At 60.0% G+C, this 56,954-nt stretch carries 50 protein-coding genes and 2 pseudogenes (2 of these 52 cut by a window edge); 33 read left to right on the forward strand and 19 right to left on the reverse strand.

All coding sequences use genetic code 11. The annotated features are described in order from the left end of the window. From ACFY9W_RS08530 to ACFY9W_RS08545, 4 genes are all read left to right on the forward strand, one after another. Positions 1-766: the 3' end of an anti-phage dCTP deaminase gene (locus ACFY9W_RS08530; protein ID WP_391128379.1), read on the forward strand. It extends 899 nt beyond the left edge of the window; only the last 766 of its 1,665 coding nucleotides appear in the window; the start codon falls outside the window, past its left edge; it ends in the stop codon at positions 764-766. Between the two features lie 739 nt (positions 767-1,505). Next, the gene (locus ACFY9W_RS08535) at positions 1,506-1,814 is read left to right on the forward strand and encodes a hypothetical protein (RefSeq protein ID WP_120715286.1); all 309 of its coding nucleotides are present in this window, start codon (positions 1,506-1,508) and stop codon (positions 1,812-1,814) included. A 332-nt stretch (positions 1,815-2,146) separates the two neighbouring features. After that, complete coding sequence (locus ACFY9W_RS08540; protein WP_391128383.1) at positions 2,147-3,514, forward strand: hypothetical protein; 1,368 nt, start codon at positions 2,147-2,149, stop codon at positions 3,512-3,514. 823 nt (positions 3,515-4,337) lie between these two features. After that, a complete protein-coding gene (locus ACFY9W_RS08545) occupies positions 4,338-4,661 on the forward strand; it encodes an XRE family transcriptional regulator (protein ID WP_391128386.1) in 324 nt (107 codons plus the stop codon). Here ACFY9W_RS08545 and ACFY9W_RS08550 read toward each other — a convergent pair. Next, the gene (locus tag ACFY9W_RS08550; RefSeq protein WP_391128389.1) at positions 4,658-4,861 is read right to left on the reverse strand and encodes a type II toxin-antitoxin system RelE/ParE family toxin; all 204 of its coding nucleotides are present in this window, start codon (positions 4,859-4,861) and stop codon (positions 4,658-4,660) included. The two genes, ACFY9W_RS08545 and ACFY9W_RS08550, sit on opposite strands and share 4 nt — an antisense overlap. A gap of 145 nt (positions 4,862-5,006) precedes the next feature. Here ACFY9W_RS08550 and ACFY9W_RS08555 point away from each other — a divergent pair. The 8 genes and pseudogenes from ACFY9W_RS08555 to ACFY9W_RS08590 form a co-directional block, all read left to right on the forward strand. Beyond that, a pseudogene (locus tag ACFY9W_RS08555) lies at positions 5,007-5,507 on the forward strand (tyrosine-type recombinase/integrase); the annotation flags it as partial. A 927-nt stretch (positions 5,508-6,434) separates the two neighbouring features. Beyond that, positions 6,435-6,773 (forward strand): annotated as a pseudogene (locus tag ACFY9W_RS08560) (integrase); the annotation flags it as partial. 249 nt (positions 6,774-7,022) lie between these two features. Next, complete coding sequence (locus ACFY9W_RS08565; protein WP_391128392.1) at positions 7,023-8,897, forward strand: hypothetical protein; 1,875 nt, start codon at positions 7,023-7,025, stop codon at positions 8,895-8,897. A gap of 642 nt (positions 8,898-9,539) precedes the next feature. Then, entirely contained in the window at positions 9,540-10,118 is a 579-nt protein-coding gene (locus tag ACFY9W_RS08570) for a DUF6036 family nucleotidyltransferase (RefSeq protein ID WP_391128395.1), read from the forward strand. Continuing rightward, a complete protein-coding gene (locus tag ACFY9W_RS08575) occupies positions 10,096-10,644 on the forward strand; it encodes a hypothetical protein (protein ID WP_391128398.1) in 549 nt (182 codons plus the stop codon). Before ACFY9W_RS08570 ends, ACFY9W_RS08575 begins: the two co-directional genes overlap by 23 nt. A 144-nt stretch (positions 10,645-10,788) precedes the next feature. Then, entirely contained in the window at positions 10,789-11,304 is a 516-nt protein-coding gene (locus ACFY9W_RS08580) for a sigma-70 family RNA polymerase sigma factor (protein ID WP_391128401.1), read from the forward strand. Then, complete coding sequence (locus ACFY9W_RS08585) at positions 11,301-12,284, forward strand: FecR domain-containing protein (RefSeq protein WP_391128404.1); 984 nt, start codon at positions 11,301-11,303, stop codon at positions 12,282-12,284. Before ACFY9W_RS08580 ends, ACFY9W_RS08585 begins: the two co-directional genes overlap by 4 nt. A gap of 100 nt (positions 12,285-12,384) precedes the next feature. Then, complete coding sequence (locus ACFY9W_RS08590) at positions 12,385-14,901, forward strand: TonB-dependent siderophore receptor (RefSeq protein ID WP_391128407.1); 2,517 nt, start codon at positions 12,385-12,387, stop codon at positions 14,899-14,901. Positions 14,902-15,012: 111 nt separating this feature from the next. On the opposite strand, the gene ACFY9W_RS08595 is transcribed toward ACFY9W_RS08590, so the two are convergent. The 3 genes from ACFY9W_RS08595 to ACFY9W_RS08605 all read right to left on the reverse strand — a co-directional run bounded on the left by ACFY9W_RS08595 (position 15,013) and on the right by ACFY9W_RS08605 (position 19,051). Continuing rightward, the gene (locus ACFY9W_RS08595; RefSeq protein WP_391128410.1) at positions 15,013-15,486 is read right to left on the reverse strand and encodes a type II toxin-antitoxin system HigA family antitoxin; all 474 of its coding nucleotides are present in this window, start codon (positions 15,484-15,486) and stop codon (positions 15,013-15,015) included. Positions 15,487-15,532: 46 nt separating this feature from the next. Next, positions 15,533-16,195 (reverse strand): type II toxin-antitoxin system HigB family toxin, encoded by a 663-nt coding sequence (locus ACFY9W_RS08600; protein WP_391128413.1) that lies wholly within the window; start codon positions 16,193-16,195, stop codon positions 15,533-15,535. Positions 16,196-16,753: 558 nt separating this feature from the next. Continuing rightward, complete coding sequence (locus tag ACFY9W_RS08605) at positions 16,754-19,051, reverse strand: TonB-dependent siderophore receptor (RefSeq protein WP_391128416.1); 2,298 nt, start codon at positions 19,049-19,051, stop codon at positions 16,754-16,756. 140 nt (positions 19,052-19,191) lie between these two features. Between ACFY9W_RS08605 and ACFY9W_RS08610 the strand changes: the two genes are divergently transcribed. The 3 genes from ACFY9W_RS08610 to ACFY9W_RS08620 all read left to right on the forward strand — a co-directional run bounded on the left by ACFY9W_RS08610 (position 19,192) and on the right by ACFY9W_RS08620 (position 23,225). Next, positions 19,192-19,914 (forward strand): response regulator, encoded by a 723-nt coding sequence (locus tag ACFY9W_RS08610; protein WP_391128419.1) that lies wholly within the window; start codon positions 19,192-19,194, stop codon positions 19,912-19,914. A 1-nt stretch (position 19,915) separates the two neighbouring features. Next, a complete protein-coding gene (locus ACFY9W_RS08615) occupies positions 19,916-21,283 on the forward strand; it encodes an ATP-binding protein (protein WP_391128422.1) in 1,368 nt (455 codons plus the stop codon). A 271-nt stretch (positions 21,284-21,554) separates the two neighbouring features. Continuing rightward, positions 21,555-23,225: a glutamate synthase-related protein gene (locus tag ACFY9W_RS08620; protein ID WP_391128425.1), complete on the forward strand. Its 1,671-nt coding sequence runs from the start codon at positions 21,555-21,557 to the stop codon at positions 23,223-23,225. A 154-nt stretch (positions 23,226-23,379) separates the two neighbouring features. On the opposite strand, the gene ACFY9W_RS08625 is transcribed toward ACFY9W_RS08620, so the two are convergent. Beyond that, positions 23,380-24,699 carry an OprD family outer membrane porin gene (locus tag ACFY9W_RS08625; protein ID WP_391128428.1) on the reverse strand — a complete coding sequence of 440 codons (1,320 nt, stop codon included), beginning with the start codon at positions 24,697-24,699 and terminating at the stop codon, positions 23,380-23,382. Between the two features lie 475 nt (positions 24,700-25,174). On the opposite strand from ACFY9W_RS08625, the gene ACFY9W_RS08630 reads away from it, so the two are divergent. After that, entirely contained in the window at positions 25,175-27,244 is a 2,070-nt protein-coding gene (locus ACFY9W_RS08630; protein ID WP_391128431.1) for a TonB-dependent siderophore receptor, read from the forward strand. A 132-nt stretch (positions 27,245-27,376) separates the two neighbouring features. Here the strand turns inward: ACFY9W_RS08630 and ACFY9W_RS08635 are convergent, their stop codons facing one another. Together ACFY9W_RS08635 and aguA are read right to left on the reverse strand one after the other, a co-directional pair. Beyond that, a complete protein-coding gene (locus ACFY9W_RS08635; protein WP_391128434.1) occupies positions 27,377-27,574 on the reverse strand; it encodes a hypothetical protein in 198 nt (65 codons plus the stop codon). Positions 27,575-27,757: 183 nt separating this feature from the next. Continuing rightward, the gene (gene aguA, locus ACFY9W_RS08640; protein ID WP_391128437.1) at positions 27,758-28,864 is read right to left on the reverse strand and encodes an agmatine deiminase; all 1,107 of its coding nucleotides are present in this window, start codon (positions 28,862-28,864) and stop codon (positions 27,758-27,760) included. A gap of 277 nt (positions 28,865-29,141) precedes the next feature. Between aguA and rfbC the strand changes: the two genes are divergently transcribed. Genes rfbC through ACFY9W_RS08660 form a run of 4 tightly spaced genes read left to right on the forward strand, consistent with a single transcriptional unit; the run spans position 29,142 to position 33,402 of the window. Then, positions 29,142-29,687, forward strand: a complete 546-nt coding sequence (gene rfbC / locus ACFY9W_RS08645) for a dTDP-4-dehydrorhamnose 3,5-epimerase (protein ID WP_391128440.1) — start codon at positions 29,142-29,144, stop codon at positions 29,685-29,687. Between the two features lie 42 nt (positions 29,688-29,729). Continuing rightward, complete coding sequence (locus ACFY9W_RS08650) at positions 29,730-31,544, forward strand: ATP-binding protein (RefSeq protein WP_391128442.1); 1,815 nt, start codon at positions 29,730-29,732, stop codon at positions 31,542-31,544. Continuing rightward, positions 31,541-32,947, forward strand: coding sequence for a sigma 54-interacting transcriptional regulator (locus ACFY9W_RS08655; protein ID WP_391128445.1), 1,407 nt, complete (start codon positions 31,541-31,543; stop codon positions 32,945-32,947). Before ACFY9W_RS08650 ends, ACFY9W_RS08655 begins: the two co-directional genes overlap by 4 nt. Continuing rightward, entirely contained in the window at positions 32,947-33,402 is a 456-nt protein-coding gene (locus ACFY9W_RS08660) for a YiiD C-terminal domain-containing protein (RefSeq protein ID WP_391128448.1), read from the forward strand. The genes ACFY9W_RS08655 and ACFY9W_RS08660 overlap by 1 nt, the downstream gene beginning before the upstream one ends. 124 nt (positions 33,403-33,526) lie before the next feature. Here the strand turns inward: ACFY9W_RS08660 and cysQ are convergent, their stop codons facing one another. Beyond that, positions 33,527-34,345, reverse strand: a complete 819-nt coding sequence (cysQ, locus tag ACFY9W_RS08665) for a 3'(2'),5'-bisphosphate nucleotidase CysQ (RefSeq protein WP_391128450.1) — start codon at positions 34,343-34,345, stop codon at positions 33,527-33,529. Continuing rightward, the gene (nudE, locus tag ACFY9W_RS08670; RefSeq protein ID WP_391128453.1) at positions 34,342-34,908 is read right to left on the reverse strand and encodes an ADP compounds hydrolase NudE; all 567 of its coding nucleotides are present in this window, start codon (positions 34,906-34,908) and stop codon (positions 34,342-34,344) included. The genes cysQ and nudE overlap by 4 nt, the downstream gene beginning before the upstream one ends. Positions 34,909-34,972: 64 nt before the next feature. Here nudE and yrfG point away from each other — a divergent pair, with 64 nt between their 5' ends. Then, positions 34,973-35,635 (forward strand): GMP/IMP nucleotidase, encoded by a 663-nt coding sequence (gene yrfG / locus ACFY9W_RS08675; RefSeq protein WP_391128456.1) that lies wholly within the window; start codon positions 34,973-34,975, stop codon positions 35,633-35,635. 112 nt (positions 35,636-35,747) lie between these two features. On the opposite strand, the gene lysM is transcribed toward yrfG, so the two are convergent. Further along, a complete protein-coding gene (gene lysM / locus ACFY9W_RS08680; protein WP_016714471.1) occupies positions 35,748-36,188 on the reverse strand; it encodes a peptidoglycan-binding protein LysM in 441 nt (146 codons plus the stop codon). Between the two features lie 177 nt (positions 36,189-36,365). Between lysM and fdhD the strand changes: the two genes are divergently transcribed. The 3 genes from fdhD (at position 36,366) to ACFY9W_RS08695 (ending at position 40,343) form a co-directional block, all read left to right on the forward strand. Next, on the forward strand, positions 36,366-37,196 hold the full coding sequence (gene fdhD / locus ACFY9W_RS08685; protein WP_391128459.1) for a formate dehydrogenase accessory sulfurtransferase FdhD: 831 nt from the start codon (positions 36,366-36,368) through the stop codon (positions 37,194-37,196). Positions 37,197-37,201: 5 nt separating this feature from the next. Continuing rightward, positions 37,202-39,547 (forward strand): FdhF/YdeP family oxidoreductase, encoded by a 2,346-nt coding sequence (locus tag ACFY9W_RS08690; RefSeq protein WP_391128463.1) that lies wholly within the window; start codon positions 37,202-37,204, stop codon positions 39,545-39,547. Positions 39,548-39,863: 316 nt separating this feature from the next. Beyond that, on the forward strand, positions 39,864-40,343 hold the full coding sequence (locus tag ACFY9W_RS08695) for a glycine zipper domain-containing protein (RefSeq protein ID WP_012270060.1): 480 nt from the start codon (positions 39,864-39,866) through the stop codon (positions 40,341-40,343). A gap of 55 nt (positions 40,344-40,398) precedes the next feature. On the opposite strand, the gene ACFY9W_RS08700 is transcribed toward ACFY9W_RS08695, so the two are convergent. Next, the gene (locus tag ACFY9W_RS08700) at positions 40,399-40,839 is read right to left on the reverse strand and encodes a thioesterase family protein (RefSeq protein WP_391128466.1); all 441 of its coding nucleotides are present in this window, start codon (positions 40,837-40,839) and stop codon (positions 40,399-40,401) included. A gap of 125 nt (positions 40,840-40,964) precedes the next feature. On the opposite strand from ACFY9W_RS08700, the gene ACFY9W_RS08705 reads away from it, so the two are divergent. Together ACFY9W_RS08705 and ACFY9W_RS08710 are read left to right on the forward strand one after the other, a co-directional pair. Then, positions 40,965-41,408: a hypothetical protein gene (locus ACFY9W_RS08705; protein ID WP_391128469.1), complete on the forward strand. Its 444-nt coding sequence runs from the start codon at positions 40,965-40,967 to the stop codon at positions 41,406-41,408. Further along, on the forward strand, positions 41,408-41,680 hold the full coding sequence (locus ACFY9W_RS08710; protein ID WP_391128472.1) for a type II toxin-antitoxin system mRNA interferase toxin, RelE/StbE family: 273 nt from the start codon (positions 41,408-41,410) through the stop codon (positions 41,678-41,680). Before ACFY9W_RS08705 ends, ACFY9W_RS08710 begins: the two co-directional genes overlap by 1 nt. Positions 41,681-41,738: 58 nt before the next feature. Here the strand turns inward: ACFY9W_RS08710 and ACFY9W_RS08715 are convergent, their stop codons facing one another. Beyond that, positions 41,739-43,280, reverse strand: coding sequence for a phosphoenolpyruvate carboxykinase (locus tag ACFY9W_RS08715; protein ID WP_391128475.1), 1,542 nt, complete (start codon positions 43,278-43,280; stop codon positions 41,739-41,741). Positions 43,281-43,459: 179 nt separating this feature from the next. Then, positions 43,460-44,359 carry an Hsp33 family molecular chaperone HslO gene (gene hslO / locus ACFY9W_RS08720; protein ID WP_391128478.1) on the reverse strand — a complete coding sequence of 300 codons (900 nt, stop codon included), beginning with the start codon at positions 44,357-44,359 and terminating at the stop codon, positions 43,460-43,462. Between the two features lie 119 nt (positions 44,360-44,478). Here hslO and ACFY9W_RS08725 point away from each other — a divergent pair, with 119 nt between their 5' ends. Further along, on the forward strand, positions 44,479-45,273 hold the full coding sequence (locus ACFY9W_RS08725; protein WP_391128481.1) for a phosphatase PAP2 family protein: 795 nt from the start codon (positions 44,479-44,481) through the stop codon (positions 45,271-45,273). 165 nt (positions 45,274-45,438) lie between these two features. Here ACFY9W_RS08725 and ACFY9W_RS08730 read toward each other — a convergent pair whose 3' ends face one another. Beyond that, complete coding sequence (locus ACFY9W_RS08730) at positions 45,439-45,840, reverse strand: S4 domain-containing protein (RefSeq protein ID WP_391128484.1); 402 nt, start codon at positions 45,838-45,840, stop codon at positions 45,439-45,441. Between the two features lie 109 nt (positions 45,841-45,949). Here ACFY9W_RS08730 and ACFY9W_RS08735 point away from each other — a divergent pair, with 109 nt between their 5' ends. Both ACFY9W_RS08735 and rimK read left to right on the forward strand, forming a co-directional pair. Beyond that, positions 45,950-46,432, forward strand: coding sequence for an ATP-dependent zinc protease (locus ACFY9W_RS08735; protein WP_328825613.1), 483 nt, complete (start codon positions 45,950-45,952; stop codon positions 46,430-46,432). Beyond that, positions 46,429-47,334: a 30S ribosomal protein S6--L-glutamate ligase gene (gene rimK, locus ACFY9W_RS08740; protein ID WP_012316721.1), complete on the forward strand. Its 906-nt coding sequence runs from the start codon at positions 46,429-46,431 to the stop codon at positions 47,332-47,334. Before ACFY9W_RS08735 ends, rimK begins: the two co-directional genes overlap by 4 nt. A gap of 212 nt (positions 47,335-47,546) precedes the next feature. On the opposite strand, the gene ACFY9W_RS08745 is transcribed toward rimK, so the two are convergent. Beyond that, positions 47,547-48,860, reverse strand: a complete 1,314-nt coding sequence (locus ACFY9W_RS08745; protein WP_391128488.1) for an ATP-binding protein — start codon at positions 48,858-48,860, stop codon at positions 47,547-47,549. Positions 48,861-48,873: 13 nt separating this feature from the next. Then, entirely contained in the window at positions 48,874-49,614 is a 741-nt protein-coding gene (ompR, locus tag ACFY9W_RS08750) for a two-component system response regulator OmpR (protein ID WP_016484407.1), read from the reverse strand. A 217-nt stretch (positions 49,615-49,831) separates the two neighbouring features. Here ompR and ACFY9W_RS08755 point away from each other — a divergent pair, with 217 nt between their 5' ends. The 4 genes from ACFY9W_RS08755 (at position 49,832) to ACFY9W_RS08770 (ending at position 55,036) form a co-directional block, all read left to right on the forward strand. After that, entirely contained in the window at positions 49,832-52,156 is a 2,325-nt protein-coding gene (locus ACFY9W_RS08755; RefSeq protein WP_391128492.1) for a Tex-like N-terminal domain-containing protein, read from the forward strand. After that, positions 52,156-52,539 (forward strand): hotdog fold thioesterase, encoded by a 384-nt coding sequence (locus ACFY9W_RS08760; protein ID WP_391128495.1) that lies wholly within the window; start codon positions 52,156-52,158, stop codon positions 52,537-52,539. Before ACFY9W_RS08755 ends, ACFY9W_RS08760 begins: the two co-directional genes overlap by 1 nt. A gap of 287 nt (positions 52,540-52,826) precedes the next feature. Then, positions 52,827-54,404 (forward strand): glutamate--cysteine ligase, encoded by a 1,578-nt coding sequence (gshA, locus tag ACFY9W_RS08765; RefSeq protein ID WP_391128498.1) that lies wholly within the window; start codon positions 52,827-52,829, stop codon positions 54,402-54,404. Beyond that, the gene (locus ACFY9W_RS08770) at positions 54,404-55,036 is read left to right on the forward strand and encodes a TetR family transcriptional regulator (protein WP_391128501.1); all 633 of its coding nucleotides are present in this window, start codon (positions 54,404-54,406) and stop codon (positions 55,034-55,036) included. The genes gshA and ACFY9W_RS08770 overlap by 1 nt, the downstream gene beginning before the upstream one ends. Before the next feature lie 130 nt (positions 55,037-55,166). Here the strand turns inward: ACFY9W_RS08770 and ACFY9W_RS08775 are convergent, their stop codons facing one another. The 3 genes in view from ACFY9W_RS08775 to ssuC are tightly spaced (at most 44 nt apart) and all read right to left on the reverse strand, a layout consistent with a single transcriptional unit that may run on beyond the window. Then, positions 55,167-55,382, reverse strand: a complete 216-nt coding sequence (locus tag ACFY9W_RS08775) for a molybdopterin-binding protein (RefSeq protein WP_008095172.1) — start codon at positions 55,380-55,382, stop codon at positions 55,167-55,169. Positions 55,383-55,426: 44 nt separating this feature from the next. Further along, positions 55,427-56,239: an aliphatic sulfonates ABC transporter ATP-binding protein gene (gene ssuB / locus ACFY9W_RS08780; protein ID WP_391128505.1), complete on the reverse strand. Its 813-nt coding sequence runs from the start codon at positions 56,237-56,239 to the stop codon at positions 55,427-55,429. Further along, positions 56,236-56,954: the 3' portion of an aliphatic sulfonate ABC transporter permease SsuC gene (gene ssuC / locus ACFY9W_RS08785; protein WP_391128507.1), read on the reverse strand. It continues 79 nt past the right edge of the window; the window shows 719 of its 798 coding nt (coding positions 80-798); its start codon lies beyond the right edge, outside the window; its stop codon occupies positions 56,236-56,238. The genes ssuB and ssuC overlap by 4 nt, the downstream gene beginning before the upstream one ends.

Genomic DNA, 56,954 nt, shown 5'->3' on the forward strand with positions numbered 1-56,954 from the left:
GAACGATGTTCCCGCTGGTGGAGGCGGCCTCTATAACGAGGACTCTGAAAATGACCAGCGTTGTGTAGTGCACGGTAAAAAATGCTACAACGATGACACAAAGCAACGTCTAGCCAAGGATATTGTTGCTATACTCTCTAAGGCAAAAAGTAGCGAAAATAGCCCCGTCCGTAGCAGGCCAGAAAAAGATGAAGCTCTGCATGCTCTCATCCCAGTCACCACTGACACTGAAGAAAAGAAGGCTCTCCTTTCCTCAGTAGATGCATCACGGTTGGCCAAACAAATCCTGGAAATCACCGCACTAGGGTCAATCATCGAATATTCTCGCGCTATCCACGCAGAGATGGAAGCGATCCTGAATATCGCTCGAAGCGGAAAAAGCTCCACCCTCGGCTCCGTCATGTATACAACGACCTATCCCTGCCACAATTGCGCTCGGCATATCATTGCGTCCGGGATATCCCGCGTTGTTTATATTGAACCATACGAAAAAAGCCTAGCCATGAAATTGCACTCAGATGCGATTTCCATAGATGAATCATCCAGCGGAAAAGTCTTGTTCGAAAACTTCCAAGGTGTTTCACCTACTCGTTATACAACTCTATTCGCATTCAGCCATCGCCGAAAAGACAATAATGGCCAAGCTGTTCGAATTGTAGGTAAGGATGCCTCGCTTATTTCTCACGAATATCTTGATTCTTACCTTGATGTAGAGAGCAAGGTGGCTCTTAAGGGCCTAGAAGATAGCGGTGAAGCTCCCAATTGATGAAATAATGCAATTCCGTGAAACTATGACTCAGCAAAAGTCTTTCAGCGGATATTGACGACCACTTCAACAGCGCCGTTGCTTCTGTTCAGCTTCTGAGCAGAAGCACTCGGGCTGATCAGAATTAAAAATTCAGATGCTTGATGAGGAACGATCCATGCGCTTCATCGCCACTAGAAAACTCGAACGTGTAAAGGTTTTCTAATTTTCCCGATTCGATTCCACAGAAAGCCATAAATAGCTGATCTGTTTATAGATACGCTATGAGGTATATCGAAAATTCCAGTCCTGCGAAAACAGGGGTTATTCGCCTGAAAACCGTTCGTCTGGTGCCGCACCATGACTCAGCGAGAGAGGCTCACCGAAAGGTGAGCCTTTTTTGTTTGTTCTGTAGGTAACCACCCAGCATTTTTGGTTGACGGTTCCAGCAATCCTGATTAACCCGAGCGCAACACACTCGCCACACGTCCTACCCAACGGGTAGGGTCCTGCTTTTAGCAGGCGTGCAAAAGGCGAGTTTTTTTGCTCGGAACTTGACCATGGCGATGACCGCATCTGCTAAATCTACCGACGCCAAGCCCGAGAATCTGCCAAGCACCTACCGCCTCCGCCTCCAAGACCGCTCGCTGGAAATCAAAACGCATAATGGCAAAAAGATAGCCATCTAACAGACTCATTGGTTATCCTTCATTCATACTGGCGAGCACCCGCCTTGCCTGCACATGGACGAAAAACGCTGATGACTATCGAGAAACATGAGCTGACGGAGATGAACCAACTGCTGGAAGGCGGTATGAACATCTCGGAAATTGCCAGCAAATATCCCCGTTACGACTACTGGGAAATCTATGCAAACGTTAAGGACTACAGTTTGCTAGGAAAGAAACGGATTATCACAAACCGTCTGAATTCCCTTCGCGAATCGCCTACCAAAGCCGAACGTTCCGAGCTGATTGATGAAATCCAGACGCTGATCACAGAGATGTACGACCTGACCAAAAGCAATGGCAAGAAACTTGTAGAAATTAGCGAAATCCTCAACCGCTAATCCCGCAAGTATCTTCATCAAGTGCGTGACAGGGAAGCCATGTTCGGCGATTGGCTATTCAGGCACGATTGCGGCGCCCAATCAGATCAATTTGGTCGCCGCTCAGATCGGATCTAGGCGTGAGTAAAGTAATCGATATGGGGCTGCTCTTGAAAGGAGCACTCCCTGGACCACACGTATCGCCAAAATACCACTTGGGGCAGGCGATAACCATCGAGACTGGGGTCCCAGAGCAGGTCTAACAGAGAAGAATGTGGCTTGGTTCATGCCACACTCTGAATACTTTCAGACTTGTAGAAAGTAGAGTCATATCTAGATACAGGAATAATGCAATGAAATTCATTGACGATATTTTAGAGGCAATTTCTGGAAGCACAAGAACCAAGATTGAAGATCCATTTATCGGCGCTTTCATTGGCTCCTGGTTAATCTGCAACTGGGACAATTTAGCGCTGCTAGTTTGGGGTGAGGGAACCGCCACCGATCGAATTGCTGCGATTAACAAACATTATCAGGAATTGAAGATATTCGAATTAAATTCGCTTGTCGCAATTCCTCTGCTTATGACAACCCTGTTTATATTCGCCTTTCCTTGGGTGTCTTGGCTGTTAAAATCCGTATTGAAATATGCTAACGAACTTTTGCACGAGCAAGCGATAACGATAGAAATCAGTAAAGTTCAGCGGCAGGAATCTCTGAATAAGCAAAGGCTACTAGCAGATCCCGAAAAGAAATTTTTGGAAGAAAGCGTCAGTTTAGATATTCAGCGTAGGAGAGAGGTAATCGAACAACTTAAGCTCCGGACAGCTCGATTCAAGGAGAAGGCCGATGCAGCTGCATCCGCAGCCGCAGAAGCGAAAGCAGCATTAGACGCTGCCGCCGCCGCTGCGACGGAGGCGAGAAGCCGTGCGAATCAAGCTGATTTAGAAGAAGAGAAAAAGAAGATAAACGCGGAGCTTGAAAGGCAGCGTTTTGGTTTGGCGAGTGCTCAGTTAAAAGCAGCTCAAGCATCAAATCGCTTACCAGCAGCTTACGGTCTAATGCAAACAATCGAAGAGAGCCTCAATGACGATGAAATCTATTTATCTTTAAATGGACTTACTGCGATTGTAGCGATGATTTTTGGCTACAAGAGCTTCCAAGCTCTTGTGGATGACGAAAACTTCAATAACAAAACTTTGGCGCAAGTATCATACATTTACTACGATCGAGATGAGTTCGCATCAATTCTCGAAACCATTGTTCAAAACGAAGGTTCGAGAAACGAGGAGCTAGATGCCGAAGTATTATTCGATCACGTAATTTCAATGTTCGACAACCTTGACTTTAAGTTACTGCCAAAGGATGAGATTGAGGAGGTTTGCAGGGAAGCCTGCGAAAATATGAGGTATAGCTTATTAGACAGCGATGAACTGTCCGGCCCAATCGCTGACTCAGACACTCTTTATGACGAAGTTGAAATTGGTGACTTGGAAGATATTACGCTCGAAAATGGGCTGAGTGTTACCTTCTCTGGATCGGCGAGCGGAACTCATAGAAGGGAATATGATGTTTCCGGGCGGGATATTAAGTTCAGCATCGAGATAAAAAGCGCATTGATCGTCGGCACAACAGGATTAGGCGAACTTGAGCGCGGTGAAGTATCAGCTGAACTCGTTGACTATGATTACGAACCTGAAAACGAGACAGATGAGAGATAAATAGTCCGGTTAACTCTCAAGCGCCGGTGTATTGGAAATTCATTCTCCGGCGTCCCCCACCTCTTGCTAACGGGTAATAGTAGACTCTGGGCAGACTGAGAACAAGATCAAACGTATTCAGAACTCAGCAGAGCGTCAGTCAAAAGATCCAAAAAAATTCCGGTTCGATTCCACCGAAAGCCATAACTAGCTGATTCTTTTATAGATACTTTTTGAGGTACGTCGAAAAATCCACCGAATTCCAGTACCGCGAAAATTGGGACCTCACTGCCAACCACCGTTCGTCTGGTGCCGGCACCATTCAAGGTTCCATAGAAAGCTTTCAAAATCTCTGGAACCCCCGAAAAACCCGCCTTCTGGCGGGTTTTTTCGTTTTGGCGTTCCGTCGGATTCCGAGGGTAGCCAGCGCTAATAAGGGTACTTTTAAGGATACCTACCAATTCGACATTGGAAAGTACCCTTATGGCTCGCACAACGGTTCCCCTTACCGACAACGCCTGCCGCACCATACGCAGTACTCAAAAGGCTCACCGAAAGGTGGGCCTTTTTTGTTTACCCTCCCCCCGCAAAACCGCCCACCGCTCTTCGCCCCACCTAAGCCATATGGACACAAATCCCTTGCCGCCAACGCGACCGGTGTAGGAGCTGGCTTGCCTGCGATGGGCTGCGCAGCAGCCCCGGCAATCCCAAGGAGAAGCACTTCTCCAACCAGCAACGCGGCTCCAAAGGCAGACACGCCTTCAAACATAAACACTTTGACCTGCCAATCAGCCCCCGCTACGATTTTATCGTAAATTTAAGATATTTCTGATGAGGCAAGCCAATGGCGCTTCAATTCCACGAAAGCCCCTTCCACGCGACCCACGACGCCGAAACAGCCAGCAAGATGGCCTTGAAAATGGACCTGTCCATCTTCATCACCGACTGCATCAAAAAAATGGGCCTCAAGCAGCACGAGGCCGCAGCCAGGCTGAACGTAACCCAGTCCCGCATCTCCGAGCTGGCCAACGGCAAGATCGAGAAATTTACCCTGGACGCCATGATGGACATGCTCGACAAGCTCGGCTTTCGCACCAGCTTGACCCTATCCTCGAACGACGCCGGTTCGCCTCCCCAGATCGTCATCACCCAAGCGCCCCGCAGCTAAACCCTGTACCCCATCTTCCGCAGCTCGTGCTTCAGGTCCTTCATCCGCTCTTCAGCCACCTGCATCGCGTGCCGGTCGGATCTGCTGGTCGTTTTCATGAGCGAGTGAAGTACAACGACCATGTCCGCAAATTTGGTCACATACACGCATCGGAAGGCAGGGCTGTTGTTGATGATTACCCCCGGTCGCGCCGGCCTCATGGCTCAACAGCTAACTCAGTGAATTAGCAGGGACTTGGTGGGAGCGGGCACGCCCGCGAACACCGGCGAAGCCGGTGCCATACAACGAGCTGCCCACACACATGTATTACAGCGCGCTCGCGCTCCTTCTCTGGAGAATGCCCACACACGTCCGCCGCTCGACAACGTGCCCTTTTTTACTATCAGTACGAAGATGGCTGGAGACATCCATGTTTTACGCTTATCGCCGCAAGCGGTGGCCTTGCTCGAGCAGATCAGCACATTCGACCTGGTGTTCGCTGGAGACGCCGAAGCGTGGAAACCGATGTCCGAGAAAACCTCGAATTCTGCGCTCAGGATGATGGACTACGACACTAAGGTGGATACCTGCGGCCACGGGTTCCGAGCCATGGCGTGCAGTGCGCTGGTCGAGTCCGGGCTGTGGTCGGAAACGGCCATCGAGCGACAGATGAGCCACAAGGAACGCAACAACGTGCGGGCCGCTTATACCCACAAGGCCGAGTTCCTCGAAGAGCGCCGGATGATCATGACCTGGTGGAGCCGGTTTCTGGAGGCGAACCGCGAGGACCATGTGACGCCGCATGAGTTTGCCAAGCAGACGGGCGAGAACGTCACGCGGCTTCGCAGTGCCAAGAGGGCCGAGTAACCCGCCGCACCACCACCTCAACTCGCTGTGAAGTTACCCACAGCACCGCATGAAGCTCCTCCGCGCGGGTCCTTTCAAACGGGGCTGCAAGCCGCCCCGTTTGAAAGGACCATACCTAAGAAAAAAACTGCTGGCACATCGTACGTCTGTGGAAAACCACTGATGTCCACCGGAGGATAGTTTTATCCACAGGCGCTAAATCCCTGATATCTCGATGCTTGACGAATATTGTCCACAAGCGTAGACCGGGAGTCGCAAGAGCTGTCGATGACAGCACCCCAGGTGACCCGAACCTAAAGGTCACGCCGCTCTGGCGGTGGTTCTCCCCAAGGGCGATTCGCATCCGGCAGCTCGCCCGGTCACTACCCATGTGATGGATGCTCTTACACACATAGCGCTCGTGCGCCAGATACACCGTACCTCGCTGCCCTGCAGCAACCTATCCGTTTGGCCGAATATTGCGCCAACCTGTGCCCGTCTCTTTCTTCTGGAAAGAGACGGGCACTTCTACCACTGCTGCAGCCCTGATCGCACAAGGCTTTGCGGCATTCCCCCTTGTGACAATCGGCGTGACAAACGCCGATGTCACCAGCAACAGCCATGCAGATGATGGTGCCGCAGACCAAGGAATGGACTGCACCTGACTGACAGTCAGGCATGCCCCGGTCATCGCATTGCTGCGTTCACCCGGCTCAGGATCTTCACGCGCTGGTCTCGTCAGCCAGCACTGCCTCCACCCGCCCACCGGCAACGGTGTTAAGGAGGCCAGATCATGAGATGCCCTAGCTCCCGGACGTAAGGAGCCGCCAGTCCCGCGTTAGAGGACATCCCCACAGGTCGCAGGGGCCTTGATCCCTGATAACACTCAGCATTCTTGGCGGGATGACGTGGGGCGAGGACTGGAGAGCAGAAGATGAGGTGACCGAGATGGCATTGGTGGGTAGACGCGATGGCCGCAATTTCGGCTACGGCAGGCAACTGAGCTATGCAGGGCCGCAGGCGTTGAAGGACATGTTCGGCAGCGGCCACTACGGCACGGTGAAGGCACACTGTGATCGGTGGCAGGCATTCGTGAAGTGGTGCCGCTCAGAACAGGGGCCGGGTATCAATGATGCGCGGCAGATTGATCGGAAGGTGTTGGTCGACTACGCAGCGTATCTGCGCGACATAGTGGGGCGCGGTGAACTCGCCGTCAGCACCGCACAAAATCGGCTATCCAGCGTTAGCACAACCATGGCTGCGCTTCGCGGTGATCAATACGTGAGGTCGCACGCAACGCGACAACGCCATTTTCCGACAAGCGAAGTCCATCCAAGCTGAAATCGCAGAGTGCTGGCAACGAGCCACCCCAACCTTGTAGGCTCTGTAATGGCAACTGCTAGAACCCAAAACCGACCACGAAGTCAACTGAAAATTTTGGGCTGCAATAAATTAAGTTTCAGGGAAGTTTGTTAGAGCCATTTAATAAATGATAAATGTATCCAAAGAAAATTTAAGTATCTAAAGGATAATCTTATGAAAGTATTTATAGAAAAACTGTTATTTATAAACAGAGCTCCGTTTGACAATCTAGATATTAGTTTGTCAGAAAATGAAATAGCGGTCATGACTGCAGTCAATGGCCGGGGTAAAACCACTATCATCTCACATATAGTGGACGCCTTTCACGAACTCGCAAAAAACTGGTTTCCAGGATCTTTCGAAGGCAAGGAAAACAAGTACTACCGCGTAACTTCTGCTATGAATCGTCTGAATCATTCTCTTCCATCAATTTTTTACATGCGTTTAAATATGGAAGGAAAGGCAATTGATTACGTAGATATTCTCGGAGATCTTACCGAAGCCAGTTATCAAGAGCTAATGATAGAAAATAAAATTGATTACAATAAATTCGCAGGAACCCTTATAGAACGCAAAGGAACTAAGCACTGGGAAGCCGACAAAAATCAAGCAGAACTTATTTTTCAGTCCAATATTGTCACGTATTTTCCGTCATACCGATACGAAACCCCTGGATATATCAATGAACCTTATGCCGTAAACTTATCATTTCGAAACGAGGATAATTATAGAGGCAGACTTCCCAACCCTCTCGAAGTGGTTTCTGGACTACAAAAGTTTGCTAACTGGCTAATGGATATTGTATTGGATATGCAGTATTCGACCTCTGGCGTAGCAAACATAAAAAGCGTGCTCGACCAAATAATAACATTAATCCTGCAAGGAAAAAACCCTGCTAAATTTCGTTTCGGGATTGGCCCGCGAGGTTTTGGCAATACTAGAATTCAGATAATAAACACCGAAACCAACGAGTGCCTCTATCCTTCAATATTTCATATATCCGCAGGTGAGGCTGCAGCTTTGTGCTTGGCCGGAGAGATCGTAAGACAGGCAGATGTTTTAATTGGCGAAAACCCCCTGTCAAGTGTTTCAGGCATAGTGCTTATCGACGAGGCTGATAAACACCTGCACATCCGACTTCAAAAAGAAGTCATGCCAAAACTGTTCTCGCTATTCCCAAATGTACAGTTCATAACTAGCTCGCACTCGCCATTTATGTCCATGGGATTGGCCGATGAAGCATTGGCGCGCTCTAAAATTATCGACCTTGATAATTTCGGAATCACAAGGGACCCCTTCAATAGTGACCTCTACACTGAGGTCTATGACATGATGGTTGGCGACAGCACAAAACTCCGAGAAGAATATCAAAAATTAAAGGCAGCAAGTGAGGAAGGTAAGAAAACCTTACTGGTTACAGAAGGGAAAACTGACATCCAACACATTATGGCTGCTGCAAAGTCTCTAGGCATTGGGGACTCGCTAAATTACTTTGATGTACCAGCGGACTGGGGAGATTCAAAGCTTGAGAAATTGTTGGAGCAACTATCTAAATTAAAACAGAACTGTACAGTTATCGGCGTCTTCGATCGGGATGTAGAAAAAATCGTTAATAACATCGAAAGCAACGGCCAAGCATTTAAGAATTACGGGAATAATGTTTATGGATTTTGCTTACCTGTACCTCCTGGTCGCGAATCATATTCGAACATTTCCATAGAGTTTTACTACACCGATGATGAGCTAAAAAAACCTCAGAATGGTAGAAGACTACATTTTGACAATGAGGTTTTCTATTTTCAGTCTGCTTCCGCAAATAGAGGCAAGCCTGCTCCGCAAATTAGGACAACTCCCGATGCAACGGAGGAATCCATCAAGAAAATTTTCGACAGCAATGTTTCAGAGCTGGCCGGGGCTCACTCTAAAGCGAGATTTGCGGACTTGGTTGAGAGCGACCCAGAATTCGCAAAAGATTTTGACTTTTCGAAATTTGAGTTAATATTCGAGAGAATATCTCGGATTGAAGAACACGAGCGCAGTAAAAAATAGCCGGATAGGATAGGCCTGAACACTGCTGCTCATCTCGCCTCAAAAAGCGGTGATGAGTAGCTAAGTAAGGCTCACCATATAAAAATTGAACTAGCTATTGTAAATCCAATTTAGCTAATTTTTCACAGGTGAATGATCGAGCGAATATATGAGGATAGCTTTAGGGATAGAAAATGGCGTCTCTAAAAGTAAAATCATTTAAATTCAAATTTTTGCTTTTCGCTTCGACTCCTGGTGCCACCATACGCAGTACTCAAAAGGCTCACCGAAAGGTGGGCCTTTTTTGTTTCAGGCATTGCAAATCATCCTCGACCCACCCGGCTCATGCTTGAACAAATTTCTCGAAGCCAACGTGATCGGTGTAGATCCGGCTGTCATGCGTTTCCTGCTCTGGCCTCATCGCCGGCAAGCCATCTCTTCCAGCACTGTACAACGCCCTAGGTCGATGCAGTCGGTGTACAAGCTGGCGCGCAGCGGACCAGCAATCCGTTCAGTTCTCGCAAAAAGCCGATAGCGTGATTGCCCCCTATACCGCCGCAGAATCCAGCCCCCTCGACAAGGAAAATTTTCCTGACACTAATAAAATTCTGCCTTGGCCTCCTTCAGATAGACTCACGTCACACCCATCATGAGCCTGGGACCATGCTGCATCTGCAAACCCCTCTGTCTAAAGCAGTGCAAAGCCTCTTTGAGCGGGCGTTGCCCCTACTGGAGGGCATGCGCCCAGGAACGCTTAAAATCTACGTCTTCGGCGGATGCGCCATGCACATCCTCACGAACGCCCGCGGAAGCGCAGATGTGGACGCAGAACTTCGCGCTTCCGAGCATTTGCTGATCGAGGAAATCAAGGCCGTGCTGCAGGCTCCCGAGGACTATGAGGAAAATGGGCTCGATCTGTCCGTCGTGTTCGATCAAGGCTTCAACAATTCACTGTGCCCGCTGCACGAGGATTACGACGAGCGTGCCATCGCTCTGCCAGGGCAAGAAAACGCGCCGATGCAAGTGTTCATAGCGAACCCATTTGATCTGGCCATTTCCAAGCTAGGGCGTTTCACGGAGCGTGACCGGGAGGACATCCTGACACTCATCCGAGAACTGGACCTTGATCTAGAGAAGCTTGATAAGCTGGCACTGGAAGCGATCGACTACTACCCGTGCGACAAGGCCACCGTGATCAGTTACTTGAGGATCATTCTCGATGACGCAGCAGAACAGCGTTAGCCACACCCCGCAATCGACCGATCTCAGCGGGGGGAGCGTGAAAAGCGCTGATGCTTTTCGTCGCGTCGTGGTCGCCGCAACCAAAGGATCTTTGGAACAGCTCGAAAAAGAAGTCGCCGCCGCATTTGCCTATGCTTTCTGGTACGCCAATGATGCGACGAGCAAAGCCATAGAAGACCGGCTGAAAGACCCGACCGTAGCGCGAGTACGCAAACGCAGGCTCATGTATCTGGTAGATCGGCTTCGCCGTTTCCCATGCATGGAACCCGAGCAGGCGTCGAGAATGAAAGACTTCGTTGCCTGCTGGAGCGACCTTTCACACAGCGCTAGCCAAAAGGTCGTTGAAAGGGCGGCCAAGGTAAATCCTTACGACAAGCTCGCCGTCACTTGGGGGCTTGATGAGAACGTGAGTAATGTCATGAGCATGGTGCTTGAGTTTCAAACCAGGCATTTCGTGGATGAGCATCATTTACCGAGCGGCTACACGAAGCTGAAAAACGATAAACGGGAGCGTGTAGCAAACTGAGAGTGCCCTCGTCTCTTAGCCAGAGACCTAGACCTGGATTAATTCAACCGCGCCCCCTCTAGCAACACCTTGTCATCCCCAACCACCCCCAGCTAAGATGCGACGAATTCTCATCCGCATTCCTATCTGAACCCAAGGCCCGCAGTGTCCTCACCACCCGCTCCGCCTTCCGTGCAAGCAGATATCCAGTCCCTCTACACCGAGCACCACGCCTGGCTCGTCGACTGGCTGCGCAAGCGCTTGCGCCAGGGTGACAATGCCGCAGACCTGGCCCAGGACACCTTCGTCAACGTGCTCGGCAAACCCGAGCGCCTGAAAGACGTGAACCAGCCGCGCGCATGGCTAAGCACCATCGCCCGAGCATTGGTGATAGACCGCGCCCGCCGCGACCGGGTGGAAAGGGCCTACCTGGACGCCATTGCCCATTTGCCTGAAGCCTTGGTGCCCTCCCCCGAAGCCCAGATGATCCTGCTGGAAACCCTGGCCAAGGTCGATGCCCTGCTCGACGGCTTGCCGCCCAAGGTGCGCAAGGCGTTCCTGCTGTCGCGCCTTGATGGCCTGGGCTACAAGGAAATCGCCCTGCAACTGGGGGTCAGCCTGAGGTCGGTGGAAAGCTACATGGCCAAGGCCATCCGCCACTGCTACTTCGCCACCTTATGACCAGCGCAGCCCGCCCCGACTTGCCGGAAGAAGTGCTCGACCAGGCGATCATGTGGATGGTGCGCCTGCATTCCGGCTACGCCGACGCGCAGGCGATGCAGGGCTGCCTGCACTGGCGCCAGCTGCATCCGTTGCATGAGGCGGCCTGGCAGGCGCTGCAGCGCAATGAATCGACGCTCAGCAACCTCGCCGGCCTGTCGGGCGTACCCGGTGGTGTCGCCCACGATACGTTGGAGCGCATGCAGCATCGGCAGTTGGGCCGCAGGCGGCTGCTTCAGGTGGTGGGTACCGGGCTGATCATTGGCGCGACGGGCTGGCAAAGCCGGGAGGGTGTTCAGCGTTGGGCCGCAGACTACAGCACGGCCGTGGGTGAGCGGCGAACGCTGATGCTGGCCGACGGCACACGGTTGCAGCTCAATACCAGAACCGCAGTGGATGTGGTGTTCAGCGAGCACCAGCGGCTGATCAAGCTTTTGCAGGGCGAGATCTTCATCGACACCGGGCCCGACGACGGCGTGCCCGGCGGCAAGCGCAGTTTCTGGGTGCATACCGCCCAAGCCCGGTTACAGGCGCTGGGTACCGCTTTCGCGGTGCGCCAGGATGAGTCCACTACCCGGCTTGCGGTCGAACACAGCCAGGTGGCTATCCACCAACACATGCAGCAGCAATTGGTCGAGGCCGGTGAGCAGTACTCGATCAGCGCCGAAGGCTGCGTGAAACTGCCACTGGGCGAGATGGATGCCAGCGCCTGGACACGAGGTCAGCTGGTAGCCCGCAGCATGTCGATGCAGGCACTGGTCAGCGAGCTGGCCCGCTACCAGCGTGGCTGGCTGGCCTGTGCGCCTGAGGTTGCCGGGTTGAAGGTTTCCGGTGTATTCCAGCTTGCCGACATCGACCGGGCGCTGGATGCACTCGAAGAGTCGATGCCGGTAAGAATCCAGCGCGTCACCCGGCTGTGGCGCCGCGTGGTAGCGGTTTGAGCTGTTTCTGCAAAAAAAGGGCGCTTCAGGCTGCGGGTTTTTCGGAGCACTTCGGCTAACAGGGAAAAGACCCCTGCCAAACGAATGGAGCTCGATTCACATGCCATCCGCGTTTCCTCCCCGCCCGGTTGCCAAAACCCGCCTTGCCGTAGCGCTGCGTGGCGTGCTGCTCGCCAGCGCCGCAAACGTGGCGCTGCCAGTGGGTACGGCACATGCCGCCCAGGCAGACGTTCGCCATTACGACCTGCCTGCAGGCGCGTTGGAACAGTCGCTCAACGCATTTGCCCAAACGGCCAACATCAATTTCTCATATGACCCGGCGTTGGTACGTGGCAAGCATGCAGCGGCCCTGAGCGGGGACTACACCATCGAGCAGGGCCTTGGCCTGCTTCTGCTGGGCTCTGGCCTGGGCGCCACCCAGGCGGCCAATGGCAACTGGTCCCTGGACCCGGTCGCCGTTACCGGGGGCGCGGTGATGGAACTGGGCAGCACGCTGGTCAGCGGCCAGGGCATGGGCGAGATGACCGAGAACAGTGGCTCGTACACCACCGGCGCGGTGAGTGTGGGTTCCAAGAGCCCGACCAGCCTGCGCAACACACCACAGTCGGTGTCGGTGCTGTCCAGCCAGCTGATCGAAGACCGTGCGGTTAACAGCTTGCAAGATGCGCTGAAAATGGCGCCTGGGGTGACGGTGCAGAAAACCACCAGTGACACCTACGAGTTCTACTCGCGTGGTTTCAACATCGACAGCATCCAGATCGACGGCGCTGCGCCCATGGCGTTGTCGTCGGTGGCCACCAGCTTCTACTCGCGCCGGCTCTACAACCTGATCGAATTCGACCATGTTGAAGTACTGCGTGGTTCGGGGGCGTTGTTTGGCGGTGTGGGCGACCCGGGCGGTGTAATCAACCTGGTGCGCAAGCGCCCGCTGTCAGACTTTCAGTTGAAGTTCGAGGCCGCCGCCGGCTCCTGGGACAATTATCGCTCGCAAATCGACGTGACCGGCCCATTGACCGAAAGCGGCAACGTACGCGGGCGCGTGGTGACGGCCTACACCGACCGCCAGTACTTCACAGACAGGCTGGCCACACAAAAGCCTACGATCTACGGAGTGTTTGAGGTCGACCTGGGGCCGCAGACCATCTTCACCCTGGGCGGCATGTACGAGAGCACTCACTCCAACTCGTCGCTGGGCCTGCCGCGTTATAGCAATGGTGCAGATATCGGGCTGCCACGGCATACCAACTTTGGGCAGAACTGGTCGTACATGGACAATATCTCTCAGGAGATCTTTACCAAGGTCGACCATTACTTCGACAACGACTGGAAGCTGAACGTCTCGTATACCAACACCCGCGATGCGGGCAAGGCACTGGCCGCAGTGTCGGGCAATGCCGTCAACCCGGTGACCATGACCGGGCCTGTGTGGCGTGCCAGCTATAACGTTTACTCAACCAGCCAGGATCTGATCGACAGCAACTTGTCGGGCAGTTTCGATGCCTTTGGCCGCGAGCACCAGTTTGTGGTGGGTAGCGACTACCAGCGCGTCACCAGCCGCTGGCAGGGTGCGGGGGCGTTCACCGGCACCGGCGTGCCCATCGACATCTACGACCCGGGGTACTGGAAGCCCACCACGATTTCGCTGGAGACCCCGCGTGACTACAGCCCCAACACGCAGGAGCAGTACGGGATGTACGGGCGCCTGACCCTGCAAGTGACCGACCCGCTGAAAGTCATACTGGGTGGCCGGGCGGCCCGTTACCACTTCCAGCAGATCTATACCAACGCCGGGGTCGTGCAAAGCAACATCGACATGCGTGAGCCTACACGCTTCGTGCCTTACTTTGGCGCAATCTACGACCTCGATCAGCAATGGTCGCTGTATGGCAGCTATTCGAAAATCTTCAAGCCCCAGCAAAGCTACCTGTTCGGGCCGGAAAACAGTAACCAGGTGCTGGAGCCGTTGGTCGGCCATACCTCCGAAGTGGGCATCAAGGGTGAACTGCTCGATGGCCGCCTGAATACCAGCCTTGCCGTTTTCTATACCAAGCGCAAGAACGGCGCGATACGGGACACCACCTATGAGTCCAAAGACACACTGTATGGGGGCAGCTGCTGCTGGTTGAACCAGGGTGAGGTGATCAGCAAGGGCATCGAGCTTGAGGCCACGGGCGAAATCCTTGAAGGCTGGAACCTCATGACCAGCTATGTGTACAACTACAACAAGAACGAGAACACCAACAAGGGGCTGAACACGATCACGCCCAAGCATCAATTCAAGGTATGGACGACTTACCAGTTACCAGGGGAGTTCTCGGACTGGACCGTGGGCGGTGGCGCTGATATGCAAAGTGCCACGTATGTGAGCGGTGAAACAGTGCGTGTAGATGGCAATGGCAACGTGGTGCAGCGGAACATCCCGTTCGACTACAAGCAAAGCGGCTACGCGGTGTGGAATGCGCTGCTGAAGTACCGCGTGGACGATCACTGGACCGTTTCGCTGAACGCCAACAACCTGTTCGACAAGAAGTACTACCAGACGGTCTCCAGCGCAGCGAACGGCAACTTCTATGGTGACCCGCGCAATTACATGCTGACGTTGAGAGGCACATTCTAGTCGTCAGTAGCTTGGCCTTCAGGCGATACACCCGCCACGCCTATGGTTGCTTGCGCAGCTATGCACAAATTGAGCGGGTGTTTCGTAACGCGTCGCTACGCATGCGACGGTTCAAACCACCCCATGCATGAAGAACTCGACCGGTACGCTGAAAAACTCAGCAAAGCCTCTTATCTGGGCAACTGTCATCTTCCGCTTGTTATTCAAAATCTCTGAAACGGCGCTCTGGGTCGCTATCGCTGCAAGGTCCTTCTGCTTCACGCCCCTGTCGGTCAGCAAAAAGGCCAGCGCTTCAGCCTGGCTGGCGAAGGGGACCAACACCGCCTCACTCTCGTACTCGTAGACACGATCCGCGACCATCTCCGCGAAGCGTGCCGCTGCGTGGCGTTCACTGTCAGCATGGGAGTAGAGCTCATCGATCAGTGCCATCCGCGCTTGTAGCTCAGCATCGTCCCTGATCGGGTCATGGCAGGCAGCCAGGAGCTGGGCCATTGTTGCCATCTGGTCATTCAGGCCATCGAGCATGGGTGAAATATTAGCGATGAAGGCATCTAGTCCATTGGCTTCGATTTTGTCCCGCTTCATGTTGTCACCTGTCGAATCGATTGAAGTATCACGCGGCACCGGGCTGTTACCTGACATCGCTTCTGCACCACTTGTCATACTCAGCGTGCGACAAAATGGCCCTGATGTAGAGCGTGCCCGTTCGCGCGTTGAGCCACGCGATCAGGCGGCATTCGTTTTTCTTGATATCGAAGACATAAATATCAAGCGGCCCTTTGCAACTGGCGGACCTGAGTTTTGAGTGAGGTATGCGGTCAACGTTCCAGCCAGAAACTGCGGCCCACGTTTGTCTCAACTGCTCAAAAGACTCAAAACGCAGCGTCGCCCTGTCGAATGTCGTCAGCCACAAGCTCAGGGGGGCTTTCCATTGGGCGTGGGTTTCGATGGCATTGGTAACCGCCGCTTTCGTTATTACTCGCATCGCCTTGTCCCGGCACATCAACACGGCAAAAATATCGTGCATCCAGATATCTGTCAAACAGATATTTTGGTGCACGGAAGCCGTTGCTTGGCGATCGTTGAGAGATTGATGCCGATCAAGCCAGAAGCCGGGAGCTGTTTGGTGAGGATTGGAACTGTTTCGAAAATAGTCTGGAGCAGAGTGTCGAGCAGGCGTTGATTCGGTACTGCCTGATCTATCCATTACCTTGAATGAAAGAGGGGCCGCTTTGCGGCCCATCGCCGGCAAGCCCACAGGGATCGCGTCAGGGCTGACAGGTGTTGGCCACAAGATATGCAGCGCCTGTGAGACCGAGCGCCGCCCGCGCGGCGCATCGCGAGCAAGCTCGCTCCTACGTTTGTTTCGGGCCAGTTACGCCTGTGCCATGCGCGCGCGACCGCCTTGTTCGTTCGACGCAATATCGAGTCATGCGCCAAAGCGTTCGCGCGCAAATCCCACAGGAATGATTGGCCCGAAACAAACGTAGGAGCGAGCTTGCTCGCGATGCGCCGCGCGGGCGGCGCTCGATCTCACAGGCGCTGAAGATGCCGTGGCGAGCACCAGGCAACCCTGATGCCATTGCAAGAAACCATAGAATCTCCCACCTCGACCGCATCGGCCCCAAGCAAGTGCAATACCTGTGGGAGTGGGCGCGCCCGCGAAACAGGCGACGCGGTGGATGGCACCGGCTTTGCCGGTGTTCGCGGGCGAGCCCGCTCCCACAGAGGTTGCGCAAGCTTTCAGATTTTGAACAAGACAGTCGCCCCCATGTGGCTCAAGCCATACGCTGCACCTGTGGGAGCCCGGCTTGCCGGCGATGGGCTGCGCAGCAGCCCCAGGCGGCCTTGATCAGAACGCGGTGCTCACCGTCAGCGACAGGTTACGCGGGTCGCCATAGATGCCCCCGGCATAGAACCCGTACTGGGTGTAGTAGTGCTTGTCGAACAGGTTGTTGGCATTGAGGGTGACGGCAGTGTCATCGGTCACCTGATACTTCGCCATGGCATTCCAGATGGCATAACCGGACCAGTTCACGTCGGTGGCACCATTGCTCACGCCATTGGTGGGCTGGCCGGCCGGGCTGGAGATGGCCCGGATGTTGGTCTGGGCAGTCACGCCGGCACCCACGGTCAGGCGGTCGAGCGGGCCGCTGAGGCGGTAGGTGGTCGAAGCCTTGAACAGGTGCGACGGGTCGCTGCGGCCGTCGCTGTCAACGCGGCGGAAGTGCAGGTAGGTGTAGCCGGCATACACGTTCCAGTTGGGGGTCAGCGCGCCTGCCACTTCCAGGTCGATACCGTCGGTTTCCACGCCGGAGCCGGCCTTGTAGGCGCTGGCACCGGTTGGCGTGGTCAGGTCGCCGTCCAGCACCGCCTTGTTTTCCTGCTTGGTGCGGAAGTACGCCGCCGACGCATTCAGGCGACCGTCAAACCACTCGCCCTTGATACCGGTCTCGTAGCTTTGACCACGAATCGGCTCGACCTTGCTGCCGCTCACGGTCTCGGATGTTTGCGGGGTGAAGATATCGGTGTAGCTGGCGTACAGCGAGTAGTTGTCGTTGAGGTCGTACACCGCGCCCAGGTACGGGGTGACGATGCCGTTCTCTTCCTGGCTGCTGCGCTCACCGGCCACGCTGCGGGTAACCGACGAGTAGTTGCTGGTGCGCACGCCAACAATCACCGACAGCGGGTCGGTAATGCTCAGGCGGGTGGCGGCATACATGCCTTGCAGGCGGGTGGTGGTCTTGCTGTGCAGGCCGGTACGCGAGGCGATGATGTCGTAGTCGTCATCCACGCCATTGTGCCAGTTGGTCACCGGGAAGCCGTTGTTGGCGCGGAACTGGCAACCCAGTGCCGGTGCGCTGGCCATGCCGTCGCCAACCATGGTGCAGGTGTATTGCGGCGACCAGCCCACGGTACGGCTGTCGTTGTAGCCGACCATGGCCTGGTGGGTGCGGCCGAACAGCTGGAACGGGCCGGACAGGTCGATCTGCGCCGACTGCTGGGTGGTGTCGCTGGAGCTGTGCAGGCCGTTGAGCACGGCGCCGCTGCCATCCTGGTCCCAGTAGCCGCCATAGCTGCCGCGCCCGGCCGAGTTGACCTTGGCCAGGCCGCGGTGGTTGAGGGCTTCGGTGGTGGCCTGGGAGGCTTTCAGGTCCAGGGTCCAGTCGTTGTCGAAGCGGTGTTCCAGCGAGCCGAATGCGGTGCGGGTGGTGTACTCGCCAAAGCTCCAGCTGGGCACCACGTTGGTGCTGCGTGGCAGGTCGGTCTTGCTGCCGTCGCGGTACCACAGCGGGATGTTCGCACCCCAGCCGCCGCCGACCACCTTGTTGTACTCGTACTGGTAGCCGGCGCCCAGGGTGGTGGCGTCGTCCAGGTCGAACGCGAAGTTGGCCAGCGCGGCGCGGGAGCGCTCGGTCTGGTTGTCGCGGAACGAGTTGGCGTCCTGCTGGGTCATGACGAAACGCGAACGCAGGCGGCCGTCCTCGGACAGCGGCAGGTTCAGGTCGGCGCCCAGCCGGCGTTTGTCCCAGCTGCCGTAGGTGGCGTAGGCACTGCCGCCAAAGGTCTTGGTCGGCGCCTTGCGGATCAGGTTGACGGTGGCCGAAGGGTCGCCGGTGCCGCCCAGCAGGCCGTTGGCACCACGCACGATGTCGATGCGTTCGTACAGGTCCATGTTCAGCGCGTTGCCGCTGCCACTGAAGTCGGAACCGCCCTGGGTCTGCAGGCCGTCAACCTTCCAGTTGCTGATCGAATAGCCACGGGCGCGGTAGTCGGTACGGCCACCCACTTCGGACTTGTTGGCGGTTACGCCCGGCGTGGTTTCCAGCGCCTGCTCGATGGTGTGGATGCCGCGGTCTTCCATCTGCTGACGGGTGATGGTGGTGACCGACTGCGGCGTCTGCCGTGGGGTCAGCTTCAGACCAGTGGAGCTGCGGGTGCTTTCGACGGTGTAGCCGATCTGGCCGGTATCGTCAGCGGACAGCAACGCGCTGTCTTCGATCTGCGTGGCATCCAGCTCCAGCGGCTTGCTGTCTGCGGCCACGGCACCGCCACTGATGGCGACGGCAACGCAGAAGGCGAGTGGCTTGAGGAGGCTGCCACCACGGGTGAACGCGGAGGGGGTTTTAGGGGTGCTGGTGAAGTTCATTTGGGAAGGCTTCGTATTTGCAGTTGATTTTTTGTTAGGATTCTAGGGATCGGCCCTCCCGGCTCCAGACCCGACATGTACGGGGATGTAATTGAACGTAACGAGCGCCACCGGCCCTCACCGAACAGGTGTTTTTCCGCATGAGCACGACCCTGCTGGTTGTCGATGATGACGACGAGATCCGCGAACTTCTTTGTGATTACCTGACAGATGCCGGCTACAACGTGCTGGCAGCTGCCGACGGCGAGCAAATGCGCGACCAGCTGGCTCGGCACAAGGTGGAACTGGTGGTGCTCGACTTGATGCTGCCGGGTGAAGACGGCCTCAGCCTGTGCCGCCATCTGCAAGCGACGCCAGGGCTGGCGGTGATCATGCTGTCGGCCAAGGGCAGCACGCTGGACCGCATCATCGGCCTGGAAGTCGGCGCCGACGACTACCTGGCCAAGCCGTTCGAGCCACGTGAGCTGATCGCGCGGATCAAGGCCGTGCTGCGTCGCCCGCAACGCCTGGAAACACCCGCAGAAGAACCTGCCGTGGTGGATGCCCAGCTGTTCGCAGGCTTTCGCCTGGAGCACGTAAAGCGCCTGCTCACGCGCCCTGATGGAGAAACCCTGACCCTGCCGCGCTCCGACTACCGCGTGCTGCGTGAATTGCTGGAAGCCAACAACCGGGTGGTTTCACGCGATCAGCTGACCCGCAGTGCATTCGGCCGCGACCACCTGCCCGACGACCGTTCGGTGGACATGTGCGTCAGCCGCCTGCGCCAGCACTTGCGCCGTGCACCGGCAGGCGCAGCGCAAATTCTCACCATCCGCAATGAAGGCTACCTGCTGAGCATCGCCAGCTTTGAGGCGGATGCCTGAGATGCGCTGGCTTCGCCGGCTGTGGCCGCGCACCTTGTTTGGTCAGCTGTTGCTGATCATGGTCAGCGGTACGCTGGTGATCCAGTTGATGTCGAGCAGCATCTGGTTCGATGTGCGTTTCGCCCAAGTGCTAGAGGCGCCCGTGCGACTGATCGCAGCGCGCAGTGCGCCGCTGATTGCCCAGGCAAACTGCCACGCCGGCACGCTGCAGGTACCCGCCCACTACCAACTGCGCTGCGCCGAAACCCTGCCCGAGCCTGAACATGACGAGCGCCGCGGGCGCAGGCGCGTGGAGCTGTTGCTGCATCAGGCCCTCAAGTACGAACTGGGGCATGCCCAGCAGGTGCGCTTGATGAAGGTGCAACTGACCGATGAACTGGGCCAGCCGATTGTCTGGCGCAGCCTGTTCGGGCTGCGTACCGCACAGGCGCATATCCAGTTTGCCGTGCCGTTGGCCGATGGCCATTGGCTAACCATCGATGGCCAGGAACTGCAGGGTTGGAGCGGCGAGTCGGCCTGGGTGCTGATCAGCGACTATCTGCTGAGGGTGTATGCGCTACGCATCGTCGCGGTGTTGCTGGTGTGCCTGATTGCCGTGCGCCTGTGCCTGCGCCCGTTGCGGCGCCTGGCCGATGCCGCACGGGGGCTGGGTGGCAACCTGGAGCAGCCGCCGTTGGCACTGGATGGCCCGGAGGAAGTTCGCCAGGCGGCCCAGGCCTTCAACGCCATGCAGCAGCGGCTGATTGCCATGGTCAATGACAAAGCCTACTTCCTGGCTGCCGTGTCTCACGATCTGCGTACCCCGCTGACCCGCATGCGCCTGCGGCTGGAGCGCCTGCCGGACGACGAACAACGCCAGCGCCTGCAACAGAACATTACGCAGATGGATGACATGATCGGCCAGGTACTGGATTACCTGCGCGCGGGAGAGCAACTGAATTTGCAGCAGGTGGACCTGGACCGGCTGGTGGCACGCCAGTGCGCCGAACTGGCTACCGCCGAAGAGCCGCTGCCGGTGCATGGCCACGCTGGCGACTCACAGGTCGATGCCCTGCTGTTGCAGCGTTGCCTGCAGAATCTGCTGGTCAATGCACTGCGCTATGCCAAAGACGTCTCGGTCACGCTGGAGCAGGCGGTGAGTGGGGTGTTCATCCACATCGACGACCGCGGGCCGGGGATCGCCCCAGCGCTACTGGCCACCATCACCGACCCGTTCGTGCGTGGGGAAGGCTCGCGTAACCAGGCCTCTGGCGGGTATGGGCTGGGGTTGAGCATTGCCCAACGGATCGCCACCAGCCATGGGGGCGATCTGATGCTGTCGAACCGTGATGGCGGTGGGTTGCGGGCCAGCGTGTTGCTGCCACGCTGACCTTCAAGCGAACCCAGCCTCTGATCTTGACCAAAATCTGTAAGCCTGCGCGATCTCTGTGGGAGCGGGCGAGCCCGCGAAACAGGCAACGCGGTGGATGGCACCGGCGCTGCCGGTGTTCGCGGGCTCGCCCGCTCCCACAGGGACCGCGCCGGCCTTGAGCAATGTGTAGCACCTTACATTCAGGTAACAGTCTTTTACCGATTACCCAGGTTTTCCCCTGCCCGCCTTTGCCTATCCTATGCCCGGTCATCCTGCCTGCGATGGACCCATGAAACACTCTCTGCCCAGCCGCTACGCCTGCCTCGCCATCTGCCTGCTGTTCACCTTCGCCAGCCTGCCACTGCTATCCCAGCATGCCTGGCTGTGGCCATTAACGCTTGTCACCGCCCTGCTCAGCCTGGTCGGGCTGAACGATCTGCGCCAGAGCCACCACGCCGTGCGCCGCAACTACCCGATCCTGGGCAACATTCGCTACCTGATCGAAACCATCCGCCCGGAAATCCGCCAGTACCTGATCGAGGGCGACGACGACAAGCTGCCCTTCTCCCGCTCGCAACGCTCGCTGGTGTACGCCCGCGCCAAGAACGAAAGCGCCGAGAAAGCGTTCGGCACGCTTAACGATGCCTACAAGCCCGGTTTCGAGTTCATCAGCCATTCAATGCTGCCGGTGGCCACCGCAAACCCTGCATCGTTCCGTATCGCCATTGGCGGGCCGCAATGCCGCCTGCCCTACTCGGCCTCCATCTTCAACATCTCCGCCATGAGCTTCGGTGCACTCAGTGCCAACGCCATCGCAGCGCTCAACCGTGGGGCGCGCATGGGCCGGTTTGCCCATGACACCGGCGAAGGCAGCATCAGCCCATACCACCGCGAACATGGCGGTGACCTGATCTGGGAAATTGGCAGCGGCTACTTCGGCTGCCGCACCGAAAACGGCCAGTTCGACCCGCAGCGCTTCGCCGAACAGGCGCGCTCGCCACAGGTGAAGATGATCGAAATCAAGCTCAGCCAAGGTGCCAAGCCTGGCCATGGCGGCATTCTGCCGGGGCACAAGGTCAGCGCCGAAATTGCCGAAACCCGTGGCGTGCGCGTAGGCGAAGACTGCATCTCACCCGCGGCGCACAGCGCCTTCCGCACGCCAGTCGAGTTGCTGCAGTTCGTTGCCAGCCTGCGCGAGTTGTCGGGCGGCAAGCCAGTGGGTTTCAAGTTCTGCCTGGGCCACCCCTGGGAGTTCATGGGCATTGCCAAGGCCATGCTGGCCACCGGCATCACCCCGGACTTCATCGTTGTCGATGGCAAGGAAGGGGGCACCGGCGCGGCACCTCGCGAGTTCAGCGACAACATGGGCGTGCCCATGCGCGAAGGCTTGATGTTCGTGCACAACACCCTGGTCGGCCTGAACCTGCGCGCCAGCATTCGCATTGGTGCTGCCGGCAAGATCGTCAGCGCGTTCGATATCGCCAGCGTATTGGCCATCGGCGCGGACTGGATCAACTCGGCACGCGGCTTCATGTTCGCCATTGGCTGCATCCAGTCGCAGAGCTGCCACACCAACAAGTGCCCGACCGGCGTGGCCACGCAAGACCCGATGCGCCAGCGCGCCCTGGTGGTGCCGGACAAGGCCGAGCGGGTTGCCAGCTTCCACCGCAACACACTGCATGCGCTGGCCGAAATGCTGGCGGCTGCGGGCTTGGAACACCCATCGGAGCTCAAGCCCAAGCATCTGGCGCGGCGCATAAGCCCCAGTGAAATCGGGCTGTTCTCGGACCTGCACACGTTCCTCAAGCCAGGCGAGTTGCTCAGTGGCTCGATTGAAAGCGAGTTCTATGCACGGATGTGGCGGATGGCGCGTAGTGACAGCTTTGCGCCGGAGACTGGGGACATTGCGGTAAAAACTGTGACATCAGCTGTTCGCCAGCAACTGGCTGAACCAGCATGACAATCAGAACTGGGGCTGCGCTGCAGCCCTTCGCGGGCTTGCCCGCTCCCACAGGTACCGCGCCGCCTTCGAATTTGGCGCCGTACCTGTGGGAGCGGGCAAGCCCGCGAAGGGCCGCAGCGCGGCCCCAGGCTTTCATGCAAGCATCTGCGGATCAGAAGATGCTGATCGGGTACTCGACGAATACGCGGACTTCGTTGCCGTCGTCGTTGTATTCGCTCTTCTGCACGGCGTTGTTGGTACGCAAGAACGAGCTACGCAGCTTGATGGACAGGTCCTTGGCCGGGCCATCCTGCACCACGTAACGGATCTGGTTGAAGATCTCGCGCTCTTTACCTTCGCCGAAGCCCTCCGGGGTGCCAACGGTACGGGTGTTGATGTTGTCACCCACCACGTAGGCCAGCTTGTAAGTCAGACCCGGGATGCCGTAGGCACCGAAGTCCAGGCCGTAGCCCAGCTGCCAGGAGCGCTCGTCTTCGGCGTTGAAGTCGGACCAGTACGAGTTGGCCAGGTAGATGGTCGAACCACCGTCACCCTGACGGCCGGCGTTCTGGTAGCCACCGTAGTTGTAGCCAGTGCTGCCGGTGCTGCGCTGGTGAGCGATGGTGAACGAGTGCGCACCATAGGCGTAAGTGGCTGCCAGGCTCCAGATGGTGTTGGAGTCGCCGGTCAGGCCTGCGCTTTCGACGTGCTTGCTGTCGATGTCCGACTTGTAGCCGTTGAAGTCCAGGGTCAGCGACTGGTCGCTGGCGATCGGGAAGACGTAGTTCAAGCCCAGGTAGTGCTTCTTCATCACGTCTTCGTTGTCGGCGGTGTACAACGAAGCGGTGAAGTTGTCGGTGAACTTGTAGCTACCACCGAAGACGTTGATCGACTTCAGGCCACCACCGTCACGGCGCTCGGCACTTTTGCGTGCTTCCTGGGTGAAGCGACCGGCGTTCAGTTCCAGGCCCTGGATCTCTTTGGAAGTGATCAGGGTACCGGTGAAGCTTTCTGGCAGCAGACGCGCGTCGTCGTATTGCAGCACTGGCAGGGCCGGCATCTGGTCACCGTACTTCAGCACGGTGTTGGAAATGCGGAACTTGACCGCTGCACCGGCGCGGGCCAGGTTGTGCGGCGAGCTGGCGTTGCCTTCGGCATTGGTGGTTTCGTGCGGCTTGAAGAAGTCGACGCCGCCACCACCGTTGTGGCCTTTGCCGCCATCAAGGCGAACAGCGTACAGGCCGAATGCATCGACGCCGACGCCGACGGTGCCCTGGGTGAAACCGGAGGAGAAGTTGCCGATGAATGCCTGGCCCCATTCGATCTGGTCGTCGGTGCCGTGCTTCTTGTCGCGGTTGATGTACGCGTTACGCAGCAGAACGTTGGCGTGGCTGTCTTCGATAAAGCCCTTGCTGTCGGCCTGGTCATTGGCCTGTGCCTGGGTCGCGGCGATCATCGCCAGGGCGACCAGGCTGATCCTGATTTTCAACATGTTGTTTTCCTTATTTCTTAATCAAAAACGCTCTGCAATATGACGCCAGGAACCAACGCCCCTTCGTAGGTTCGACGCTATGCGGATCCAGCCGGGTGGGCCTACCGGTAAATACACGGCGGCCCTTGGCAGCAGCTTGGCCAAAGTCATGGCCAGCAGGCGTTGGCCGAATCCTAGCCGTGTGCGATTACAAATGTCAAAAAGTCGTGAAATGCAGGTTGATATAACCAAAATGACCGGCAGGTCTGGTGCATTTTCACGCCTGCCTGCGCTATCAGCGGGCAATTTATCTTGCGGCGGAAACAGCCTGTTGATCGAACGGACAAATTCCCGGAAGCCTGAAAACGCGTGACGGCGGAGCCCGTTACAAACAGACACATATGTAAAGACAAGCCTTTACAAATACCCAAGCAAGAGCAAATAGCAAGCATTACCATTCGCACCTCTTTTTCACCTGCCCGGTCCGGATGTGTCCATGCTTGTACCCTGCCGCCTCTCACCCCTCACGCTTGGCCTGTCGCTATTGTTCAGCGCCAGCCTGGCCAGTGCCGCCACCACCACGCTGCCAGAGTCGTCGGTTACCGCCGACAGCGAGCGCGAGAAGGACAACCCACGCGTCAAAGAGGTGAGCACCGCCACCCGTACCTCGACGCCTGTACGTTACGTGCCTCAGGCCATCGACACGGTGAAAACCGCCAACGTGCTGGACTACGGCAGCAACACGCTGGGCAAGGCGCTGGAGGGTATTCCCAACGTCAGCAGTGGCGCCGACACCCGTTTCGACAGCGTGCGTATTCGCGGCTTCGAGGCCAGCAACGACTTCTACCTGGATGGTATTCGAGACGACAGCCAGTACATCCGCGACCTGCACAACATCGAGCGGGTTGAGGTATTGAAGGGGCCAGCAGCGGTGCTGTACGGCCGTGGCAGCCAGGGCGGTATCGTCAACCGGGTCAGCAAGGCGCCAGAACCTGGCCGCCGCTCGACCATCGAAGCACAGGCTGGCAGCGAAGACCTGCGCAGCCTGTATGCCGACCTCAGCGCCGACCCCAGCGACACCGTCAGCCTGCGCCTGAACATGGGCAACCAGGACAACAACAGCTTCCGCGATGGCATCGACGGCAGCCGCCAGCTGTTCGCACCATCGGTCAGCTGGCAGATCAACCCTGACCTGAACTGGCTGGTGCAGTACGAATACAGCCGCTTCAACCGCACGCCGGACCGCGGCATCCCCGGGGCCAACGGCCGCCCGGCCGACGTCAGCCGCAGCACCACCTACGGCGACCAGCGCGACTACATCGATGATCGCGCCCAGTCCCTGCGCTCGCGCCTGAACTACCAGCTGAATGAAACCTGGCAGCTGCGCCACACCCTGGGCCTGTTCAAGCTCGACAGCGAGTTCGACAACACCTATGTCACGGGCTACAACGCCGGCACCAATACCTTGACCCGCCAGCGCTGGCAGCAAGACCTGAACACCCGCAACCTGTCCAACAACCTGGAGGCCGAGGGCGACTTCGACACACTGGGCCTTGAGCACAAGCTGCTAGTGGGCCTGGAGTTCGCCAACCAGAAACGTGACCCGGTGCTGTACAGCGCCGGTAGCCAGAGCCTGTCAGGCCTGGGCAAGCCCAGCCGGCCGCACACTGGTACGTTGGCGGTATCGAGCAACAACCACACCGTGGTCGACAGCCGCGGCGTTTATCTGCAAGACCAGATCCGCCTGAACGATCAATGGCAGATTCTCGCCGGCGTGCGCTTCGACCAGTTTGAAGTGGAAACCACCAACAAAGAAGGCGTGCGCGAAAAGCAGGACAGCAACAGCACCAGCCCACGTTTGGGCGTGGTCTACACCCCATGGCGCGACCATTCGTTCTACGCCTCGTGGAGCAAGACCTTCTCGCCCGTGGGCGGTGGCCTGATCGGCATTACACCGGGTGCGCCGGGCAACAGCAATAAAACCGACCCGGAACAGACCCGACAAAAGGAAATCGGGGTGAAAAGCGACTGGCTCGACCAGCGCCTGACCACCACACTCGCCATCTACGAGCTGGAGCTGTACAACCGCCGCACGCGCGACCCGGTCGACCCGAACATCATCCTGCTCAGCGGCTTGCAACGTTCGCGCGGTATCGAGCTGACCGCCACCGGCAATATCGTTGGCAACTGGTATGTACGCGGCGGCATCGGCCTGCAGGATGCCATCATCGTCAAGGACAACAACGGCCAGGAAGGCAACCGTATCAACGATGTGGCCAAGCGCAATGGCAGCCTGTTCGTGACCTGGAAACCAGAGCTGGGCTGGTATGCCGAAACCGGCCTGACGCTGGTGGGTGAACGTTACGCGGACAACCAGAACACCACGGTGTTGCCGGGATATGGCCGTTGGGATGCATTGGCGGGGTACCGCACCCATGACTGGGATGTGCGGGCGGCGTTAAGCAACATCGCCGACAAGACCTATTACAGTTCGGCGACCAGTGCAGCGCAGATCATGGTAGGCGACCCGCGTAGCCTGGTGGTGACGGGTAGCTACAGCTTCTGATTTTTATTGCCTGTACTGGCCTCTTCGCGGGCGCGCCCGCTCCCACAGGACCACCACATGCCTCGAAACCTGTGAAACACCTGTGGGAGCGGGCATGCCCGCGAAGAGGCCGGTGCAGGTTTAAATGATCAATCAGTGCCACACCGCCATCAGCGCCTGCATTTCTGCTTCGCTGATCAGCCCTTGGGGGTAGCGTCCGGCAAGCAGACGTCGTGGGTCGGTCGTCCTGACCCTGATGCTTCCATGCTGTTTCAACCACGTCGCCACAAGCCTGAGCGATGGGTGATTCACTGCCGATGGGCGCAATGCCGACTCACTTGCTGCGTTCATTTCTACACGTACTCCCTGGCCCGTGAGCGGCAAATTTACTTAAGTATTGTTACAGATCCGAGAGCGCGGCTTGGCCGAGCTATCTGTCTGAAAAACAATACAAAACGTATGCCACTGCGGCCTCCGGCCATCGCCCGAAAAAAAAGGCCCGTCACATGACGGGCCTTTTCATTCACCACTCGCTCAACGCTTTACCGGCGCCGGCTGCTGCTGGGTCAGGCAGTGGATGTTGCCACCGCCCAGCAACAGTTCACGGCCAGGGATCATCACCACCTCGTGTTCGGGGAAGATCTTTGCCAGGATAGCTCTGGCTTCGGCATCTGCCGGGTCATCGAAGCTTGGCGCAATGATGCCGCCGTTGACGATCAGGAAGTTCACGTACGAACCGGCCAGGCGCACCGACGGGTCACGCTCCTGGCTACTGGCCACGTGATCGACACCGGCACACTCTTCTGCAGTGGCAAACAGCGGGCCCGGGATCGGCATTTTATGCACGATGAACTCACGGCCCTTGGCGTCGCGGGTGTTCTTCAACACCTCCATGGCCGCATGGCAACGCGCATAGTTGGGGTCGTTGGAATCATCGGTCCAGGCCAGTAACACTTCACCCGGGCGCACGTAACAGCAGAAGTTGTCGACATGGCCGTCGGTCTCGTCGTTGTACAGGCCATCGGGCAGCCACACCACAGTGTCGACCGCCAGCTGATCGCGCAGCACCGCTTCAATCTGCTCACGGCTCAGGTGCGGGTTGCGATTGCGGTTGAGCAGGCATTCCTCGGTGGTGATCACGGTGCCTTCGCCGTCCACATGGATCGAGCCACCCTCCAGCACGAAGCCCTCGGTGTGGTAGCGCTGGCAGCGCTCCATTTCCAGCACCTTGGCTGCCAGTTCCTCGTCGCGGTTCCAGGGGGCGTACAGGCCGCCATCAAAGCCGCCCCAGGCATTGAAGCCCCAGTCCACGCCACGCACTTCACCTTGGTCATTGATGACGAAAGTGGGGCCGGTGTCGCGCACCCAGGCGTCATCGTTGCTGATTTCAACCACACGAATGTTCGGCTGGTCGAGTTGGCGACGGGCGTTTTCGTACTGGCCGGCGGAGGCCGCAACGGTCACCGGTTCGAATCGGGCAATGGCTTTGGCCAAGGTAACGTGGGCAGCCTGCGCCGGCTTGCCGCCCAGGCGCCAGTTGTCCGGGCGCTCCGGCCAGACCATCCATACCTGGGTTTGCGGGGCCCACTCGGCGGGCATGTGGAAACCATCGGCACGGGGCGTGGAGTTGAGGGTTTTCATGGGTGACCTCTGTGATGGCCCTGAGCCGGAGTGCGCTGGGGCGTTTGTCAATTTATAACCGATATATATCTGTATTTAAAGCCCGCAGCTCGAAAGCAACGGGGCAATTAGCCTGTTTTTAATCGATAACAATCCGCCAGTGGCTACCCCTGCCTGGTGCCGATGATAGTCTGACGTCTACCATAGCCATACCTTATGCATCCTGTTACAGCTCCCAGCGGAAAATTCCCGTGGAGCCGACTAGGGTCAATACTTAGGCAATGGGCCAGCGAGCACTATGAACATCATCCCTACCGAAATCCCTGAAGTACTGATCATCGAGCCGCAGGTTTTCGGCGACAGCCGTGGCTTTTTCTTCGAGGCATTCAACGCGCGTGAGTTCGCCCGGCAAACCGGCGTGCAAACCGAGTTCGTCCAGGACAACCACTCCCGCTCCATCAAGGGCGTGCTGCGCGGGCTGCATTTCCAGGTGCAGAACACCCAGGGCAAGCTGGTGCGCGTGGTGCACGGGGAAATCCGTGATATAGCCGTGGACGTACGCAAAAGCTCGCCAACGTTCGGCCAATGGGTCGCGGTGCACCTGTCGGCCGAGAACCGTCGCCAACTGTGGATCCCCCCAGGCTTCGCCCATGGTTTTGCCGTGATAAGCGACTCGGCCGAGTTCCTGTACAAGACCACCGACTACTACAACCCGGGCGCCGATCGCTGCATTCGCTGGGACGACCCGCAATTGGCGATAGACTGGGGGCTGCAGCAACCACCGCTGCTGTCGGACAAGGACAAGGTCGGCCTGCCACTGTCAGAGTCGGAACTGCTGCCGTAACTAGCGCATAATTGCGTCAGACTTTTCTGGCGCATTTACGTGATGATTGCAAAACCCACGCCCCCACGCCGTCCCCGCTGGCGCAGCCTGGCCTTGTTGGCCCTGTGCCTGGTCCCGTTACTGTGGCCCCTGCACCACCTGGCCGAGCGTTACTACCAGGATGAACTGGCCTCGCAGAACCGCCAGACCCTCGACCTGTACGTCGCCAACCTGCTCGGCACCCTGCACCGTTACGAAACCTTGCCGCAGATCCTGGGCGACCTGCCGGCGCTACGTGGCGTGCTGGCCGACCCGTTCCGCCTTGAAGCGGTGACCAACGCCAACCGCCTGCTCAAGGACATCGTGCAGCAGACCGGCGCCGAGGTGATGTACCTGATGGACATCAGCGGCAACACCCTGGCCGCCTCCAACTGGGACAAGCACGACAGCTTCGTCGGCCGCAATTTCGCCTTCCGCCCCTACTTCAACGAAGCCATGGCTGGCCATCTGGGCCGCTTCTTCGGCCAGGGCACCACCTCGGCCAAGCGCGGCTACTTCTTTGCCGCAGCCGTGCGGGACCGCGAGCGGGTTGTCGGCGTGCTGGTGGTAAAGGTCGACCTCGACCACACAGAAACGCTCTGGGGCCGTACCCCCGAGCAGCTGCTGCTGACCGATCACAATGGTGTGGTCATCCTCACCTCTCGGCCCGACTGGCGCTTCCGTGCTACCCGCACGCTGACCGAAGCCGAGCGCCAAGCCATCATCGCCATCCAGCCCTACCCGACTCAGGCTCCGCAGCCACTGGTGCTCAACCCGGACGCCTGGCTCACCCAGACCCGCGACATCAAGGAAACCGGCTGGCAAGTCAGCATCCTTGCACCGCGCATACTGGTCGACCGTTCGGTGCAAACGGTGATGGCCATCGGCGCCGGTACCTTGCTGGTGCTGATGCTGCTGGCCGGCCTGGTGATGCAGCGGCGGCGCCACTACATCGACCGTATCGACTTCGAGGCCCGCGGCCGTCAGGAGCTGGAAAAGCGCGTGGCCCAGCGTACCGCCGACCTTGAAGGCCTGAATACCCGGCTGAAAAATGCCGTGCTGGAACGCGAGAACGCCCAGCAAGAGGCGGTGCGCGCACAGGACGAACTGGTGCAGGCCGGCAAACTGTCGGTACTCGGCACCATGTCGGCCAGCATCAGCCACGAGCTCAACCAACCGCTGGCAGCCATCCGCAGCTATGCGGAAAACGCCGAAATCCTGCTCGACCACCAACGCACAGAAGACGCCCGCGGCAACCTCAAACTGATCGGCGAACTGACCGGGCGCATGGCCTCGATCATCGCTCATTTGCGTGCCTTCGCCCGCCGCGACCGGCATGCCCCGGAGAGCGTGGCCCTGCAGCCGGCCCTGGACGATGCCCTGGCGCTGCTGGCCAAGCGCCGCCGGGCAATGGCCGTGGAGCTGATCCGCGACCTGCCAGAAGCCACCCTGTGGGTACAAGCGGGTGAAACCCGCCTGCGCCAGGTGCTGGGCAACCTGCTGGCCAATGCCCTCGACGCCCTGACCGAAAAAGCCAACCCGCGCCGCCTGTGGTTAAGTGCCGAGCGGCGCGATGACTGCGTCTACCTGTACATCCGCGACAACGGCCCCGGTTTCAGCCGCCAGGCCCTGGAGCACGCCAAGGAGCCGTTCTTCACCACCAAGACCCGCACCCAAGGCCTGGGCCTGGGCCTGGCCATCTGTGAAAGCCTGATGCGTGCCCTGGGCGGCGAACTGCTACTGGCCAACCACCCGGAAGGTGGCGCACTGCTGACCCTGCAACTGCGTGTGGCCGCGCCTGGCGCTACGTTGCCCAATTCGGAGGACCTCTCGGCATGACCACCGAGACACTGATCGACAGCCAAGCCCAGGTCATCCTGGTAGACGATGACCCGCACCTGCGCCAGGCGCTGAGCCAGACCCTGGACCTGGCCGGGCTCAAGGTGGTCGCCCTGGCCGACGCCCAAGGCCTGGCCGACCGCATCGAGGCGGACTGGCCCGGCGTGGTGGTCAGCGACATCCGCATGCCCGGCATCGATGGCTTGCAACTGCTGGAGCAACTGCATGCCCGCGACAGCGAGCTGCCGGTGCTGCTGATCACCGGCCATGGCGATGTACCGCTGGCGGTGCAGGCGATGCGCGCGGGGGCTTATGACTTTTTGGAAAAACCGTTCGCCACCGACGCCCTGCTCGACAGCGTGCGCCGCGCCCTGGCCCTGCGCCGCCTGGTGCTCGACAACCGCAGCTTGCGCCTGGCGCTGAGCGATCGCCAGCAATTGGCCACCCGCCTGGTGGGCCATTCGCCGTCCATGCAGCGCCTGCGCGAGCAGATCGGGGCTTTGGCCGGTACCCGCGCCGATGTGTTGATTCTGGGTGAAACGGGCGCCGGTAAAGAGGTGGTGGCCCGTGCACTGCACGATCTGTCCAGCCGTCGCGACGGGCCGTTCGTGGCGATAAACGCGGGCGCGCTGGCCGAGTCGGTGGTCGAGAGCGAGCTGTTTGGCCATGAGCCCGGTGCGTTCACCGGCGCGCAGAAACGCCGCATCGGCAAGTTCGAATTTGCCAACGGCGGCACGCTGTTCCTCGATGAAATCGAGAGCATGAGCCTGGATGTGCAGGTAAAGCTGCTGCGCATGCTGCAGGAGCGGGTGGTCGAGCGACTGGGTGGCAACCAGCTGATCCCGCTGGATATCCGCATCATTGCTGCGACCAAGGAAGACCTGCGCCAGTCCGCCGACCAGGGGCGCTTCCGTGCCGACCTGTATTACCGCCTTAACGTGGCACCGCTGCGTATTCCGCCACTGCGCGAACGTGGCGATGACATTCTGGTGCTGTTCCAGCACTTTGCCGACGCCGCCAGCCAGCGCCATGGCCTGCCCCCCCACAACCTGCAACCGACCCAGCGCGCCGTGCTGCTGCGCCATGACTGGCCGGGCAACGTACGCGAACTGCAAAATGCTGCCGAGCGCTTCGCCCTTGGCCTGGAACTGGCCCTGGATGGCCAGGCGCCCCCGGCGGCAGTGGCCGCGGCACCCGCACTCAGCGGCAACCTCAGCGAACAGGTCGAGCAGTTCGAGCGCTCGCTGATCGCAGCTGAACTGGCCCAGCCACACAGCTCCATGCGCAGCCTGGCCGAGGCGCTGGGCATCCCCCGCAAAACCCTGCACGACAAGCTGCGCAAGCACAGCCTGAGCTTCGAAGGCGGCAGTGGCGGGCACGATGATCACGAGGACAACCGTTGATGAGCACCGATAGCCAGTACTTGCAGTCCGTACTGCACAGCGACATCCCACTGACCCGCGAAATGGGCCTGGAAGTGCTCGATTGGCAGCAGCACACCCTGCGCCTGCAACTGCCGCTGGCAGCCAACGTCAACCACAAGAGCACCATGTTCGGTGGCAGCCTGTACTGCGCAGCCGTGCTGGTGGGCTGGGGCTGGCTGCACCTGCGCCTGCGTGAGCTGGGGATAGATGACGAGCATATCGTCATCCAGGAGGGGCAGATCAGTTACCCGTTGCCGGTTACCGGCGCCGCAGTGGCGCGCTGCGCGGCACCGGACGAGAAAACCTGGGAGCGGTTCGTGACGATGTACCAACGCCGTGGGCGGGCGCGGTTGACGTTGGAAACCACGGTGAGCAATGCCGCAAGTGACGAGCCTGCCGTGAAATTCATCGGCCAGTACGTGCTGCACCGCTAATACTGAAGGCCGTCGCGATCCCTGTGGGAGCGGGCGCGCCCGCGAAGCAAGCAACGCGGTGTATGGCACCGGCTCCGCCGGTGTTCGCGGGCTCGCCCGCTCCCACAGAGTACTGTGACGCCTGTCAGATCAGCTTCAGGAAGGCCTGGCGCCATGCAGCATTGGCTGGCAATGCCAGGAAGTACGGGTTAAGCAGCGACTCCCGCGCCGGATACCTGAACGGCAAGCCATCCAGCCCGATCACCTCGCCACCAGCCCCTTCCACCACCCCCTGCGCCGCAGCAGTGTCCCACTGCGAAGTCGGCGCCAGGCGCGGATAGCAATCGGCACTACCCTCAGCCAACAGGCAGAACTTCAGCGAACTGCCAATATTGGCCAGCTCCAGTTCGCCCACCGCAGCCCCCAGCCCGGCCAACAACGCCTCCTGCTCCGGGCTGGAATGCCGACGGCTGGCAACTACCGTGAAACGCTCGCCCACGGGTGGTGCATTGCGTACCTGGATCGGCTGGGCCGCCTCACCGGCCTCTGCACGCCAGGCCCCCAACCCGCGCCCGCCGAAGTAACAGCGCCCGTTGGTAGGCATCGACACCACGCCAAACACCACTTCGCCGTTTTCAACCAGGGCGATGTTGACCGTGAACTCCTCACTGCCAGCGATGAATTCCTTGGTACCGTCCAGCGGGTCGACCAGCCACCAGCGGCTCCAGCCCTGACGCTCGGCCAGCGCAATGTTGCAGTCCTCCTCGGACAACACCGGAATGTGCGGGGCCAGCGCCAGCAGGCCATCGGCAATTACCCGGTGCGCCGCCAGATCAGCGGCGGTAACCGGCGAATCGTCAGCTTTGTTGGTGACAGCCACATCGGCACGCCAGAACGGCAGGATCGCCTCGCCTGCCGTCAGCGCCAGCTTGACCACTTCATGCATCAGTTGCAGGTCGCTCATAGCTCCAGCAGCCCCCGCTGGATCAACAGGTCACGTGCCAGGTACAGCGCCGCCAGGGCGCGCCCTTCGGTAAACTGCGGGTGCATGGCCAATGCCGACAGCTCGCGCAGGTTGACCTTGTCGACCCCCATCGGCTCTGGCTCATCGCCTTCAAGGCGTTCTTCGTACAGGTCGCTGGCCAGCACCACCTGGATCTTCTGGCTCATATAGCCCGGCGACAGCGACAGCTCGGTCAGGTGCTCCAGCTGGCGTGCGCCAAAACCGGCTTCTTCCTTGAGCTCCCGGTCAGCCGCCGCCAGCACATCTTCGCCCGGCTCGATCAGGCCCTTGGGCAACGACAGCTCGTACTCATCGGTGCCGCCGCAGTACTCCTCCACCAACACCGCGTGCTCGGCGTCGAGCATGGCCACGATCATCACCGCACCGTAGCCGTTACCCCGGCCCACCAGGCGCTCGTAGGTACGTTCGTTGCCATTGCTGAAGCGCAATTGCACGGCTTCGACGCGAAACAGGCGGCTGCTGGCGACGATTTCGCGGCTGAGGACGGTGGGTTTCTGGCGCATGGGGCGGCTCCTTGGCGTGAACGGGTTACTATACCGTGGCTTGCCGACTGAACGAGAGTTTCCCATGCCTGTTCTTCCCTGGTCTGCCATCGATACCGTCCTGCTGGACATGGACGGCACCCTGCTTGACCTGCATTACGACAACCGCTTCTGGCTGGACCACCTGCCCCAGCGCTATGCCGAGCTGCACGGGGTGAGCCGGGCCATGGCGGAAATGGAGCTGCAACCGCTGTTCGAGCGCAATGCCGGCACGCTGAACTGGTATTGCCTGGACTTCTGGAGCCGCGAGTTGCGCTTGCCAATCCGCGAGCTGAAGCAGGAAATCGCCGACCTGATAGCCCTGCGGCCGGATGCCGATACCTTTCTGGCGGCAATCCGCAAGGCGGGCAAACGGGTGGTGATGATCACCAACGCTCACCGCGACTCGCTGTCGTTGAAGCTGGAGCGGGTAGAGCTGGCGCCGTATTTCGAGCGGCTGATCAGCTCGCACGATTATGGCTACCCCAAGGAAAGCCCGCAGTTCTGGGATGCCTTGCAGGCGGACATCGGCTTTGAGCCGGGGCGCAGCCTGTTTATTGATGACACGCTGGCAATTCTGCGCAGTGCGCGGCGGTTTGGTGTGGGTCATTTGCTGGCGGTGCGCCAGCCGGATAGCCAGGCCGGGCCGCGGGATACCCAAGAGTTTGCGGCGGTCGAGGATTACCGGGATTTGTTGGTAGGTCTGTGAGGGCCCTTTCGCGGGCTTGCCCGCTCCCACAGCAATTGCGCATGTCCCGTAGACTGTGCAGTTTCTGTGGGAGCGGGCATGCCCGCGAAGAGGCCGGCACTGGCAGCAGGGATTACTCAGGAATACGCAGCACCTGCCCCGGATAGATCTTGTCCGGGTGCTTGAGCATCGGCTTGTTGGCCTCGAATATCTTGTTGTACTGGTTGGCATTGCCATACACGACTACGGAGATGGCCGACAGGGTGTCGCCCTTCTTCACGGTAACGAACCTTGCCGCCGCCACCACCGGCCCGGTCACGGTGATCTGGTCCTCGACACTCGCCACACCGTTGATGTTACCCGCCGCCAGAATGATCTTCTCCTTCTCTTCCTGGCTGGCCACCTCACCCTTGAGGATGATCTTGTCACCCTCTACAGTGGCGGAGATGTTCGGGTTACCCAGGCCGACACTTTCCACGTGCTTCTTCAACTGCTCTTCGGCATTGGCATTACCTGGGGTCAGCAGGTCGATCAACTTCTCGCCCGCTTCCTTCACAAAACTGAACAAGCTCATAGCGCTCTCCTTGTTGACGAAACCTCGGACACAGCAGTCTAGGCCAGCTTTTCCCCTCCTGCCCCTGTGCGACCAATCGACGCGGTCTATCAAGGCATAGACCCTAGCGATTAGACGCCACCGGCCCGCAAGCCTAGGCTTGTGCTATCAGAAAGCCGCCGGTATCCAGCGCCCCCGATGAACAGCAAACCTCCGGTCTGCGCGGCCTCATCGCCATTGTCCATGCCCGCCGCCAGCAACACCTACGATTACGTCCAGCTCAGCGACGGCCAACGCGACAGCACGCCGCTGGCCGAAGAGGTGGCCTTGGCTATTGCCTACAACGGCCTCAACCAGGCAGTGATGCTGGTAAGCCCCACCGACCTTGAAGACTTCGCCGTCGGTTTCAGCGTCGGCAGTGGCATTGTCGAAGGCACGGCCGAAATCTATGACCTCAAGCTCTCCGGCAGCGGCTCGGCCATGTATGCAGACCTGGAAATTTCCAGCCGCGCCTTCTGGAACCTGAAGAACCAGCGCCGCCAACTGGCCGGTACCAGTGGTTGCGGCCTGTGCGGGGTCGAAGCGCTGGAACAGGCACTGCCGGAGCTGGCCGAGTTGCCGGGCGCCCCGCTGCCACCGGCGCAATGGCTGGTCGGCCTGCGCGAACGCATCGATGCCTTCCAGCCGCTGGGCCAGCATTGCGGGGCCGTGCATGCGGCGCTGTTCATGGACCGCCATGGCGAGTTGCTGCTCGGCCGCGAAGACATTGGCCGGCACAACGCCCTCGACAAGCTGATCGGCGCCCTGCTGCGCCAAGGTATCGACAGCGCCGGAGGCCTGGCCATCGTTACCAGCCGCTGCAGCCTGGAACTGATCCAGAAAGTACTGCGTGCCGGCATCCAGACCCTGGTCAGCCTGTCGGCACCCACCGGCCTCGCCCTGCAATGGGCGCGCAAGCACAACCTCAACCTTATCCACTTGCCCAAGCACAGCGCACCGCGGGTCTACAGCCCAGCGGCGGAGTCTTAACAGCCGTGACCTCGTACCAGCACCTTCCAGACAACGCACCAGCCTCCACTCCTCGCTACAAGCCCTACCACGGCCCGGCCGGTGGCTGGGGCGCGCTGCGCAGCGTGGCCAAGGCCTGGGTCGGTAGCGACAACGCGCTGAAAAATATTCGCGCCCTGCTCAAGACCAACCAGAACGGCGGCTTCGACTGCCCCGGCTGTGCCTGGGGGGACTCGCCGGAAAGCGGCATGGTCAAGTTCTGCGAGAACGGCGCCAAGGCCGTGAACTGGGAGGCGACCAAGCGCCGCGTCGATGCCGCCTTCTTTGCCCGCTACAGCGTCACCGCGCTGCTGCAACAGAGCGATTACTGGCTGGAATATCAAGGTCGGCTGACCGAACCGATGGTCTTCGACGCCACCAGCGACCGCTACCAGCCGATCAGCTGGGACGCCGCGTTCGCCCTGATCGGTCACGAGCTTAACAAACTGGCCACGCCTGACCAGGCCGAGTTCTATACCTCAGGGCGGGCCAGCAACGAAGCCGCGTACCTGTATCAGCTGTTCGTGCGCGCCTACGGCACCAACAACTTCCCCGACTGCTCGAACATGTGCCACGAGGCCAGTGGCGTGGCGCTGGGGCAAAGCGTCGGGGTCGGCAAAGGCACCGTCACCTTTGACGACTTCGAGCATGCCGACGCCATTTTCGTCTGGGGCCAGAACCCCGGCACCAACCACCCACGCATGCTCGACCCGCTGCGCGATGCGGTGAAGCGTGGCGCCCAGGTGGTGTGCATCAACCCGCTGAAGGAACGTGGCCTGGAACGCTTCCAGCACCCGCAAAACCCGCTGGAGATGCTGACCAACAGTGACCGGCCGACCAACACCGCATTCTTCCGCCCGGCCCTGGGCGGCGACATGGCAATGCTGCGCGGCATGGCCAAGTTCGTCCTGCAGTGGGAACGCGAGGCCCAGGCCAACGGCGAACCGGCCGTGTTCGACCACGCGTTCATCACCGAACATGGGCATGGCGTCGACGAATACCTGGCAGTGGTGGATGGCACGCCGTGGGAACATATCCAGGCCCAATCCGGCCTGGCGCTGGCCGATATCGAACTGGCCGCGCGCATGTACTGCCGCGGCAAGCGGGTCATCATGTGCTGGGCGATGGGCATCACCCAGCATCGCCACTCGGTGCCGACCATCCAGGAAATCGTCAACCTGCAAATGCTACGCGGCAATATCGGCGCGCCAGGCGCCGGGCTGTGCCCAGTGCGTGGGCACAGCAACGTGCAGGGTGACCGCACCATGGGCATCAACGAGCGCCCACCGGTAGCCTTGCTGGATGCCATCGAGAAACGCTTTGGCTTCCCCGTGCCACGGCACAACGGCCACAACACCGTCGAAGCGATCCACGCCATGCTCGATGGCCGGTCCAAGGTATTCATCGGCCTGGGCGGCAACTTCGCCCAAGCCACACCAGATACCGAGCGTACCGCCCAGGCGCTGCGCAACTGCGAACTGACTGTGCACATCAGCACCAAGCTCAACCGCAGCCACCTGGTGCATGGCAAGCAGGCGCTGATCCTGCCGTGCCTGGGCCGCACCGATATCGACCTGCAAGCTGACGGGCCACAAGCCGTAACGGTGGAAGACTCGTTCAGCATGGTGCATGCATCCAACGGCCAGCTGAAGCCACTGTCGAGGCAGATGCGCTCCGAACCGGCAGTAGTTGCCGGCATCGCCGCTGCCACCCTGGGCAAGCAACCGGTGGACTGGCACTGGCTGGTGGCCGACTACGACCGCATCCGCGACCTGATTGGCGATACCATTGCCGGCTTCAGCGGTTTCAATCAGCGCTTGCAGCACCCGGGCGGTTTCTACCTGGGCAACAGCGCAGCCAGCCGCGAATGGAAGACCGCCACCGGCCGCGCCAACTTCAAAGCCAACCTGCTGCCGGATACCTTGCTGGATGAACGTGTGCGCGCCAGCGGCCAACTGCCAGACCTCATCATGCAGTCGATGCGCTCACATGATCAGTACAACACCACCATCTACGGCCTGGATGACCGCTACCGCGGCGTGCGCGGCCAGCGCGAGGTGCTGTTCGCCAACGAAGCCGACATCATCCGCCTGGGCTTCCAGCCGGGGCAGAAGGTGGACATCGTTTCGTTGTGGGGAGATGAGCATGTACGCCGGGTGTACGGCTTCACGCTGCTGGCGTTCGATATTCCGGCAGGCCAGGCCGCGGCTTACTACCCTGAAGTGAACCCGCTGGTGCCGCTGGAGAGCATCGGTGATGGCAGCCACACGCCGACATCCAAGTTCATTGCCATCAAGCTGGAGCGGGCGCAGGACGACGGGCGCATCCTCTAGGAATGGTGTTGGCCTCTTCGCGGGCTTGCCCGCTCCCACAGGGACTGTACAAGGTTCAAATCCTGTGACGTACCTGTGGGAGCGGGCAAGCCCGCGAAGAGGCCGGCAGCCCCAGCGCAAAAACGAAAAAAGCCCTGTTCCGCAACGGTTCAGGGCTTTGTCATAAAGGTCTCAGACAGCCGAAAATCGATAAAGTTTCACAGCAAATACAGTAACTTAGAGAATTGTGTACAACTCGTGTTACTCGTCGGATTTCGTTTGCCAGCCACGCCGCTTAGCCTCAAATTCGCCTCGTCATCCCTATGAGGCTCTCTTGATGAAGAAGTACTCCTCGATTCTGTTGTTGTCTTTCAGCTTGCTCAGCGGCGTGGCCATGGCAGGCGGCACCACCGAGGCCGGCATTGGCGGCGCATTGGGTGGGGTACTGGGCTCGGTAGTGGGCAACTCCATTGGTGGTAGCACTGGCGGCGCCATTGGTGCCGGCCTGGGCGGCGCGGCCGGCGGTGCCTTGGGCGCCGACAAGCGCCAGCGCGGTGAAGCCGCAATCGGCGGCGCGCTGGGTGCTGCAGGCGGTAACGTGGTCGGCCGCTCGGTGGGCGGCACCACCGGTAGCTACATCGGTGCAGCAGCTGGCGGTGGTGCCGGTGGTGCACTGGGTAACTACATGGGCAACAAGGCCGACGAAGACGAGCGCCATGACGACCGTCGCTACCGTCGTGGCTACGATGACCGTCGCCACTACGACCGTGGCCACCATTACGGCCACCGCAAGCACAAACGCCACTGGCGCGACTGATGCCTGAGGGCTCTGCCCCGGCAATAAAAGCCCCGCCCCTGCTGGCGGGGCTTTTTTATGCCTGCTGCGCCAGTACCAGGCCAGACAGGATCACCTGCAGCGCCTCTGGCAGCGTCACAGGCCGGCCACTGGCCCGTTCGATGAACACCTGCACCACCGTGCCTGCCGCGCACGCCTCCGGCTCACCCGGGCGGAACAGCGCCAGGCGGTACTCCACCGTGCTGCCCGCCAGGCGGGTTACCCCCAAGCCCACTTCGAGCACATCGGGGAAGCCCGGCAACGCGTAAAAATCCGCGGCCGAACTGACCACGAAAGCCGCAAGCGGGCCGTCACGTAGGTCCACCTCGGCCTGTTCCACCAGGAAGGCATGGATAGCAGTTTCGAAAAAGCCATGCACGGTGGCACCCGCGATATGGCCGTTGACGTCGTTGTCCGAAGGGCGGGTGAGGATGGGGTGGAAGTGGGAGAAGGCAGTGCGCTGAGGGGATTCAGTCATGAGTTATCCACAGTTGGTTGCAATCGATAAGGAAGCTTCCCACAACAAGTTCGGAAGGCCTATAGTCGCAATCAACTATAGATTGCATAGCATGGTCAGTCCCGATGAAGCCGAGAAATACACCCATGCCAACTCATCATCTCGACCATGCCAACCTGAGCCGTATGGCGGAATCAGGGCGCATCAACGCTACGCACATCGTAGGTCAGCCAGGGGGCTGGGCGGTTCAGGTAGATATCAACCAGCAGGAACATGTACTCACCGCCCAGCGCAGCGGCAACGTCAGGCTTTTCAAGAAGCTTGAGACCCTGGTGGCTTACCTGCTGGACCTGGGAATCGACCATTTCCAGGTCGATGCATCCACTTTCGACCCTGGGCAGATGAGTACTTACCATCGTCCTGATCGCGCCCAGGCATTGAAGCGGGCTCATGAAGCAGCTGCCTATGAGGCTTGGTTCCAAGGGCAGGTAACCGCGAGCCTGAAAGACACAGCGCCAGTAGTGGACGATGAGGAGGCCGAACGACTGTTTGCTGCTCGTCGTGCCACGCTGGCTACCAAGATACGTTGATGCGGCTGACGTGGCGCCAGATGGCGCTCAAAGACCGCATGCGCATCATGGATCATATCGTTCAGGAAAACCCTGCAGCGGCAATCGAGCTGGACGAAACCTTCGGGGACAAAGCCAGGCGCGCAGCACAGAATCCGGCCCTCTACAAAGTGGGTAGATACCCAGGAACCAGGGAAATCGTAGTCAGGCCCAATTATGTGATGATCTACCGCGTCGTGGATAACCGTGTCGAGATCATCCGCATTCTGCACGCCCGCCAGCAATGGCCTTGAACACCAGATACAAAAAAGCCGCCCTTGAAGGCGGCTTTCTTGTTACGGCTGGCTCAGCTTACAGCTGCGGGCCAGCAGCCTTGATGGCGTCGGAAACTTCGAACTTCTTGAAGTTTTCGATGAACAGCTTGGCCAGGCCTTTGGCGGCCTCGTCGTAGGCAGCTTTGTCAGCCCAGTTGGTGCGCGGGTTGAGCAGCTCGGTTTCAACGCCAGGAACGGCTTTTGGCACGTCCAGGTTGATGATGTCCAGGTGCTCGGTTTCGGCACCGACCAGCGCGCCGCTCTGGATCGCAGCGATCACGGCACGGGTGGTCGGGATGCTGAAGCGCTTGCCAACGCCGTAGCCACCGCCGGTCCAGCCGGTGTTGACCAGGTAAACCTTGGAGTTGAAACCGTTGATACGCTTGATCAGCAGCTCGGCGTACTCGCCAGCCGGGCGCGGGAAGAACGGTGCGCCGAAGCAGGTGGAGAAGGTCGACTTGATGCCGCCGCCCGAACCCATTTCGGTGGAACCGACCAGCGCGGTGTAGCCGGACAGGAAGTGGTAGGCCGCCTGCTCGTTGTTCAGGATCGACACCGGAGGCAGAACACCGGTCAGGTCGCAGGTCAGGAAGATGACTGCGTTAGGCTCGCCGCCCAGGTTCGCTTCGGAACGCTTGGCAACGTGCTCCAGCGGGTAGGCCGCACGGCTGTTCTGGGTCAGGCTGACATCGGTGTAGTCGGCGTGCTTGTTGGCGTCGAGAACGACGTTTTCCAGTACTGCGCCGTGCTTGATGGCTTTCCAGATGACCGGTTCGTTCTTCTCGGACAGGTCGATGCACTTGGCGTAGCAACCGCCTTCCATGTTGAAGACAACGCCTTCGCCCCAACCGTGCTCGTCGTCACCGATCAGGTAACGGCTTTCGTCGGCCGACAGGGTGGTCTTGCCAGTGCCGGACAGGCCGAAGAACAGGGTCACGTCGCCTTCTTCGCCGATGTTGGCCGCGCAGTGCATTGGCAGCACGTCGGCAGCCGGCAGCAGGAAGTTCTGTACCGAGAACATGGCTTTTTTCATTTCGCCGGCGTAACGCATGCCAGCGATCAGCACTTTCTTGGCGGCGAAGTTGATGATCACGCAACCGTCGGAGTTGGTACCGTCACGCTCAGGTACGCACTCGAAGTTGGCAACGTTGAGGATTTCCCACTCGCCGCGTTTAGCCGGGTTGAACTGCTCAGGGTTGATGAACAGGCAACGACCGAACAGGTTCTGCCAGGCAGTCTGGGTGGTCATCTTCACCGGCAGGTAGTGCTCGGCGGCCGCCCCTACGTGAACGTAGGAAACGAAGTGATCCTGGGCGTTGTTGAACGCCTCGACGCGGTCCCACAGGGCATCGAACTTGTCGGCCGGGAACTTGCGGTTGATCGGGCCCCAGGAAATCGCGTCCTGGGTGGAAGGTTCTTCGACGATGAAACGGTCAGCCGGCGAACGGCCAGTACGGTGACCGGTCTCTACGACCAGTGCGCCAGTATCGGCTAGTACGCCTTCACCGCGTTGCAGCGCTTCTTTTACCAGCTCATCGACGCTCAGGTCGGTGTACACGGTGTTGTTGGCTTGCGTCATGAGATACCCCATCCGGCCCGAGGCCGAGTGCTCCAAACGTTTTGTAGTTGTCTTGAAAAAACTACTACAGCGAAAAAAGTGGCCGGATTATGCCAGAAACGCCCAAAAAAAGTAGGCCCCTCCTGTCGTAACCGCGCTTTTGCGCAATTAGACAGGAGATTATCCTGTGATTAACCGTTTCAGTGGCGAGTTTCTGAGGCCGCGTCAGTGCCGCCACCGGCAAACAGTTGTGCCACATCACTGGCATCGAACAAATAGCGCTGGTTGCAGAACTGGCAATCGATCTCTACCTGGCCGCCGCATTCTTCCACCAGCGCCTTGGCGTCGTGCTCGCCAAGACTGACCAGCGCATTGCCGGAACGTTCGCGCGAGCAGCTGCAATTGAAGCGCAGTGGCTGGATATCGAACAGGCGCACGGCATCTTCGTGGTACAGGCGGTGCAACAGGGTTTCGTTGTCCAGCGCCCATTCATCAGCCTTTAGCGTGGTAGCCAATGCCACCACGTGCTGCCAGCTTTCTTCACGCTCTTCATCATCGGGCTGGCGGTCACGCGGCAGTTGCTGCAGCAGCAGGCCACGGGCCTTGCCGCCTTCGGCGTTGAGCCAGAAACGAGTGTTGAGCTGTTGCGACTGAACGAAGTAGTTGGTGAAGCATTCCGACAGGTTGGCGCCATCGAGATCCACGGTGCCCTGGTAGCGCTGGCCCTTGACCGGATCGATGGTCAGGGTCAGGTGGCCGTCGGGCATCAGCTGCGCCAGCGTGGCGTCAGCCGGGATCTGATCCGCTTCGTAGCGTGCCACGCCACGGATGTCGCGATCGCCAGAACACTCCACCATCAGCAGCGGGATTGGCCCTTGGGAGCGCGCCTGCAGAATCAGCAGGCCATCGAACTTCAGTGCGCCCACCAGCAAGGCGGTGGCAGCCATCAGCTCGCCGAGCAGTGCCTGGACCGGCTGTGGGTACTGGTGACGCGCCAGCACCGCGGCGTAGCTGTCATCGAGAGACACCCACTCGCCGCGTACGTCGCGCTCGTCGAAGATGAAACGTTGGGTGAAATCGGTATCAGGCAAATCGCTCATAGGTTTTGGCTATCTAAAAATGATGACAAAATGATTACAAGGGTTATCGAACAACTGCGAGAACCCGTGACAGAGCGCTCACAAGGCGCTCCGCTTCCTGTTTGCAATAGAGGTATTTTATGGACAATCGACCACTGTTCCAAGCAAGGTGGTCCTTGGGGCCATTGGCAGCCTGTACGCTGCTTCCCATCGCTCTACTGTGTTTCTGGTTATGGCCCATTGGCCAGATCTTGTGCCTGACTTTCGACGAGTGGCTGTTCCACAGCCTGAATGCGCCACTGGCCGACAACACCACCTGGCGCTACATCTGGACCGTCGGCAGCCTGCGGCCGTTCGACATCGTTGTCGGCCTGATCCTTCTGGCAGTACTTATCCGCGGTGACTGGGTGTTCAAGGCAACCCAGGTTCGTCAGGCGTTTTTCGGCTTTCTGGTCACGCTACTCCTCTTAGTGGTGATTCGCGCGCTGTTTTCCAAGTGGGTGGATGCAGCCGGTTGGCAACACAAGAGCCCGTCGATGATGTTCGACGACGTGGTGCACCTGAGTGACTACTACCCGAACCTGGAGAAGGCCTGGGAGCTGAAGGACCGTTCCAGCAAGAGTTTCCCGGGGGATCACGCTTCGGTGCTGTTGATCTGGGCACTGTTCATGAGCGTGTTCAGCCGCCGACTGGTGCAGTACCTGGTGATCTGGGGGCTGGCGGTGCTGTTCATGCTACCGCGCCTGGTGGCCGGCGCTCACTGGGGGCAGGATGACTATATAGGCGGGTTGCTGATGGCGGTGCTGGCGTTGGGCTGGAGCTACTACACACCGCTGGCGGCCAAGGGTAGTGAAGCATTGATGCGCTGGACCGCGCCGTTGTTTTCGATTGCGGCCAAGCTACCGTTGGTCGGGCGATTGGCGGTGATGCGCTAGATCCCCGGGGCTGCTGCGCAGCCCATCGCCGGCAAGCCAGCTCCCACCTCGACCGCGCTGCCTCCCAGCCCTTGTGCAATACCTGTGGTGCTGGTCAACCCCCAAAAGCTAACGCGATCCCTGTGGGAGCTGGCTTGCCGGCGATGGGGCGCGAAGCGGCCCCAGCTATTCAAAGCTCCCATGCAACTGATGAATCTGCCGCCGCTGTTTCTTGCTCGGCCGCCCATCAGTAGTCACGCCCGTCGCCCCGGCCTTGCGCAACTCAGCCGCCTGTTCCCGCCGCCGCACACTCTCTTCCGTCTCTTCATACAGCGTCTGCGCCTCCGGCGCCCCACGCCGCACCACCGACAACGCCTTCACCACCACGGTGCGCTCATCGAACCCGGTGCGCAGTACAAATTCGTCACCCACACGTGGCTCCTTGCCCGGCTTGCAACGCTCCCCCCGGCAATGCACCTTGCCGCTCTCGATCGCCGCCTTGGCCAGCGCCCGCGTCTTGTAGAAACGCGCGGCCCACAGCCACTTGTCCAGGCGAACCTTGTCGTCGTCTTCGGCTTTTTGTGCCATCCCGTTACCTCGGATTCTGTCTTTCACCGAACTGTACTACCTTCACATACGGATGCAAAAAGTCCCCGCCATGCTTACAGTTCACCACCTTATTCGCAGGGTGCGCTTCGTGAAGACATTTGACCATTTGACTGTGATCGGCCTGCGCGAGTGGGTCGCCCTGCCTGACCTCGGCGTGGCCGGGCTACGAGCCAAGATCGACACCGGGGCCAGCACCTCCAGCCTGCACGCTACCGAGGTGGAACCGTTCGAGCGCGATGGCCAGCCCTGGGTACGCTTCACTGCACACCTGGGCACGGTGGTACAACTGCGCCACCGGCGCTGCGAGGCACCGCTGGTGAACAGAAAGACCATCAGAAGCTCCAACGGCCACGCCCAGACCCGTTATGTCATTCGCACGTCACTGGCCTTGGGTGATCGTGTGTGGGAGGTCGAATTTACCCTGGCCTGCCGCAAGAGCATGCGCTATCGCCTGCTGCTGGGCTCCAAGGCGCTGATCCACGGCCAACTGGTGGTCAACCCTGGCCTCAAATACGTACAAGACAAACCGGCCTTTCCGGCCACTCTCTCTCCTGTCACAGGTGCTGCATGAAGATCGCTGTGCTGTCGCGCAATCCGCGTCTGTATTCCACCCGCCGCCTGGTCGAAGCCGGTACCCAGCGTGGCCACGAAATGGTGGTGATCGATACCCTGCGGGCCTACATGAACATTGCCAGCCACAAGCCGCAGATCCATTACCGCGGCAAGCCGCTGGAAGGCTTCGATGCAGTGATCCCGCGCATTGGCGCATCGGTTACGTTCTATGGCTGCGCGGTACTGCGCCAGTTCGAAATGATGGGCGTGTACCCGCTCAACGAGTCGGTGGCCATCGCCCGCTCACGCGACAAGCTGCGCTCGTTGCAGCTGTTGTCACGGCGTGGCATCGGCCTGCCGATCACCGGTTTTGCCCACTCCCCCGACGACATCCCCGACCTGATCCAGATGGTCAATGGTGCCCCGCTGGTGATCAAGGTACTGGAAGGCACCCAGGGCATCGGTGTGGTGCTGTGCGAAACCACCCAGGCGGCCGAGTCTGTGATCGAGGCATTCATGGGCCTGAAGCAGAACATCATGGTTCAGGAGTACATCAAGGAGGCCGGTGGCGCCGACATCCGCTGTTTCGTGGTGGGTGACAAGGTCATTGCCTCGATGAAGCGCCAGGCCAAGCCGGGCGAATTCCGCTCCAACTTGCACCGAGGGGGCGTCGCCAGCCTGATCAAGATTACCCCCGAAGAACGGATCACCGCGATTCGTGCGGCCAAGGTGATGGGGTTGAGCGTGGCGGGTGTGGATATCTTGCGCTCAAACCATGGGCCGCTGGTGATGGAGGTGAACTCGTCGCCGGGGCTGGAAGGCATCGAAGTGACCACCGGCAAGAACGTGGCCGGGATGATCATCGAGCACCTTGAGAAGAATGGCGGGCCGAATCAGACCCGGACCAAGGGTAAGGGCTGATTCAAACCTGTACCGGCCTCTTCGCGGCTAAAGCCGCTCCCACAGTACCGTGTTGGCTCGAAGCTAGCGCAGACCCTGTGGGAGCGGGCGTGCCCGCGAAACAGGCGACGCGGTGGATGGCACCGGCGCTGCCGGTGTTCGCGGGCTCGCCCGCTCCCACAGAGATTGCGCTAGCTTCGAGCCAACACAGTACTGTGAAAGGCCGTTGAACCTCACACAGCATTACGCGGTAGCAGCAACCCCAGCGGCAGCCTGACCCGCGCCTCGATCCCGCCACCAGAGCGATTGCGCAGCTCCACATTCCCGCCATGCTGCGCCGCGATCCGCTTGACGATCGCCAGCCCCAACCCGGTGCCCTTGCCGCCCCGCGCCCGGTCACCACGGATGAACGGGTTGAAGATGGTCTCCAGCTCCGACTCGTCAATCCCGGTACCGCGGTCCAGCACGCTCAGCACCACGTAAGGCGCACTCTCGTCACCCGACACATAAGCAGCCACCTCTACGCCTTTGCCAGCATGGTGCAGGGCGTTGCCGATCAGGTTGCCCAACATGCGCTTGAGCGAAACGCGCCGCAGCGGGAACGGCGGTATTGGCTCCAGGCACAGGCGCACACGTTCTTTCGGCTGGTTGTACGGCGCCACTACTTCACGCACCAGGTCAGCCAGGTCGACCTCTTCCAACGGCTCGTCACGGCCATCGCGGATAAAGGCCAGGAACTGATCGAGGATCGCGTCCATGTCTTCGATATCGCGGACCATGTCATCACTCAAGTCGCTGTCGCTGTTCAACAATGACAACGACAGCCGCAGGCGGGTCAACGGCGTGCGAAGGTCATGGGAAACCCCCGCCAGCATGAGCTCGCGCTCGCGCCCGGCCTGCTCGACATCCTCGGCCATCTGGTTGAAGGCCTTGTACACCTCGGTCATCTCGCTGGGCGTATCGCTGATCGGCAGGCGCACGCTGCGCCCCTGGCCCAGCTGGCGAGCGGCGAACACCAGGCGCTTGAGCGGCTGGTTCAGCTGACGAACGAAGATCCAGGCCGAGGCGGTGGACAACAGGCCAATGGCCAGGAACCAGCCCAGCACGTTCCAGATCTTCTGCCCACGCAGCGGATGCGGGTACAGCGGCACTTTCAGCCAGCCGGGGCCCAGGCTTGGCGCATTCACCCACAACGCCGGTGGCGCGTGAATGCGCAGGCGCACCTCGGTGTCTTCGCCCAGCTCCGCCTGCATCTGCCGTTGGTAGATTTCACTGTAGGGCCAGTGCTGCTCACCCTCGGGCACACCCGAGCCGGTCACGCGGATAAGGCCTGCCGCCTCGGCAATCTTGTCGCGGTTTTCTTCGTCGGCAGCCCAGTAGGCGCGCAAGGTCAGCGCCACACCGTGGCTGTACTGACGGTCGACCAGCACATCCTCGTTCATCAGCAGGTAGACCAGGGTCAAAGCCTTGCTGAACAGGACGACGATCAACACCAGCCACAAGGTGCGGGCGAAGAAACTTTGCGGAAACCAGAGCGGTGTTTTCATGGACGACGAGGCATCATTTACCCGCGTTTCCGTCCGGCACGAACACGTAGCCCACGCCCCACACGGTCTGGATGTAACGCGGCTTGGACGGGTCCGGCTCGATCATGCGGCGCAGGCGCGAGATCTGCACGTCGATGGAGCGCTCCAGTGCATCCCACTCGCGGCCACGGGCCAGGTTCATCAGCTTGTCGCGGGTCAGCGGCTCGCGGGCATGCATCACCAAGGCCTTGAGCACGGCGAACTCGCCGGTGGTAAGCATGTGCACTTCGTCGCCACGCTTGAGTTCGCGGGTCGCCAGCGACAGCTCGTAGTCGCCGAAGGTGACCGACTCGTCTTCGCTGCCCGGAGCACCCGGCACTGCCGGTGCCTGACGGCGCAGTACGGCCTTGACGCGGGCCATCAGCTCGTCCGGGTTGAACGGCTTGCCCAGGTAGTCGTCGGCGCCCAGCTCCAGGCCCTTGATTCGGCTGAGCTCGTCGCCTTTGGCGGTGAGCATGATGATCGGGATCTGGTTGTTCTGCTGGCGCAGGCGCTTGCACGCGGACAGGCCATCCTCACCCGGCAGCATCAGGTCGAGCACCACCAGGTTGAACACCTCGCGCTGCAGCAGGCGGTCCATCTGCTCGGTGTTGGGCACCGCGCGGGCACGGTAGCCCTTGCTGGTGAAGAAACGTTCCAGCAGGCTGCTAAGCCCCGGATCGTCGTCGACGATGAGAATCTTGTCACCTTCAGCGGTGTTTGCGGTGCCGGTCATGAATTACTCCTCTGATATCGCCGCGCATTATGGCGTAGCCATTGCTGCACGTTGCGTGAGCATTGTTAGCAGATTTTTCCCCGGGCGCCAGTTCCGGCTGGCCGGGCGCCATCACCGCAAGCGGTTTGCGATGGGTATAATGCGCGGCTTTCATCCAGCGCCGCCGGGCGAAAAGCCCACAGGCGACCCCCGTATTCACAAATGTCAGGTGGTTTACATGGACAGCATCAACAGCCGTATCGCCGAGGAACTGGGCGTACGCCCCCAGCAGGTCGAGGCGGCCGTGGGCCTGTTGGACGAAGGCTCGACAGTGCCTTTCATCGCCCGTTACCGCAAGGAAGTGACCGGTAGCCTGGACGACACCCAGCTGCGCCATCTGGAAGAGCGCCTGCGCTACCTGCGCGAACTCGACGAGCGCCGCGCCAGCATCCTGTCCAGCATCGAGGAACAGGGCAAGCTGACCCCGGAACTGGCCCGCGAAATCAAGCTGGCCGACACCAAGACCCGCCTCGAAGACCTGTACCTGCCGTACAAGCAGAAGCGCCGCACCAAAGGCCAGATCGCCCTGGAAGCCGGCCTGGGCGAACTGGCCGATGGCTTGTTCAACGACCCGGCCCTGGCCCCGGAGAGCGAAGCTGCACGCTTCGTCAACGCCGAAAAAGGCGTGGCCGACGTCAAGGCTGCGCTGGAAGGCGCCAAGTACATCCTGATGGAGCGCTTTGCCGAAGACGCGGCCCTGCTCGACAAGCTGCGCAACTTCCTCAAGCAGGAGTCGGTGCTCAGCGCCCGTGTGGTGGCCGGCAAGGAAGAAGAAGGCGCCAAGTTCCGCGACTACTTCGCCCACGACGAACTGCTGCGCAACGCTCCGTCGCACCGTGCCCTGGCGATCTTCCGCGGGCGCAACGAAGGCGTGCTGAGCGCCTCGCTGAAAGTGGGCGAAGAGCTGCCTGGCACCCTGCACCCGTGCGAAGTGATGATCGGCAACCACGTCGGCATCGAAAACCGCAGCCGCCCGGCCGACAAGTGGCTGGGCGAAGTGGTGCGCTGGACCTGGAAGGTCAAGCTCTACACCCACCTGGAAACCGACCTGTTCGGCGAATTGCGCGACAACGCCGAAGGCGAGGCGATCAACGTGTTCGCCCACAACCTGCACGACCTGCTGCTGGCCGCCCCTGCCGGCCCGCGTGCCACCCTGGGCTTTGACCCGGGCCTGCGTACCGGCTGCAAGATTGCCGTGGTCGATGCCACCGGCAAGCTGCTGGACTACACGACGGTGTACCCACACGCGCCGAAAAATGACTGGGACCGCACCATTTCCGTCATGGCCGCCCTGTGCGCCAAGCACTCGGTGGAACTGATTGCCATCGGCAACGGCACCGCCAGCCGCGAAAGCGACAAGCTGGTGGCAGAGCTGGTGAAAAAGTATCCAGCACTGAAAATCACCAAGATCATGGTCTCCGAAGCCGGCGCTTCGGTGTACTCGGCATCTGAACTGGCCGCCCGCGAGTTCCCGGACCTGGACGTTTCGATCCGTGGCGCCGTGTCGATCGCCCGCCGCCTGCAGGACCCGCTGGCCGAGCTGGTGAAAATCGACCCGAAATCCATCGGTGTCGGCCAGTACCAGCACGATGTTTCCCAGCTGAAACTGGCACGCGGCCTGGACGCCGTGGTCGAGGACTGTGTGAACGCCGTGGGTGTGGATGTGAACACCGCCTCGGTGGCGCTGCTGACCCGTATTTCTGGGCTCAACGCCACGCTGGCACAGAACATCGTCGCCCACCGCGACGCCAACGGCCCGTTCGCCACCCGTGCGGCGCTGAAAAAGGTCAGCCGCCTGGGCGAGAAAACCTTCGAACAGGCCGCCGGCTTCCTGCGCGTGATGAACGGCGACAACCCGCTGGACGCTTCCGCAGTGCACCCCGAAGCCTACCCGCTGGTGCAACGCATTGCTGCCGACACCGACCGCGACATCCGCTCGCTGATCGGCGACAGCAGCTTCCTCAAGCGCCTGGACCCAAGGAAATTCACCGACGAGTCTTTCGGCCTGCCGACCGTCACCGACATTCTGCATGAGCTGGACAAGCCTGGCCGTGACCCGCGCCCCGAGTTCAAGACCGCCACCTTCCAGGACGGCGTCGAAGACCTCAAGGACCTGGAGCCAGGCATGATCCTCGAAGGCGTGGTGACCAACGTCACCAACTTTGGTGCCTTCGTCGACATCGGCGTGCACCAGGACGGCCTGGTGCACATCTCGGCGCTGTCGGAGAAGTTCATCAAAGACCCGCGTGAAGCGGTCAAGGCCGGCGATGTGGTCAAGGTCAAAGTCATGGAGGTGGACATCCCGCGCAAGCGCGTTGGCCTGTCCATGCGCATGAGCGACACCCCGGGCGAAAAGGTCGAAGGCAACCGCGGCGGCAACCGTGGCAATGGCGGCAACCGTCAGCAGCAGGCTCCACGCCCGCGTGAAACTGCCACTGCCGCACCGGCCAACAACGCCATGGCCTCGCTGTTCGCCAACGCCAAGCAGTTGAAGAAGAAGTGATGGACGTACCACGCGAATACGTCGAAAGCGCCTTCAGCCAACTGTTGGGCTGCCGCCTGCAACGCCTGGAAACAGGTGTTGCCGAAGTGGCCCTGCCCCTCGAAGCGCATTTGCGCAACCGGGGCCAGAAGCTGCACGGCGGGGCGATCTTCAGCCTGGTGGACATCGCCATGGGCCTGGCCTGCTCGGCCAGCCATGGCTTCGACCAGCAAAGCGTCACCATCGAGTGCAAGATCAACTACATGCGTGCCGTGAGTGACGGCGAAGTGGTGTGCACCGCCCGTGTACTGCACGCCGGGCGGCGTACCCTGGTGGTCGACGCCGACGTAGTCCAGGGCGACAACCTGGTGGCGAAAGCGCAAGGAACCTTCGCGGTTCTCTAGCCCACCAAGCAATATCTGCGGTATTTTTGGCAACAGCCGGGGGCCGCTTCGCAGCCCATCGCCGGCAAGCCGGGCTCCCACAGGTAACCCACAAACCTGAATATGGTGGTGTTCCTGTGGGAGCCCGGCTTGCCGGCGATGGGGCGCGCAGCGGCCCCTGCAGTCGGCGCTGCGCAATGCCGGAACCGCGTAAACCAGGCGACAACGCCAGTTCCTTTTCCAACTACCCTTGTAGACCGTCTTTGCTACCCCCATATTGGGGCGACTGACGCGTGAAGGAATACATCTTGAGCGACCTCCTCAACCGCCGCCTGAGCCTGCTCGGCGCCAATCTCCCCCTGCTCAAGCAGTGCCTGCACGGTATTGAGCGCGAATGCCTGCGCGTGACCGACGAAGGTCGCCTGGCCCAGACCCCGCATCCGCAAGCCCTGGGATCGGCGCTGACCAACGAGCAGATCACTACCGATTATTCCGAGTCGCTGCTGGAGTTCATCACCCCGGCCCTGCCCGACCCGGCCAAGGTGCTCGAAAGCCTCGAACAGACCCACCGTTTCGTCTACAGCAAGCTGGGCGACGAGTACCTGTGGAGCCCGTCGATGCCATGCACGCTGCCGGCCGAGGAGGATATCCCGATTGCCGAGTACGGCACCTCGAACATCGGCAAGCTCAAGCATGTCTACCGCAAGGGCCTGGCCCTGCGCTACGGCCGCACCATGCAGTGCATCGCCGGTATCCATTACAACTTCTCGCTGCCCGAAGCCCTGTGGCCTCTGCTGCGCGAAGCCGAAGGCAGCACCGAAGACAACCGCGACTACCAGTCGTCGGCCTACATCGCGCTAATCCGCAACTTCCGTCGCTACAGCTGGTTGCTGATGTACCTGTTCGGCGCGTCGCCAGCGCTGGACAAAGGCTTCCTGCGTGGCCGCCCGCACCAGCTCGAAGAGCTGGACGCCGAAACCCTGTTCCTGCCCTACGCCACCAGCCTGCGCATGAGTGACCTGGGCTACCAGAGCAACGCCCAGGCCGGCCTCACGCCGTGCTACAACAACCTGGCCAGCTACACCGACAGCCTGCGCAAGGCGGTGGGCACGCCCTACCCGCCTTACGTGGAAGTCGGCACGCACGTGGACGGCGAGTGGGTGCAGCTGAACACCAACATCCTGCAGATCGAAAACGAGTACTACTCGAACATCCGCCCCAAGCGGGTCACCTATACGGGCGAACGGCCAATCCAGGCCCTGACCTCGCGCGGCGTGCAGTATGTGGAAGTGCGTTGCCTGGACATCAACCCGTTCCTGCCGGTGGGCATCGACCTGACCGAGGCGCGCTTCCTGGATGCGTTCCTGCTGTTCTGCGCGCTGGAAGACAGCCCGCAGCTGGACAATGGCGAATGCGGCCAGTGCACCAGCAACTTCCTGACCGTGGTCAAGGAAGGCCGCCGCCCGGGGCTGGAGCTGCACCGCAATGGCCAGCCGATCGGCTTGAAAGACTGGGCCAGCGAGCTGATCGAACGTATCCGGCAACTGGCCAACCTGCTCGACCAGGCCCAAGGCTTTGATGAGCACGCCAAGGCGCTGGATGCACAGCAGGCCAAGGTTGACGACACCTCGCTGACACCGTCGGCCCAGGTGCTGGCACGCATGACCGAGCATGACGAGAGCTTCATCGCGTTCTCGCTGCGGCAAAGCCGGATCCACGCCGAAACCTTCCGCGAGCAGCCACTGAGCAATGAGCAGCAACAGGCCTTCGAAACACTGGCCCGCGACTCGCTCGCCAAGCAGTCGGAGCTGGAACAGGAAGAAGTCGGTGACTTCGACCTGTTCGTCGGCGCCTACCAGGCTAGCATCCTGGCCATCAGCAACTGATGAACCGCACCGCCACCCCGCGCAAGCCGCGCGCCAGCAGCCAGGCCAGGATCGAAGCGATCCTGGCGGCTGCGCGTGAGCTGCTGGCCGAACACGGGGTGGCGGCGCTGTCCATCTACAGCGTGGCCGAGCGGGCACAGATTCCGCCGTCGTCGGTGTATCACTTCTTCGCCAGCGTGCCAGCGTTGCTGGAAGCGCTGACTGCCGATGTACACCGGGCGTTTCGCGAAGCACTGGGCGCACCCATCGACAGCAGCATGTTCAGCACCTGGCACGAGCTGTCACGGCTGATCGAAGAACGCATGCTAGAGATCTATAACGGGGATGCCGCAGCGCGGCAGCTGATCCTCGCCCAGCATGGGCTGAGTGAGGTGGTGCAGGCCGACCGGCAGCACGACATGGAATTGGGCGACTTGATGCACAAGTTGTTCGACCAGCATTTTCACCTGCCGGTGATGCCGCTGGATGTGGACGTGTTTGCGCTGGCCATGGAGTTGAGCGACCGGGTGTATGCGCGGTCGGTACAGCTGCACGAGGCGATCACCCCGCGCATGGCCGAGGAAGGCAAGCGGGTGTTCGAGGCGTATCTGGGGTTGTATCTACCGCCGTTTCTGGCCAAGCGTTCCAGCTGAAATTATTGGGGCTGCTTTGCAGCCCTTCGCGGGCATGCCCGCTCCCACATTTTCCGCTGTACGCAGGACCATGTGGGAGCGGGCGAGCCCGCGAAGGGCCGCAACGCGGCCCCAATATCGAACTGCCCCATCACAGCTTGGCGATAGACACTTCAGTCGACTTCACGAAGGCAATCACTTCGCTGCCCACTTGCAGTTCCAGCTCTTTGACCGAGCGGGTGGTGATGACCGAAGTCACGATGCCCGAGGCGGTCTGCACGTCGATTTCCGACAGTACCGGGCCTTCGAGGATTTCTTTCACGGTGCCTTTGAACTGGTTGCGGACGTTGATGGCTTTGATAGTCATGATGTAATTCCTTCTCTATGGCTTCAGTCGGGTAAGTGAGTCAATCAGTGAGCCCAACGCAGTTGCGTGGGCAGAGGGGCTACAGGGTCCGGCTCGGGCGCAGTGCCCGGGGCCGACAGAACACGGTTGAGCACTTCGCTTTCCAGTGCAGCCAGGCGGTGCGAACCACGCGCCCTGGGCCGTGCCAGGTCGACAGTAAGGTCGAGCCCGACCTCGCCGTCCTCGATCAGGATCACCCGGTCAGCCACGGCGACCGCCTCGCTGACATCGTGGGTGACCAGCAGCACAGTGAAACCGTGCTGACGCCACAGGCGTTCGATCAGTTGCTGCATTTCGATACGGGTCAATGCATCCAGCGCACCCAACGGCTCATCCAGCAGCAGCAGGCGCGGTTGGTGAATCAGCGCACGGGCCAATGCCACACGCTGCTTCTGGCCACCCGACAGTGCCGCTGGCCACTCATTGGCGCGGTCGGCAAGGCCAACCGCCTCAAGTGCATCCAGTGCCCGTGAACGCCAGTCGCCAGAAAGGCCCAGGCCTACGTTGTCGATCACCTTCTTCCACGGCAGCAGGCGTGCGTCCTGGAACATCAGGCGGGTTTCTTCACGGGCCTCTTCCAGCGGCGCAGCGCCGGCCAGCAGTTGCCCGGCAGTAGGCTGGTCGAGCCCGGCCAGCAGGCGCAGCAGGGTGCTTTTACCGCAGCCGCTGCGGCCAACAATGGCGACGAACTGACCAGCCGGGATGTGCAGGTCGATGCCCTTCAACACTTCGCGCTGGCCAAAGGCCTTGCGCAGGCCGTTGGAGGCCAGCGGGATGCCACGCAACAGGCGTGGCGGCTGTTCCTTGAGCACGGTCATGCGCCCTCCTTCTTGGCCACTTGGTAGGCCGGGTGCCAGCGCAACCACACACGTTCCAGGCCGCGGGCGGCGAGGTCGGCGAGCTTGCCGAGCACGGCATACAGGACGATGGCCAGTACCACCACGTCGGTCTGCAGGAATTCACGGGCGTTCATCGCCAGGTAACCGATGCCGGCGTTGGCCGAAATGGTTTCGGCAACGATCAAGGTCAGCCACATGAAGCCCAGGGCAAAGCGCACGCCCACCAGGATCGACGGCAGTGCGCCCGGCAGGATTACCTGGCGGAACAGGCTGAAGCCCGACAGGCCGTAGCTGCGTGCCATCTCGACCAGCTGCGGGTCAACGTTACGAATACCGTGGTAGGTGTTCAGGTAGATCGGGAACAGCGTGCCCAGCGCAACCAGGAAGATCTTTGCCGATTCGTCGATGCCGAACCACAGGATCACCAGCGGGATCAGCGCCAGGTGCGGCACGTTGCGGATCATCTGCACCGAACTGTCGAGCAGGCGTTCGCCCCAGTTCGACAGGCCGGTGATGAAGCCCAGCACCAGGCCGATGCTGCCACCGATGACGAAGCCCAGGCCGGCACGCCAGCCACTGATGGCCAGGTGGGTCCAGATATCGCCGCTGCGTACCAGCTCGACACCGGCGCTGACCACAGCGCTGGGTGCCGGCAGGATGCGCGTCGACAGCCAGCCAGCGCTGACCGCCAGCT

Source organism: Pseudomonas sp. NPDC008258, from assembly GCF_042956345.1.
Classification (GTDB): Bacteria; Pseudomonadota; Gammaproteobacteria; order Pseudomonadales; family Pseudomonadaceae; genus Aquipseudomonas.

What these genes read in the sequence shown, in the direction of transcription:
- ACFY9W_RS08610 (WP_391128419.1), top strand. Translation starts at nt 19,192, where the DNA reads ATGAGCACGACCCTGCTGGTTGTCGATGATGACGACGAGATCCGCGAA.
- ompR (WP_016484407.1), bottom strand. Translation starts at nt 49,614, where the DNA reads ATGACCGGCACCGCAAACACCGCTGAAGGTGACAAGATTCTCATCGTC.
- rimK (WP_012316721.1), top strand. Translation starts at nt 46,429, where the DNA reads ATGAAGATCGCTGTGCTGTCGCGCAATCCGCGTCTGTATTCCACCCGC.
- nudE (WP_391128453.1), bottom strand. Translation starts at nt 34,908, where the DNA reads ATGCGCCAGAAACCCACCGTCCTCAGCCGCGAAATCGTCGCCAGCAGC.
- ACFY9W_RS08565 (WP_391128392.1), top strand. Translation starts at nt 7,023, where the DNA reads ATGAAAGTATTTATAGAAAAACTGTTATTTATAAACAGAGCTCCGTTT.
- ACFY9W_RS08630 (WP_391128431.1), top strand. Translation starts at nt 25,175, where the DNA reads ATGCTTGTACCCTGCCGCCTCTCACCCCTCACGCTTGGCCTGTCGCTA.
- ACFY9W_RS08760 (WP_391128495.1), top strand. Translation starts at nt 52,156, where the DNA reads ATGGACGTACCACGCGAATACGTCGAAAGCGCCTTCAGCCAACTGTTG.
- ACFY9W_RS08635 (WP_391128434.1), bottom strand. Translation starts at nt 27,574, where the DNA reads ATGAACGCAGCAAGTGAGTCGGCATTGCGCCCATCGGCAGTGAATCAC.
- cysQ (WP_391128450.1), bottom strand. Translation starts at nt 34,345, where the DNA reads ATGAGCGACCTGCAACTGATGCATGAAGTGGTCAAGCTGGCGCTGACG.
- fdhD (WP_391128459.1), top strand. Translation starts at nt 36,366, where the DNA reads ATGAACAGCAAACCTCCGGTCTGCGCGGCCTCATCGCCATTGTCCATG.
- ACFY9W_RS08625 (WP_391128428.1), bottom strand. Translation starts at nt 24,699, where the DNA reads ATGTTGAAAATCAGGATCAGCCTGGTCGCCCTGGCGATGATCGCCGCG.
- ACFY9W_RS08745 (WP_391128488.1), bottom strand. Translation starts at nt 48,860, where the DNA reads ATGAAAACACCGCTCTGGTTTCCGCAAAGTTTCTTCGCCCGCACCTTG.
- ACFY9W_RS08545 (WP_391128386.1), top strand. Translation starts at nt 4,338, where the DNA reads ATGGCGCTTCAATTCCACGAAAGCCCCTTCCACGCGACCCACGACGCC.
- ACFY9W_RS08650 (WP_391128442.1), top strand. Translation starts at nt 29,730, where the DNA reads ATGATTGCAAAACCCACGCCCCCACGCCGTCCCCGCTGGCGCAGCCTG.
- ACFY9W_RS08575 (WP_391128398.1), top strand. Translation starts at nt 10,096, where the DNA reads ATGACGCAGCAGAACAGCGTTAGCCACACCCCGCAATCGACCGATCTC.
- ACFY9W_RS08590 (WP_391128407.1), top strand. Translation starts at nt 12,385, where the DNA reads ATGCCATCCGCGTTTCCTCCCCGCCCGGTTGCCAAAACCCGCCTTGCC.
- ACFY9W_RS08715 (WP_391128475.1), bottom strand. Translation starts at nt 43,280, where the DNA reads ATGACGCAAGCCAACAACACCGTGTACACCGACCTGAGCGTCGATGAG.
- ACFY9W_RS08655 (WP_391128445.1), top strand. Translation starts at nt 31,541, where the DNA reads ATGACCACCGAGACACTGATCGACAGCCAAGCCCAGGTCATCCTGGTA.
- ACFY9W_RS08605 (WP_391128416.1), bottom strand. Translation starts at nt 19,051, where the DNA reads ATGAACTTCACCAGCACCCCTAAAACCCCCTCCGCGTTCACCCGTGGT.
- ACFY9W_RS08660 (WP_391128448.1), top strand. Translation starts at nt 32,947, where the DNA reads ATGAGCACCGATAGCCAGTACTTGCAGTCCGTACTGCACAGCGACATC.
- aguA (WP_391128437.1), bottom strand. Translation starts at nt 28,864, where the DNA reads ATGAAAACCCTCAACTCCACGCCCCGTGCCGATGGTTTCCACATGCCC.
- yrfG (WP_391128456.1), top strand. Translation starts at nt 34,973, where the DNA reads ATGCCTGTTCTTCCCTGGTCTGCCATCGATACCGTCCTGCTGGACATG.
- ACFY9W_RS08585 (WP_391128404.1), top strand. Translation starts at nt 11,301, where the DNA reads ATGACCAGCGCAGCCCGCCCCGACTTGCCGGAAGAAGTGCTCGACCAG.
- ACFY9W_RS08550 (WP_391128389.1), bottom strand. Translation starts at nt 4,861, where the DNA reads ATGAGGCCGGCGCGACCGGGGGTAATCATCAACAACAGCCCTGCCTTC.
- ACFY9W_RS08700 (WP_391128466.1), bottom strand. Translation starts at nt 40,839, where the DNA reads ATGACTGAATCCCCTCAGCGCACTGCCTTCTCCCACTTCCACCCCATC.
- ACFY9W_RS08725 (WP_391128481.1), top strand. Translation starts at nt 44,479, where the DNA reads ATGGACAATCGACCACTGTTCCAAGCAAGGTGGTCCTTGGGGCCATTG.
- lysM (WP_016714471.1), bottom strand. Translation starts at nt 36,188, where the DNA reads ATGAGCTTGTTCAGTTTTGTGAAGGAAGCGGGCGAGAAGTTGATCGAC.
- ACFY9W_RS08705 (WP_391128469.1), top strand. Translation starts at nt 40,965, where the DNA reads ATGCCAACTCATCATCTCGACCATGCCAACCTGAGCCGTATGGCGGAA.
- ACFY9W_RS08710 (WP_391128472.1), top strand. Translation starts at nt 41,408, where the DNA reads ATGCGGCTGACGTGGCGCCAGATGGCGCTCAAAGACCGCATGCGCATC.
- ACFY9W_RS08730 (WP_391128484.1), bottom strand. Translation starts at nt 45,840, where the DNA reads ATGGCACAAAAAGCCGAAGACGACGACAAGGTTCGCCTGGACAAGTGG.
- ACFY9W_RS08535 (WP_120715286.1), top strand. Translation starts at nt 1,506, where the DNA reads ATGACTATCGAGAAACATGAGCTGACGGAGATGAACCAACTGCTGGAA.
- ACFY9W_RS08595 (WP_391128410.1), bottom strand. Translation starts at nt 15,486, where the DNA reads ATGAAGCGGGACAAAATCGAAGCCAATGGACTAGATGCCTTCATCGCT.
- ACFY9W_RS08570 (WP_391128395.1), top strand. Translation starts at nt 9,540, where the DNA reads ATGCTGCATCTGCAAACCCCTCTGTCTAAAGCAGTGCAAAGCCTCTTT.
- rfbC (WP_391128440.1), top strand. Translation starts at nt 29,142, where the DNA reads ATGAACATCATCCCTACCGAAATCCCTGAAGTACTGATCATCGAGCCG.
- ACFY9W_RS08755 (WP_391128492.1), top strand. Translation starts at nt 49,832, where the DNA reads ATGGACAGCATCAACAGCCGTATCGCCGAGGAACTGGGCGTACGCCCC.
- ssuB (WP_391128505.1), bottom strand. Translation starts at nt 56,239, where the DNA reads ATGACCGTGCTCAAGGAACAGCCGCCACGCCTGTTGCGTGGCATCCCG.
- ACFY9W_RS08775 (WP_008095172.1), bottom strand. Translation starts at nt 55,382, where the DNA reads ATGACTATCAAAGCCATCAACGTCCGCAACCAGTTCAAAGGCACCGTG.
- hslO (WP_391128478.1), bottom strand. Translation starts at nt 44,359, where the DNA reads ATGAGCGATTTGCCTGATACCGATTTCACCCAACGTTTCATCTTCGAC.
- ACFY9W_RS08620 (WP_391128425.1), top strand. Translation starts at nt 21,555, where the DNA reads ATGAAACACTCTCTGCCCAGCCGCTACGCCTGCCTCGCCATCTGCCTG.
- ACFY9W_RS08770 (WP_391128501.1), top strand. Translation starts at nt 54,404, where the DNA reads ATGAACCGCACCGCCACCCCGCGCAAGCCGCGCGCCAGCAGCCAGGCC.
- ACFY9W_RS08695 (WP_012270060.1), top strand. Translation starts at nt 39,864, where the DNA reads ATGAAGAAGTACTCCTCGATTCTGTTGTTGTCTTTCAGCTTGCTCAGC.
- ACFY9W_RS08615 (WP_391128422.1), top strand. Translation starts at nt 19,916, where the DNA reads ATGCGCTGGCTTCGCCGGCTGTGGCCGCGCACCTTGTTTGGTCAGCTG.
- ACFY9W_RS08540 (WP_391128383.1), top strand. Translation starts at nt 2,147, where the DNA reads ATGAAATTCATTGACGATATTTTAGAGGCAATTTCTGGAAGCACAAGA.